Source organism: Clostridium chrysemydis, assembly GCF_015234215.1.
Classification (GTDB): Bacteria; Bacillota; Clostridia; order Clostridiales; family Clostridiaceae; genus Clostridium; species Clostridium chrysemydis.
On record NZ_JADEKP010000002.1, the window covers coordinates 230,686 to 288,356 of the forward strand.

Here is a 57,671-nt window from a genome sequence, read left to right on the forward strand (position 1 = left end):
ATTAGTAACAGTAAGGTTTATACCAACGTGACTTCTAATCCTATTTGAATCCATCTTTCGGTAAATGTACTTTTTTACTTTTTCTTCTTCAGGGATATTTTTATCACCCTTTTTACTGTAGAAAAAATGTGTATGCCTTAAAATAGTTGTAGAGTCTATGCAAATATTATTTGATTTAGAATCAATTGCATTAAGAAAAATATGGCGCCACTTAAAAGCAGTAACTAAACTGATATTTAGTATTTTAGCACATTGCCTTAAAGGTACGCCTTCAATTAAAAGAGTATAATATTTTTCCCAAGTGGATAGATTTTTTTTAGAATTAAAGTTTATAGCATCTTTATTTTGAGAGAAAGTTTTGCTGCACCATTTGCACTTAAATCTTTGATTTTCTCCATGTTTGCCGTACTTTATAATATCTGTTTTGTTGCACTTAGGACAATTTGATATTTTAAGGGTAGTAGTTTTAGATTTATCCATAAAATCACCTCACCTAAGATTATTTCCAGTAGCAAAGAGTTTAAACAGATAACTATAAATATAGATGGGAAATTTAAAAATATTATGTAACTAGGATGATCTAAGGAGCTATCTATAAATCAAACAACAGGGTGGTATAACATTTTGTTAGCTTTGTTAAAAAATGTCCAAAAATATATAAATGCATCTCAAACAACACCAAAGTATAACATTTTAGAAGTTTTTTAATAATATGAAAGTATATTAATATATATAAACAACAAATAGATATAACATTTCATAAGCTTTATGAAAAAAATAAAAAATATTTAAACTTACCTAAAGAACAACATAAAGGTATAACATTTTAATAGTTTTTTATTTATTTTAAAATAAACTATATTAACTAAACAGTAATTAACATATGTAAAAAAACTTTTTTAAATATAGGTAAATTTAGCATAAAACTTATCTAAAATCATAATTTTAAATGTAGAGAAAAAAATAATTATGAGAGGTGAGTAAAATGGAGCTTTTAATTATACCCCTAGTTTGTGGGATTAGTGCATTAATAGTGTTGTTTTTTATGTCTAAAGATATTTTAAAAAAGGATCCTGGTGATGAAAAGATGGTGGAAATAGCTACCCATATAGAAGAGGGTGCTATGGCATTTATTAAGAAAGAATATTCATATTTATTGGTATTTATAGTAATAGTATTTACGATGATTTTAGTATTTTTAAATTACCAAACAGCATTAGCATTTTGTTTTGGAGCAATATTTTCAATGCTTGCAGGGTTTATAGGAATGAAGATTGCTGTTAAATCAAATGTAAGAACAGCAAATGCAGCTAAAAATGGAATAAAGGAAGCGTTAGATATCGCTTTTTCTGGCGGAGCTGTTATGGGGCTTTGCGTTGTAGGGCTTGGACTTGCAGGACTATCTATAATGTGTATAGTTTTTAATTTAGAGGCGAGTTATATTACTGGTTTTGGTCTTGGAGCATCATCTATAGCACTTTTTGCAAGAGTTGGTGGAGGAATCTATACTAAAGCTGCTGATGTTGGAGCGGATTTAGTAGGTAAGGTTGAGGCTGGAATTCCTGAAGATGATCCTAGAAATCCAGCTGTTATAGCTGATAATGTAGGTGATAATGTTGGAGATGTTTGCGGAATGGGAGCAGACCTTTTCGAATCATATGTTGGATCTGTTATTTCAGCTATAACACTTGGATCTGTTTTGATTTCTAGTATTGGAAAGGGAAGTGCTATTTATCCTATGATTCTTGCAGCAGCTGGGATTGTTGCATCACTTATAGGAATTATAGGGGTTAAAACTTATAAGGGAGATAACCCTCAAAAGGCTTTAAATAGAGGAACAACTATATCTGGGATTATTTCTTTAGCAATAGGTGCTTTAGCTTGTATATATTTATTTGGAGATTTAAATTTATTTGTTCCTGTAGTTGTAGGAGTAGTTGTAGGTTTAGCGATTGGGAAAATTACAGAAATTTATACATCTTCTGATTATAAATCTGTAAAAGAAATAGCTAATGAGTCTCAAACTGGGGCGGCTACTAATATTATTTCAGGACTTGCAGTCGGGATGAAATCTACTGTACTTCCTATTATTTTAATAATAATTGGAATACTTATTTCTTATTTTACTGTAGGTGGAGATGCTATTTTAGGGCTTTATAGTATATCTATAGCAGCTGTAGGAATGCTGTCTACTACAGCTTTAACTGTTGCAGTTGATGCTTATGGACCAATTGCAGATAACGCTGGTGGAATAGCTGAGATGAGTGAACTTGATGAATCAGTTCGCGAAATAACAGATAAGCTTGACTCTGTAGGAAATACAACAGCTGCAATAGGAAAAGGATTTGCAATAGGGTCAGCAGCTTTAACAGCTTTAGCTTTATTTGCATCATATACTCAAGCTGTTAATTTAGAATCTATAAACCTTTTAGATCCTTTAACTTTAGTTGGAGTTCTTATAGGAGGAATGTTACCATTTTTATTTGCAGCATTAACAATGCAATCTGTAGGAAAGGCTGCTGTTAATATGGTTTCTGAAGTTAGAAGACAATTTAAAGAAAAGCCTGGAATATTAGAAGGAACTGAAAAGCCAGATTACTCAAAATGCGTTGAAATTTCAACTAGAGCAGCTCTTCATGAAATGATAATTCCAGGAATAATAGCAGTCTTAGCTCCTTTAACTGTAGGAATAGTGCTTGGTGCAGAAGCTTTAGCTGGGCTTATAGCAGGTGGAGTTGTTACTGGAGTTATGATGGCTATAATGATGGCAAACGCAGGTGGCGCTTGGGATAACGCTAAAAAATATATAGAAAGCGGAAATCTTGGAGGAAAGGGAAGTGATTCTCATAAAGCCGCTGTAGTTGGAGACACTGTAGGGGATCCTTTTAAGGATACATCAGGTCCATCTATGAATATTTTAATTAAGCTTATGACAATAGTATCTCTAGTATTTGCACCACTTATAGTGAAAATTGGTGGACTGTTATTTTAGAGAAAATATAAATTAAAATATTTAGTTAAGTTTATAATAATAAAGATAATATTATATAGAAAATATAAGAAAAATAGATAGAAATATATAGAAATGTGATAGTATATAGGTAAGGAAGAATAATATAAGAAAAATATGGTTAGCATATAATAAGTAATATAGATAATAAACGGAGGAAAATTAATGGGAATAAAGCAAACGTTACTAGAATTCATGCGTGAAGAAGCTTACAAACCTATGGATATACAAGGTTTGGCATCAGTTTTTGATATAAGAGCGGATGAATATAGAGCATTTAAAAAAGTTTTAAAAACTATGATAAAAGAAGGTCTTATAGTTAAAACAGCAAAAGAAAAATACGCTGTTCCAGAAAGACTTGGATTAGTTAGAGGTAAATTACAAGCACATAGCAAAGGGTTTGGATTCGTTATTCCAGACGCTGAAGGGGAAGCTGACGTATTTATCCCTATCTCTAGTATGAATAGTGCTATGAACGGAGATAAAGTAATTGCACAAATAACTAGAGAAGATAGAAAAGGTAAAAAGCGTGAAGGTGAAATAGTAGAAGTAGTAGATAGAGCTAACAAAACTATGATAGGAGTTTTCGAAAGTAGCAAAAACTTTGGTTTTGTAGTTGCAGAAGATATGAGAATAAATCAAGATATATTTATTCCTAAAAGAGACTCTCTTAACGCTGAAGACGGTGATGTAGTTATAATCGAGATAACTAAATGGCCTGAAAGAAGAAGAAGTCCTGAAGCTAAGGTTATTGAAATCTTAGGTAAAAAAGGTGAAGCTGGACTTGATATACTTACAATTATCAAAAAGCACGGACTTCCAGAAGAGTTTCCAGCGAAGGTATTAAATTTTGCAGATAATATATCTGAAGAAATAGATAAAAAAGAATATAAAAGAAGAACTGACCTTAGAGACCTTAGAATGGTTACTATAGACGGTGAAGACGCTAAAGATTTAGATGACGCTGTTTCTATAGAAAGATTAGAAGACGGCAATTATAGATTAGGGGTTCATATAGCAGACGTATCTCACTACGTTCGTGAAAAAAATCCTCTAGATAAAGAAGCTTTAAAAAGAGGGACATCAGTTTACCTTATAGATAGAGTTATTCCGATGTTACCTAAACAGTTATCAAACGGTATCTGTTCTTTAAACCCTCAAGTAGATAGATTAACTTTAACTTGTTTAATGACTATAAACGATAAAGGTAAAGTTTTAGACCACGAAATACACGAGAGTATTATTAGAACTAACGAGAGAATGACTTATACTGACGTAACTAAGATTTTAAGAGATAAAGATGAAGAGCTAATTAAAAAATACGATTATCTTTATGATGATTTCTTAGCGATGGAAGAACTAGCAAAAATACTTAGAGGTAAAAGAATGGGTAGAGGAGCTATAGATTTTGATTTTGAAGAATCAAAAATCATATTAAACCCTCAAGGTAAGCCTATAGATATAAAACCTTACGAAAGAGCTATTGCAAACAAAATAATAGAAGAATTTATGCTTGTTTGTAATGAAACTATAGCTGAGTATATGTTCTGGACTGATCTTCCTTTTGTGTATAGAATTCACGAAGATCCAGACGATGAAAAGCTAGATAGATTTAAAGAATTTGTCTACAATTTAGGCTACGCTATAAGATGGCCTCAAGAAACTAGACCTAAAATTCTTCAAGACGTACTTGAAAAAGTAAAAGGTAAAAAAGAAGAAACTGTAGTTAGCACATTACTTTTAAGATCAATGATGCAAGCTAAGTATTCTCCAGAATGTGTAGGTCACTTCGGGTTAGCAGCTAAATATTACTGCCACTTTACTTCTCCTATAAGAAGATACCCAGACCTTCAAATACACAGAATTATAAAAGAACACCTTAACGGTAAAATAGATCCAGAAAGAGAAAAGTCTCTTAAAGCAGCTGTTGAGTACGCTTCAAGACAATCTTCTGAAACAGAAAGAGCAGCACAAGACGCTGAAAGAGAAGTTGATGATTTAAAGAAAGCTGAATACATGCAAGAGAGAATAGGAGAAGAATTCGAAGGAATAATATCTTCTGTTACATCTTTTGGTATGTTTGTTGAGTTACCAAACACTATAGAAGGTTTAGTTCATATCACAGCTTTAGATGATGATTACTACATCTACGATGAAACTCATCTTTCATTAATCGGAGAAAGAACTAAGAACATCTACAGATTAGGTGACGAAGTTAAAGTTGTTTGTAGTAGAGTTGATATTGCAAACAGAGAAGTTTACTTTGATTTAGTAAAACCTCTAGACGAAGAAGAAAAAGAAGAGGAAGAAGCTAAAGAACTTATAGAAAGCATAGGTTCAGAAGTTAAAGCTACAATCAAAAAGGAACTAGAAAAAGAAGAAGAGATAGAAGAAGTTTAAAATCTTAGGGTGTTGGATTGTTTTAATCTAACATCCTTTTGATTTTACTTTTTATTAAAGTAACCTTAATTGCTAAAAGATAAAAACTATATTATAATTTTAGATATTAGTAATGAAAAAAGATTTAGTGCTGTAAAGTAGGTGGAAAAAATGGCAAGAAAAAAAGATGTTAATTCTTTAGCTGAAAATAGAAAAGCAAGACACGATTATTTTATAGAAGAGGCTATTGAGGCTGGCTTAGTTTTAGTAGGAACTGAAGTTAAATCTATAAGAGAAGGTAGAGCGAATCTTAAAGATTGTTATGCTGAAGTTAGAAACGGAGAAATATTTATTAGAGGAATGCATATTAGCCCGTACGAACAGGGAAACATATTTAATGTAGATCCTTTAAGAGATAGAAAATTACTTCTTCACAAGCAAGAAATCGGAAGGCTTGCAGGGCTTGTATCTAGAGAAGGACTTACTTTAGTACCTTTAAAGTTATATCTTAAAGGTGGAAGAGTTAAAGTTGCTTTAGGTATATGTAAAGGTAAAAAGAATTACGATAAGAGAGATTCTCTTTTAGAAAAAGCACATAAAAGAGATGTTGAAAGAGAACTAAAAAACAGAAATAGATATTAAATTACAGGCTAGATTATGAGAGTATTCCCATTCTAGCTTGTTTTAATTATATAGGCAAAAACCTATTTACTAGATTTTGAGTAATATTTTTCCTTGTAAATGTTATCAGAAATGTAGTAGAATAGATTGGTGTCACAAAAAACAATCAAAAGATGAGAGGAAGATAATTAATGAACAACAAAAAAATAGGTATCTCGCTAGTAGTAATGGCTACATTCTTTTGGGCTATTATGGGAGTGAGCAGTAGATACTTAACGAACGCAGGGGTCACTCCAACAAGTATTTCATTTTTCAGATGCTTAATTGCAGCTGTAGGATTCTCAATATTTTTAGCTATCTTTAATAGAGGGGCTTTTAATATTAATTTAAAAGGAATTATAATTAGTTCATTATACGGAATTGTTGCCTTTGGACTATCATTTACAACATTTAATATAGCTGTAGAGAGAGTTCCAATAGCTGTAGCTACAGTTTTAATGTTTACAAACCCTATTTGGGTAACGATTTTTAATGCAATATTCTTTAAAGAGAAGATATCTAAGAAAAAAGCATTTATTATTGCACTTGCAATAATAGGTTCAATTCTTATAGCTAACCTTTTAGGAACAAATATTGCTGATTTAGACTTCGTTGGAATATTTGCAGGATTATTAACAGGTATAATCTTTGCACTTCAAATAGTTATTCCACGTTTCTTTGAAGGGACATACACTAAAGACAGTATGCTTATATACGGATTTATAGCAAGTACTATAGTTCTAGCATTCTTTACTGACTTTAAAGGATTATCAAATACGCTAAGTACAAGCATTTCACCTTCTATGATAGTAATTAATATCTTAGCAATAGGTGTGTTAAGTACATTTATAGCAAATATAGCATACGTTAAAGCTACTGACTACATCGAGTCAGGACTTGCAAGTGTTTTAGTTGCTTTAGAGCCTGTTTTAGGAAGCTTATTTGGTTTTATATTCTATGGAGAAACTTTAACAGTTTTCCAAATATTTGGGGCGCTTCTAATAGTCGTTGCAGCTATATGGCTAGCAAAGGCTGATTAAAAATATATATTTGAATTTTTTAGACTACCTTTTGGTAGTCTTTTTTATTTGATTTAAAGAATAGCTATTATAAATAATACACATTATAAAATAGAAAAGTAGAGAGGTAATATGAACTTATTTAAAAAAATGATAATAACTATTGAAATGTTATACTTTAGTGTTGTTATGGAAATTTAAATAAACTAAAGTAAAAGTATATAAAAAAATTATTAATAATATTAGCTTAATATATATGATTTAAATTATAAATAATTATAAATTTAATAAGCTATTGAAATGTTATATTTATGTGTTGTTAAATGAAAGTAAGATAAAATTAAACCCTTTTAATTGAACTAATGGAATGTTATAGGATGGTGTTGTTATAAAATAATTAAACATAAACAACAAAACAATATAACATTTCGTAAGAAAATTTAGTTTAATTTAAGTTAAAGGTGTTGGAAACACTATCTTATAGGTAAAAACCTATTACTAATATAATATAGATATATTTTACTTATTAAAATAAAGGTAATATACTTAACACATAAGAACGAAACAGAGTTGAGGTGAAGGTATGAAAAGATACTTAGACAAATTAGAAAGGATGCCAATTGGAATTAGTGGAACTTGCTTGGCATTTATAACTTTAAGCAATTCATGGCAAATAAAAGGGATAAATTATTTGAAGCCTGTAGCAATAACAATAGCTTGTTGCATGCTTGCATTAATGTTTATTAGAATGATTAGATTTCCCAAAGTCGTAATTAATGAAATAAAAAATCCTGTAACAGGTACATTTTATCCTACAATTGGTATGGTTGTTTGGCTAGTATCTGGATACTTTTATCCTAAATTTCCTGTTATTTGTAGTTATGCTTGGATTTTAGCAGTAGTTTATCATTATGGAATAGTAGTTTTTTATACAATAATAAGAATTAAAGAAAGAAATTTCGCAAACGTAATGCCTACTTGTTTTATAGTATATACAGGTATGATCACAGGAGCGGTTGCTAGTAAAGGGATGGATGGAGTTATTCCACAAATTCCAGCTATAGCACACTTTATGTTGATGTTTGGATTTATATTCTATACTGTTTTACTACCAGTAGTCTTATATATTGTATTTAGAAGTGAGATTCTAGATGATCACAGTTTACCTACAGTAGGAATAATTTGCTCACCAGCGCCTCTTGGGGTTGTTGGAATACTGACTATTGAGAAAAATCCAAGCAATTTAATGCTTGCTTGGCTAGTTATAACAGGGTTAGTTCTTTTAGTAGTAGTTTATGGATATATCCTAAAACTATTTAAGGAAGGCTTTAAGCCAGCATATGCAGCTTTCACATTCCCCCTTGCGATAGCAACTTTAGCTGCATATAAGCTTTCAGCCTACTGTGCTAGTTTAGGTTCAATGGACCTATCATATATATTTAAATTAATGGGTGATATCGAAATATTTATAGCAACTTACGTAGTATTATTTATACTAATTAATTTCTTAAATATGTTCGTAAAAGCTATTAATCCAAGATTAGAAAAAGAACTAGAAAAAGATGAAGAACTAATTGCAGGTTCTTTATACTCAAAATAATCAACTTCAAAAAATTCACATGTTGTCAAAAAAAGTACGTTGAAAATTAAGTTTTAAGTAAAAGCCAGTTTAGATATAAACTGGTTTTTCTTGTTTAAAAATATAATGAAGTTAAAATGCACTATATCTTAAAAAATTAATATTAGGATAAATAGAAGTTATTTAGTTTTTATGGATAAAAGTGAATAATTTGGTAAACAGAAAATCTTGTGATATAATCTCTAAGGGACAGAAATGGAGGGCATAATATGCAAGAAAACAACTTTATAAAAAACAAAACACTAGAGGAAAAAATATATCTAGTAGGGTTTGCACTAGGAATTATATCATTATTTTTACCGTGGGTAGACATGGGATTTATTAGTGCTAACGGATTTCAACAAGATGGGTATTTATTATTAATACCGATGTTATATCCTATATTAACATTATTTGGGGGAAAGAAAAGAAATAATGTATTAAGCATAATATTAGGAATATTAAACATTATATTAAGTATTGGATTTATGATGAGCAAAAATGTTACTATATTTGGTCAAAGCGTAAACCCATCAGGAGCAGGATTATACCTTATGATAGTTGCAACTATTGTTGTAGGTGTGGGATGCTTCTTAGAATTTAAAAATTCAAAAAAAGCTTAGTTGTTAAGACATCTTCTTAAAAGAAGGTGTCTTTTTTAACTTATTTTATAGAGTTTAATTAAAGTTAGAAAAAGTTTAGGAGGGAAGATCTAAAAAAGGATTCTAAAATTAAAAAAGAGAGATTATTAGATATCGTAGCTGAAGCCACTTTTTTAATACAAATTATACAGTTTAATTAAAGTTAGGGGGTAACATCTAAAAAAGGATTCTAAAATTAAAAAAGAGAGGTTATTAGATATCGTGGCTAAAGCGACTTTTTAACGCAAATTTGTAATATTTATCTATCTTAAGTATGATAATATTAATATATACATATTTATTGATGAAAGGAGGTAAAACTCTTTGAATAACACGGTTAAAAAAGAAAAATTAGAAGTTATAAATTTAATTAAAAAGACCTTTTTAAACTTTAAGTTTAATTTAAAGGAAACTTTAGTTTTTGAAATGTTTTATAGGCTTTTAGCTTTATTTATTCTTTGGCCTATAAATTACGTTATTATAAAATATTTTATGAATAGTTCTGGATTTACTTCAATTTCAAATAGTCAATTTATTGATTTTGCATTAAGCGTTAGAGGTATTATTTGCATCGGGATTGTTGTTGTTATTTCCTTTTGTATGATATTTTTTGAAATCGGAGCTCTTACCTATATTGGAGTGAAATCTCATAACGGAGAAAAGGTTAGACTTTTAGATGGAGCTTTTAATAGCTTTTCTATGCTAAAAGATACTATGGATAGAGGAATGATTCCTTTAGTTTTAATTACTGGAGTTATAGGGCCTTTAACTGGGATAGGACTTTGCAGTTCTTTAATTAGAAATTTTACTATTCCACCTTTTATAACTATAGAACTTAAAAAAACTTTAGGAGGAAAGGCTTTACTTTTTATAGGGATAGCAATTTTAGTTATTTTACTTTTTAGGTGGTGCCTAGCTATACCAATCCTTTTAGTTGAAAAAATAAAAGGAAGAGCTGCTATTAAAAAGAGTTATTTAATCTATAAAAAAAATAAGTGGAAGCTTTTTAGAGGATTTATAATTTGGATAATAGTTATATTTTTAATTGTAACTATAGCTACAGGAGGAGTAATCTTTACTGGGGCTGCTGTTGGTGAAATACTTGGAAATAGAAGCATTTATAGTATGATATTCTTAGGAATTATGGTAATCCTTTTTTATTTGATGTTTATATTTTTCTCACTTATATCTACACCTCTCTTTGTTTCTTATTTAGTAGAACTTTATTACGCTTTAAGAAGTGATGATACTAAAGAAAGAGATTTAAAAGATAAGTATGATTACAAAGATAACAAGATTTATAAGGGATTAAATAACTTTAGAAAGCTTGCTATATTACTTACTGTAGTTTTGTTTGTAGTTATGGCTTCTGTTAATGGTTACAATGTAATTTCTAAGAGGGTATTTAATAAAGATATAATGATTACAGCACACAGAGGAGCAAGTAAGGCTGCACCTGAAAACTCTATGTCTTCTATTAAAAAGGCAGTAGAGCAGGGCGCTGATTACGCCGAGATAGACGTACAAACAACTAAAGATAACGAGATCGTTTTATTTCATGATAATAACCTAAAAAGAATAGCTGGAAGTAGTAAAAAGATAAAAGATTTGACTTACGAAGAAATATCTAAACTAGATGCAGGTTCTTATTTTAGTAAGGAATACAAAAATGAAAGAATTCCAAAACTTGAAGATATTTTAAAGTATTCAAAAGGAAAAATCAAACTAAATATTGAACTTAAACCTATGGGAAAAGATGATAATCTAGTTCCTTTAGTATTAGATTTAATTAATAAATACGATATGAAAAACGATGTTGTAATAACATCTATAGATTTTGATTCTCTTATGAAAGTAGAGAGTTTAGAGCCAGCCCTTCAAACAGGGTATATAGTTTTAGCGGCGATTGGTGATTTTGAAAAACTTCACGTAGACTTCTTTAGTATAGAGAGCACTCTAGCGACTCCTCAAACTATTTATGCTCTTCACGCTTTAAATAAAGGGGTGCACGTATTTACTATAAACAGCGAAGAATCTATAGAAAAGATGATCTTCTTAGGGGTTGATAATATAATAACTGATAATGTTCCTTTAGTTAAAGATATAGAAAGCTCTATGAGAGAAGATAAGGATTTAGATTATGTAACTATGTATTATGAGGCTGTTTTAAGTATAACTAGATTTTCTAATATATAAATAATTTTTAAAAAATAGTAGCATATTTTTAGAAATATGATATTATAATAGTATAAGAATTGAATTATAGATAATCCGTTGATTAGGAAGAGTAACTTTTTTAGCTTCAGCAAAGAGACTTTGGGGTGGTGAGATCCAAAGGAGAAGGGAATTAGTGAATGGGCCTTTGAGGAATAAAGCGAAATTTTTAAAGTAGTATTTATGGTGGGCTGCACCTTATAGCAGATAGAGTATGTTAGTACTTGAAATTGAGTGGTGTTTATTTCTACATATGAACACAATTTAGGTGGCAACGCGGATAGTATCTCCGTCCTATTTATTATAATAGGACGGAGTTTTTTATTTACTTAAAAAAGGAAAGGTGGTGATAGTGATGGAGTGAAATGAAGATATTACAGACTGGAAAAACCAAAATAATAAAAAAGAAAGAGGAGAAATAAAAATGAGAGATAAAAATACAAAAAATATGATAATTACAGCTTTATTATTAGGGATAGGTGCAATACTTCATCAGTTAACGCCAGCACTAGGACTACCTATGCAACCTGATTTTGCACTTGCAATGTTATTTATAATAATGATTTTAAATAGAGATAATTACAAAACTTGCTTAGTTTCAGCTATTATAACAGGAATCTTTACTGCTATGACTACGAAGTTTCCGGGGGGACAAGTTCCAAACGTTATCGATAAGTTAGTAACAGTTAATGTTATGTTTTTAATAATGATGTGTATAAATAAGCTTAAAGTTTTAAAGAATATGGCAGAAGAAAAGAGAAGAACTATAGAAGCGTTTATTCTTTTCCCTATAGGAACTTTAGTAAGCGGAATAACTTTCTTAGGTTCAGCTAGCGTAATAGCAGGGCTTCCAGCTAGTTTTAGTGCATTATTTTTTGCAGTAGTACTTCCTGCAACTGTAATTAATTTAGTTGGTGGCATTGTATTATTTAAAATAATAACTACATCTATGAAAAGAGTAGCTATAAATTAGTAAATAGAATTAGATAGATTTTAAAAAGAAACTTTTCTTTAGATTAGAAAGGTTTCTTTTAATTTGTATATATTATTTACATAAAGAAATTTTTGTTAAAATTACAATCATATAATTTTTTTTAGTAGTATAATTAGATGAGATAAGCTGAGAAGGAGATTTAAAATGTCAGAAGATAAAATAACTTTAAAAGATATAATTGGAAAACTAGTACTTCTTGTTGGAATAATTATATTCGTTCAGATTTTTTCTCATTATTTTGGAGAAAGCAATACTTTGATAGGGGTAATGGTAATAACAGGAATACTAATGTTTAGCTCTATGAGTACAAACTTAGCCTTTAAGGATGCTATTTTAGGAATAGTAGGTACATTTGCATCAATGGGGATAATATCATTCTTTATTAAATATCATCCGATTTTAGGATTACCTATTAACTTTGTGCTAGTATTTTTTATAACATACGTGTTTTCAATTCATATGGAAAAGAAATTATATTTACCTTTTTTATTATGTTATATATTAATGCAAGGAAGTCCTGTAACAGAGGCTGAATTACCAACTAGAATAGCTAGTTTATTTATAGGTGGAATTTTAATAGCTTTAATTTATTATTTAACACATAGATCTGATGAAAAAAATGATCGTAGAAAAATAAGAGATATGTTTAAAAATGTAGATAAAGACACACTTCAAGTAAACTTTGCTTTTAGAATGGCATTAGGAATAACTATTGCGATGTTTGTTGGGACTATATTTGATTTTACAAAAGGGATGTGGATAACTTCTACAGTGTTTTCATTAACTCAACCTGAATACAATGAAACTAAAAAGAGAATAGGGGAAAGAATATTTGGAACAGTTGTTGGAGCTATTATATTTTTAGTGTTATTTAATTTTGTTTTACCAAAATCATTAGATTCTTTAGCTTTATTAGTTATAGGATTTATTTATACGTTTATAAAACCATACAAATTCCAAATAATTTTTGTGACTATAAACGGACTTGCGGCAGCTATGATATTATTTGATGCATCTGTATCTATCCCTATGAGAATATTCTTTGTACTTGTAGGAATTGTTATAGCAGTACTTGTAAACAAACCTATATATGATATCTTTAGAAAAAGAAACCCTGAAGATATAAAGTTAAATTAATCATAATTTAAGAATAAATAATAAAAAGAAACTTTTCTTTAATATAGGAGAGTTTCTTTTTGTTTTTAGAAGAAAATTATAAATTTTAAAATTAGTGTAAGAAATATATTAGATAATACGTATATAAGGAAAAAGACAATAGGGGGAAAGACTATGATAGATAGCGAACTTATCAATCTTATTAAGGAGGGAGATAGCAAAGGTTTAGATATTCTAGTTAATGAGTATGGAAAGCTTTGCTACGGGGTAATAGCTTCTGTTCTCTTGCCAAATGGGATGAATGAATATGTTGATGAGTGCTTTAATGACGTGCTAGTTACCTTTTGGTTTAAGATAGAAATGTTTGAATCAAGGAAGGGGAAACTTAGAAATTGGCTTATCTCTATATGTAAATATAGGGCATTAGATTATCTTAGAAAAAAGAAAAACGAATCAGATATAAACAGTGAAGTAACTAAAGATAAAGAAAGTGTTGAAGAGTCTGTTATGAAAGAAGAGGAAAAGAGAGAGCTTAAAAAAGCTATAGAAAACTTATCTTATCCAGACTCAGAAATTTTTAAGATGAGATATTTAGAAGATAGGGATATAGATTATATAGCGAGTGTTTTAAATATTTCAAAGGGAACTGTTTATACCAGAATATCTAGAGGGAAAATTAGACTTAAGGAAATGATGGAGGGATATTATGAGTAATTGTTTTGATTTAAATATAGATGATTTAGTGTATGAAGAATATGATGATGAAGAAATAGAAAACTTTGAAGATATAGGATATAGCTTTTTTGAAGGAATTAAATCTAAAAAGAGAAAGTTAATTGATATTATTAAAGGTGAAAACATAAATAAAGTTAAGGATAGAGTTTACGAAGAATTAGATTTAGGGGAAGTGATTTTATCTGAATTTACAGGGAATATTGACGGAAGAAATTATTTAAGGGCCTTTGATTCAGCAGAATATATGTTTGTTCCTATGGCTTTTATAGATGTAGGTTCTAGATATCATTGTTTTATTACAGATAGAAGGATGCTTATCTACGAAGTAGGATATTATAATAAGATTATGAGAGAATATATAGTAGAAGATAAGGATATAGATAGGGTAACTTTAAAACCTAACAAAGATAATATTGAATTTTACGTTAAAAAAGATAAATATAATATGATTAGAACAGTTACGGATTTTATGACTTATTTCTTCTATCAAGGAAGAGTTTCTATAAATCTGACTTCTAAAAATAAGGAGCAAGTTTATAAGATATTTAAAGAAAAGTATAAAGAATGCAAGTATATGAAGTATTTGTGGATTGCGTTTTGGACTTTCTCTATAGTATTTATTATTTATGGAATTATTTGTGTTTTTTACGAAGGAGGATTTTATGACTTGCCAGATTGGTTTTTGTGGCTTGAAAAATTCTTTCTAAGATAAATTTAAATCTAAAAGCCTTATTCTTTTAAAAAATAAGGCTTTTTTGGAAATTTTATTGATTTGACAGTAGATAAGTACTGCTATATAATTAAAACATAAAATTGAATATTGCGTTTGCAAATCAAATTTACAAACATGGGGGCGTTTTGGCTTCGACGGGGGTAAGAGAGGTTTGGTAAGCGAGCCGAGGGAAGCATGGTGCCTCGATAATAAAGTATGCAATAAATATAAACGCAGAAGACAATTTTGCATTAGCAGCTTAATTTAAGCTACTCATCAGTCCTGGATCCCCACGTTTAGGGTAGCTGGTGTCATTGAAGTGGGAAACGAAGTCTAGCAAAGCTTTGAGCTAGAGGGGTATCTATGAAGCTAGTGATTGGTACGCTTGTCTGTAAGTGTCACCAAAAGCGAACCTTAAATTTACAGACTACGCTCGTAGAAAGCTAGACGGATCTACTTTCGGACAGGGGTTCGATTCGTAAGACAGAGTCGCGTCAAGTGGTAACACTTGAATGAAAACTTGGCTTTATCGGTGAAACCTTAACAGATAAGTTTAACTTATGCTGATGGCAATACCGAGAGGTATGTGGAGAAATCTAACAGCCTCGTATCGACTTATAGGTTCCTAAAGATTTTAATCTAAGGAATACTAGGATAGAAGATGTAAACTATATTAAGCTTCTATAACACGCCAAGGATCCAAAAGAACTTTTGGATTAAGATATAGTCAGTTCCTAAGTATAGTAAATCTATACTGTATAAGAAATTAAGGGTGCACACGACCCCTCGCCTCCACCATATAATCCACAAAAGATAAAACTGTACACTATAAGTGTACAGTTTTTTTTATTTTTATATAGGAGTGATGATAATGATTAACAAAAATTTCGTACAAGCTATAAATGATATGAAGCTAGTTAAAGTAGTATTTGATTCATATGAAAAGGGTAGAATTGAAAGAATTTGTGTACCATTTGATTACGGCCCAAGTAGACGATATAAGGATGGAAGAAATAGATATCATTTTTATGATTTAGATAGTCAATCTAGTAATCATAATTTATCAATATTACCGCAACAAATAAAAAGTATTGAAATGATAAATGAAGAGTTTAACCCTAAAGATTATGTTAAGTGGACACCAAATTGGTTTTTAAAAAGAGATTGGGGAATCTATTCATAAATTTTTATGGTATAAGGGGGAAATAAATGAATTTATTAATAAAAAATTGTAATAACATTGACTTAGCTAATATTGAAATAAATGAATACCAACTAAATATAAAGTATGGAATAAATGGAACTGGAAAAAGTACTATATCAAAAGCAATAAAATATTGTATTGAGAATAAAGAAAAATTAATTGAATTAAAGCCATTTAAATATTCAAATGGTGGAGAAGAGGTTACGACTATAGTAGAAGGACTAGAAGGGGTTAATACAGTAAATATTTTTAATGAAGCATATGTTAATCAATATGTTTTTCAAGAAGATGAGGTATTAAAAAATAGTTATGATGTTTTTATAAAGAATGAAGAATATGATAGTTTAATGAGTGAAATTGAAAATCTCATAAAAGAGGTTAGGGATACATTTAATAAAAATACAGAGTTAGATAAGTTAATTCAAGACTTAAATACTCTAACAGAATGTTTTGGAAAGTCTAGTAATGGATATTCAGCAGCAGGAAGTATAGGAAAAGGATTGAAAAACGGTAATAAAATAATACATATCCCTGATGGCTTAGAAGAATACGGTGATTATATAAAAAGTGATCTCAATTCTAAATGGCTAAAATGGCAGGTTACTGGTAAAGAATATTTAGATATTAGTTGTAAATGCCCTTTTTGTACAACTGATATTACTAGTAATAAAGAAAAAGTTTTAAAGGTAAGTGAAGAATATGACTCAAAACATATTGAACATTTGAATAAAGTTATGAATGTGTTTGATAATTTGAAATTATATTTTACAGATGAAACTAATAAAAAAATAAGAGAAATAACCCAAAGTATAAGTGGACTATCAAGAGAGCATATAAACTATTTAAAATTAATTAAATCGCAAGTTAATACTTTATTAGAAAGATTTAGTGAATTAAAAAATTTAAGTTTTTTCTCTTTGAAAGATGTTGATGAAATAATTGAGGAAATAAAAAGATATAGAATAGATTTATATTTCTTACCAAATTTAAATACTGATTTTACAGAAGAAAAAATAGAAAAAATAAATAATTCATTAAATGATCTCATTAATAAAGCTGGGATATTGAAAGGAAAAATAAATAAACAAAAAAGCTTAATTTTAAAGAGAATAGAAAAATATAAAAAAGAAATAAATAACTTTTTAAAATATGCAGGATATAAATATGAGGTAAATATAGAATCAAAAAAAAATGAGTACAAGATGGTATTTCAACACAAAGATTGTAGTAAAGAATTAAATAGTGCAAATTTATATTTAAGTTATGGGGAAAAAAATGCCTTTGCTTTAATTCTATTTATGTATGAAACTTTAAGTAAGAAACCAGATTTGGTAATTTTAGATGATCTTATTTCTTCTTTTGATAAAAACAAAAAATATGCAATAATAAATAAATTATTTAAAGGAGAAAATAGTTTTAGAAATAACACTGTATTGATGTTAACTCATGATTTTGATCCCATAGTAGATATGGTGAAGAATTTCAAGAATAAATTTAATGAAATTAAAACTAATGCATATTTTATATCAAATAAAAATGGGGAAATTATAGAGAAAGAAATTTGCTATTACGATATTAAAACATTTGTTGAAATAGCGAAAGATAATATACTTAGACTAGATAATAATATTAATAAGTTAATATATTTAAGGCGATTATATGAAATTAATGATTTCAAGGGATTAGAATGGAACTTACTATCAAACTTATTTCATAAAAGAAAGGAACCTATCATCAATAATGAGATAAATGGAATAAAAAAAGATGTTTTAATGGATGATGATGAAATAGAAGAAGCAACTTATAAAATAAAAGAGTTTATAGATGATTTTAATTATGATACTGAACTAGATAGACTATTAAGTAATGATATTCTAATGAACGCTTATATTAATTCTAAAAATAATTATGAAAAGCTACAAATTTTTAGAGTAATTAAAAATGAAAATAGTTCTAATGATATAATTAAAAAATTTGTAAACGAAACTTATCATGTGGATAATGATTATTTATTCCAATTAAATCCTTTTGATTATGAGATAATACCAGACTATATTATAGAAGAATGTAATAATGATTTAATAAATAGTGGATACAATATAGAAAAGAAACTTTTTATTTAATAATAAGATATGGTAGAAAAGTTAAATGGTAAATTTAGAAGATTGAACAGTTATTCTACAAAATAATTTTATCTTAAAGTTTAGCTATAAAAAATGATTTGCAATATAAAAAAATACCCTATTAAAGTTAAATAAAAATAAATCTATTAAATATTAGTAAATTTATAATGTTGGTAATTTTAGAAAATAAATAAGATTACCATAACAATAGAACACGCAATATAGCATAAATACTATATGAAATTAGAACTTTTGATTTGGTATGATTTTTATTTATAAATTTTAATTATATTATTATTTAACACGGATGCGAACGGTAGTGAGGAACCATATTTTTTATTTTCTTCTAACATTGAAAATAATGAATCTAATGTTAGGTAGTTTAATCTTCTTGAATTAAACCAAGTAGAATATATAGCATTTAGAGTTGTGGTTTTAAAATTGAAATAATCACTCCCAACACAGATTAAATAAGTATTTGGGTCTGATATATTAGACAGTCTTTTTAAAACTGAGTCATAATTTTTACTTCGCTCTACTTCAAAAGCTGCAATTATACGATCAGTAGTTTTCTCTAACCACAAAACATCGATTAAATCTATATTATTTAAAGATAAACTTTCAGTTATATGGTTTAAATTTATATCATTTATCTTCAAAATGTTGTTTTTTATATCTTTAGAATAGTTTTTCGATAGTATTGGTTTTAGATCATTTCTTGCAACTTTTGTTTTAAAACCGAGTGATATACCTAACTCGCAGAGTAATATTTGTATAGCTCTATGTTTATCTTTATTTGGTAAGCATTCAATAAAGAATTTGTAGTTTTTTCTTTTAGCAAGAAGGTGAAAATCACATAAATCAAATTGAGCAAGAAATTTTTCAGGCCCATGTTTATTACCGATTCTAAATATACCATCAGATTCATAATGTAGAATAACTCTATTATTCTTTTTATCATAACCACCAAAATAATTATTTTTTATCATTTTATCATTAATTTCTTCTTTAAGATTATATAAGTTAGGATGATAAAGTATTATAGGATTATCATCTATATTTAATGCAATATAGTATTTGCTATCATTAGTTATTCTTTGTGATAATTTAGTAAAATGCAGGTCAGTGAAACCATGATTACCACAAGCTGTAATTTGGTCAATATGAGAAACTAAATTATTTTTTTGTAGCTTTTCTTTAAGTTTTTTATGTAAATCCATAAGTATCTCCTTTATAAATAATATTTTGATATAATTATTTTTTTCATTAATTATCTAAAAATATACATGAATAATTTAGTTATAAGATAATAGTTGGGTGAATATATATTTTGTGTATAGTAATTATTTATAGGTGTAGTTTTGGAATTAAATAAAATATATAATTGTGATTGTTTATCTGGACTAAATAAAATTGATAATGAATCAATAGATATGGTCATTACGTCTCCGCCATATGATAATCTAAGGAGTTACGACGGGTATGTATTTACACATTATTATTTTTTAGAAGTGGTTAAAGAATTATATAGGGTAGTTAAAAAGGTGGAGTAGTAGTTTGGGTGGTAAATGATCAAACAAAAAACTATTCAGAATCAGGAACATCATTTAGACAAGCTTTAGAGTTTAAGGAGTTGGGGTTTAGCATATATGATACTATGATTTATGCTAAAAATAACCCTCCGCCATTAAATCATACTAGATACGAACAAGGCTTTGAGTATATGTTCGTATTTAGTAAAGGAAAGGTAAGGGTATTTAATCCACTCAAAGAGGTATGCAAACATCATGGGAGAAATAGAACGGGAACCCGTAGACTAGATAAAGAAGGTAGTTTGAAAAGTATAAATACTAAGGGTTTTGTTAAAGAAGAGAAAATTATTGACAATATATGGTGGTATAGTGTAGGAAAGTCAGAATCAACAGATAAAATTGCGTTTCAACATGAAGCGATATTTCCTGAAAAATTAGTTAGAGATCATATACTTTCATGGAGCAATGAAGGTGATTTAATACTAGATATATTTATGGGATCGGGAACAGTTGCTAAGGTTTCTTTAGAGAATAAACGTAATTTTATTGGGTTTGAAGTATCTAAGGAGAATTGTGAAAACGCGAATAAACGTATAGGTAAATGAGGGTTATTTCAATACGTTTAAACGGTGAAACAAATAGATTTATTATTTAATACTCATAAATCGATTATAAAAATCTAATTTAAGAGCTAATTGTTCTTTTGAATAGCGACCATTTCTAAGGGTAACAGACTTATATTCATCAATAATAAGTTTAGCCCTTTCTTTTTTTATTTTTATAATCAAATAAGGATAAATATCTTTAAGTAAGTTAATTGCTTTATCGTAAGTTAAAATATATGTATAACAATCCTTATGTTTTTCAGGGTTATAATTAGTTTTTTTAGTTATAGTTCCGTGTCCTATTATATCCTTTAAATAGTGTAATATTTCTATTGTAGTTGAAGTAACTGAAACTACAGGAGAAGGGTATGTTGATCTATGAATTCTTTGAAGCATTATGCTTCCTTCACCGTCAATAAGTCCTGCTATATAGGCCTTGTCAGTATCTTTCATAATTAATCACCTCTTTATTTATAGTATGTCCTAAAAGTACTAGAATTATTGATTAGAAAAGTGATATAATGATTTTCTGAAATTTAATTTTTAGATATATTTGAAAGAAATTATAGGAGATATTAAGGGTTATGAGTAAGTTAAAAAGTCTAAAAACATTAAGTTTAATAGCGTTATTATTTGTTATTATATTTTCAGTTATTAGTTGTTCTGATAAAAAGGAAGAAGTTTCAGAAAAACAAAAAGAAGAGGTTAATTATAATTCAGAATTAAAAAAGATCGAAGAAAAGTACGGCGTGAAGCTTGGGATATATGCTTTAGATGAGAATAGTAATAAAGAAGTTACATATAACGAAGACTCTAGATTTGCGTACTGTTCTACTTCAAAGGCTTTACTTGCAGGAGCAATTTTAGAAAAGTATTCTTTAAAAGATTTAGATAAAGTAATTAAATACAGCGAAAAAGATTTATTATCTTATGCACCTATCACTAAAGAGCACGTAAAAAGCGGGATGACTATTAAAGAGTTATGCGAAGCTGCAGTTCGCTCTAGTGATAACACTGCTGCTAATCTTTTATTTAACCTTTTAGGGGGACCTAAGGGTTTTAAGGAATCTTTTTTAAAGATAGGGGATAATATAACTACCCCTGAAAGAATAGAGCCAGAATTAAATTCGGCAATTCCAGGAGACTCTAAAGATACGAGCACTCCGAAGCAATTAGCATTAGATTTAAAAGAGTATTTAACAGGTGATACTTTATCTAATGAAAAGAAAGAGTTACTTAAAGAGTGGATGTCTAAAAACAAAACTGGTGATAATTTAATTAGAAAAGGCTTTACTAGTGATTTTGAAGTTTTTGATAAAAGCGGTGCAGGTGATTTTGGAACTAGAAACGATATAGCTATGGTAACTTCTAAAGATAAGAAGCCTATCTTTATATCGATTTTATCTACTAAAAAAGAAAAGGACTCTAAATATAACGATAGCGTAATATCAGATTCAGCAAAAGTTACATCAGATTATTTTAATAATTAATTTATAAAAAACTCACGAAGTAATTTTCGTGAGTTTTATTTAGTATCAAATGATTTCCTAAATTAATATATTGTTAAAGGAACAATAAAATTGGAGTAAAGAATGGGAAAAGGAAATATATTAATACAGTTATCTACAGCGCAAGATGCCTTGCCTGTTACTAGTGCGAAAGTTAAAATCACAGATTCAACTACTAAAGAAGTAGTTTATGAAAGCGAGCAAAGCGTAGACCAAAGCGGTAAAAGTGGAGTTATTCCTGTTTCTACCCCTGATAGATCAGAGTCTTTAGAACCTCTTCCAAAAGATATAATCCCCTATGCTAGATATGATATTTCAGTTGAAGCTTCAGGGTATGAAAGGGTAACTGTAGAAGGAGTTAGCGTTTTTGACGGAACTACTTCTATTCAGTATCTTTCTTTAAACGAAAAAGAAGAGGGAGCGGTTCAACCTTTTTTTAACCCTTCTGAAAACAGGATAGTTATCCCTCCAAACCAGCTTTTATTAAATATAAATCGGAATCAAAAGACAGGGACTTTATTTCAACCATTTGTCTTAAGGGAGGTATATATCCCAGAATATATAACAGTTCACCTAGGAACTCCGACTTCTTCAGCGCAAAACGTTACTGTTAGGTTTGTTGATTATATTAAAAACGTTGCTTCTCACGAGATTTATGCAACTTGGCCTGAGGAATCTTTAAAGGCTAATATCTACGCTCAAATCACCTTTGCTTTAAATAGGGTATATACAGAATGGTACAGAAATAAGGGGTATTCTTTTCAAATAACTAATTCTACAGCTTACGATCAATATTACGTAAGAGGTGGTAATGTTTTTGAGAACATAAGTAAAATAGTAGATGGTATCTTCAATGAATATTTTTCTTTTGTTAATAGTTTAGCTCCTTATTTTACTCAGTACTGCAACGGAACTACTTCAAAGTGCAAGGGGTTATCTCAGTGGGGAACTGTCGATTTAGCTAAACAAGGAAAAAAAGCTTTAGAGATTTTACAGTATTATTATGGAACTGATAAGATTTTAAAAAGAACTCCTGTTATAGCAGGGCTTGTAGAATCTTATCCAGGCTCAGCTTTAAGGGTTGGAAGCAGAAATTCTAACGTAACTATTATTCAGCAGCAATTAAACAGGGTTTCTAGAAATTACCCTGCAATTCCAAAAGTTAATCCTGTAGATGGGATTTTTGGAAGGCAAACTGAGAATTCCGTAAAGACTTTTCAAAGAGTTTTTAATTTAGTAGTTGATGGGATAGTGGGAAGGGCTACTTGGTATAAATTATCTGCAATCTATACAGCAGTTACTAAATTAGCAGAATTAGATCAAGAACCAGTAAGTTCTATATATATAGACGATTTAAAATATGCTGATTTTGATACTGTACCTCCAAAAACTCCTATAGAGTTTGGAGAGGCTAGCAGCAAAGTTAAAGAATTTCAGTATTATTTAAGAGAAGTTTCTGACGCGTACGGGCTAAAGATTAACCCTATAAACGGAATTTATGATAAAGAAACAAAAGAAACTATATTAGAATTTATAAAAGAATTTAAATTACCTAAAGATGAAAAAATAGATTCTAAGCTTTTTAAAAGTGTTTATGATGTTTATTTAAATTTAGATAGAGTTTACTCAGTAGAGGATTTAACGAATTATCCAGGTTACGTTTTAAGAAATGGGATTTCTAATAGAGATGTTAGAAGGCTTCAAACTATGCTTTTAAAAATCTCTGAAAAGTATAAAGAGATTCCAGAGATAAATGTTGATGGAATTTATGAAGGAAGAACTCAAAACGTAGTTTTAAGGTTTCAAGAAGTTTTCGGTTTAAATAAAACTGGAAGGGTAGATATAAATACTTGGAGAAATATAGTTTTAGTTTATTTAAACTTAGATTCAGGGAGAAATATTAATACATCAAGCATACTTTTGCCTTTCCCGGGAGAGGACTTAAAGCTTGGAGATGATAATGCATTTGTTTCAGTTTTGAAGGAGTATATGAACGTCCTTTCTAAAAACGGATTTAAAATAAGGATTTTAGATACAGATAATTTATTTGATAAGGCTACTAAAGAAAATGTTTTAATCCTTCAAAAGAATTTTGCACTTCCTCAAACAGGAGTAGTTGATAAGAAAACTTGGGAGAAAATCGCTGATACTTACGAAGGATTTTTTACAGGAAGCAGTTTAAGAAGATAAGATTTTAAAAAGGGAGAGTGAAATATTTTATCACTCTCTCTTATAATTTTTGTAGTATAGTATTAAGTTTTTTTATTGATTCTTCTAATTCTTTTATATCGGTTTGGGATAGCGAAGAAAGCTTTTCTTCAAGGTAGTTTAATACGAACTTATCTTGACTGTGTAAGAAGTTTCGACCTCTTTCTGTTATTTCAATAAGAGTAGCTCTTTTATCTGAATTGTCTTTAGACCTTGTTATGTAATCACTTTCTAAAAGCTTATTTAAAACAGGGGTAAGCTGCTGCTTTGAAATTTCTAAATCTCTTGAAATATCGTTTCTTATCATAGGTTTTTTATCTAAGAGTGAAAGAGTATAAAAGTGAGAAGGCGTTAAATTTTCTTTTATTATAGTTTCAGAAGGTTTAACTAACTTTTGTTGCACTTTTATAACAAAATCAAATAGTTTTTCAGATGTTTTACTCGTATTAGTTTCTTCCATATATTTCACCTCAAAATCTAATTTTGTTGACATATAGTAAATAATTATTTACTATATAAAAGGTAAATGTTTATTTACTATTTTATTATAAACTAATTATATTATTTATAAAAGGAATCTTTAAGGAAGGAGATAATATGAAGGAAAATAATTATTTATTTGAAAAAGAATCAATACTTAAAGCTATAGCAAAGCTGTCTATTCCAGCTATTATAGCAATGCTTGTAATAATTATATATAACGTGGCTGATACTTTTTTTGTTGGACAAACTGGAAATGAGTTTCAAGTTGCAGCAGTATCACTAACAACACCTGTTTATTTAATTTTTATGGCTATTGGAACGCTAATTGGAGTTGGAGGAACTTCTTTAATTTCAAGGTGTCTAGGAGAAGGGAAAAAGGAGAAAGCAAAGCATGTTTCTTCTTTTTGTTTTTATGGAGGAATAGTGATTGGGATAATCATTATGATTCTGATGTGGGTGTTTATGGAAAGCATTCTTAAATTTATAGGGACTAGTAGTGAAACTATAGATTTTTCTAGAAGTTACTTAAATATTATAGCTATTTCAGGACCATTTTCTATAATATCAATAGGATTATCTTACATAATTAGATCAGAAGGAAACGCTAAGGAGGCTATGTTTGGAACTATTTTAGGGTGCTTAGTGAATATAGTTTTAGATCCATTTATGATTTTAAGTTTAGATATGGGAGTAAACGGGGCTGCAATTGCAACTTTAATTGGTAACATCGCATCTGTCCTTTACTACGTAATTTATTTTTATAAAAAGAACTCTATTTTATCTATAGAATTTAAATATTTTAAGGTTTCTGATGGAATTTTAATTGGAGTATTTGCTATAGGTATTCCTGCATTTTTAGGAGAACTTATGATGAGTTTATCTAATATTGTCTATAATAATGTTATAGCAGAATATGGTGATGCAGCTGTTGCTGCTTTAGGTATAGCTATAAAGATAAGCTTAATTATAGTGCTTCTTCAAATGGGACTTGGACAAGGTATTCAACCACTTTTAGGTTATAATTATGGAGCTAAAAACTTTAAGAGAGTTTCTGAAACTATAAAGTGGTCTGTGATTATAGTTGTTATTATGGGAAGTATTTTAACTTTATTTATTTGGGTGTTTGCGTTAGATATAGTTAAGATGTTTATAGATAACGAAAGCGTTTATAGATATGGGGTTCAAATACTTCGCGCTATGATGATTTCAGGGCCAGTTATGGGAATAATGTTTATATTTCAAAATGCAATTCAAGCTATGGGAAAAGCTTTCCCAGCTCTAATTCTTTCAATAACTAGACAGGGGCTTGTATTTATTCCTATGATATTTATTTTAAATGAAGCCTTTGGATTTAGAGGAGTTATATACGCTCAATCTGTAACTGATTTTATAGCTGATATATTAGCGTTTACTATATATTTTGTAACTTTAAAGGGAGTAATAAAAAGTTATAAAGAGGAAGCGGAAATAGTTAATGTAGATTTAAATTTTAAATAAAATAGGAGCCTGATTAGATACTTTTCTAATCAGGCTTATTTTAGTTTCCGAATCTATTAAAATGTTCGCTTGAAACTCCTTGAGTTTTTATTGATTTATGTTTTCTGTTAGGGTTGTGGTTATGTCCTTCTTCAGTTAAAGGAGTTTGAAAATTACATTTTGCCATTCTAGAATCTTTTTTATCTACTTGACTATCTTTTGCCATAAATATCCCTCCTTAATAAAAATTTGTACAAGATTAGTATGTACAAATATCTTATATTTATCCTTTAGAATTGAATTGAAACTTTATTATTTTTATGTGAAAAAATAGAAATTAATTAAGATATTGATGTATTATTAAATAAAAGGAACAGAGATTTAAAAGAAGAGGATGATGATATGAAAAAAACAGTATTAATAACAGGTGGAAACAAAGGAATAGGTCTTGAATGTACTAGATTATTTTTAGAAAATGGGTTTAAAGTAATAGTAGTTGCAAGGGATTTTAAAAATTTCGAATTTAATGAGAATTTAGATGTAGAAAAATTAGTTTATGATTTAACTGACATAGAAGGAATAAAAAATTTAGTTAAGGTCTCAAAAGAGGTTGATGTTCTTATAAATAATGCAGGAGTTATGAATTCAATCCCATATGATGAGTATGCTGAAAAAGATATGGAAAGACTTATGAAATTAAACTTATATGCACCTATAGAACTTATAAAAGAAGTATCTAAATATATGATAAAAAAGGGAAACGGAAGGATAGTAAACGTAGCTTCAGTTGCAGGAGAAATCGGTCACCCAGATATTTGGTACGGAGTATCTAAAGCTGGAATAATAAATGCAACGAAGAGCTTTGCAAAACTTTTAGGACCTAAAGGAATAGTTATAAACGCAGTAGCGCCAGGACCTGTAGAAACAGATATGTTAGATGTAATTCCAGAAGACAGAAAGAGTGCTATTAAATCTAGTGTTTACTTAGATAGATTTGCAAAACCGCTAGAAGTAGCTAAGGCTATTTATTGGCTTAGCACAGATTGCCCTGAATATATAAATGGAACTTGCATAGATATAAATAACGGAGCATTTCCGAGGTAATAAATAAATTATATTTAAAGATGGAAATTTATATTTTTTTATTCATATAATAAAAAAAGAGGGTATCTATTTAAGAAGATTTATTGACAATATATCAAACAGTAAGTTATAATTAGTAAAAATTTAATGAAAAATTATTTGTATAACCTCAAGAATATGGTTTGAGGGTTTCTACCAGGAACCGTAAAATCCTGATTACAAAGAAAATTGGTGCATCTCTTTTCTTTGTAATCAGGATTTTTTGTTATATTTTTTTATAAATTATTAGAAAAATTATAAAAGGAGCTTTGCTTTATGAAAAATGATATGACTTTATTAAAAAAGAGAATAGAGGTAGCTAAAAAGGCTAGGAAGGCAGACACTGTAATTAAAAATGGTAAGGTTTTAAACGTATTTACAGGTGAGATAAAAGAAGGGGATATAGCGATTTCTGATGGGATTATAGCAGGAATTGGAGAATATAATGGTGAAAATATAATAGATGCAAAGGGAAAGGTTATAGCCCCCGGGTTTATAGACGCACACATGCATATTGAAAGTACTATGCTTACTCCACGTGAGTTATCTAAAGTTTTAGTTTCTCACGGTGTAACTACAGTTATGGCAGACCCTCACGAAATTTCTAATGTTTCAGGGAAAAAAGGGATTGAATATATACTTGAATCATCGAAAGATTTACCTGTAGATGTTTTTGTTATGTTACCTTCTTGTGTTCCTTCAACTGAGTTTGAAAATAGCGGATTTAAGCTTTACTCAGAAGATTTAAGAGAGTTTTATAAAAATGATAGAGTGCTTGGACTTGCTGAATTTATGGATTTTTCAGCTATAGATGGCTTAAAAGAAGATATGCTTCAAAAAATATTAGATGCTAAAAGTAATAACAAAATAATAGATGGACATGCAACAGGACTAACTAAAGAAGAATTAAATGTTTATATAACATCTGGAATTTATGCAGACCACGAATGCGCAAACGAAAAAGAAGCAAAAGAAAGATTAGCCCTTGGAATGTATCTTATGATAAGAGAAGGGACTGCAGCAAAGGAACTTAAAAAGCTTATAGGGGTAGTAGATGAGTTTAATTCTAGAAGATGCATTTTAGTCACTGATGATAAACTTCCAGATGATCTTATCCGTGAAGGAAGTGTGGATTATAATGTAAAACTTGCAATAGAGTGTGGATTAAATCCAGTAACTGCAATTCAAATGGTAACTTTAAATGCAGCTGAGTTTTTTAATCTTAAAGGGTATGGAGCAATAGCGCCAGGATATAAAGCAAATCTTGTTATTTTAGATGATTTAGAAAAAGTTAAAATAGATACAGTTATTAAAGACGGAGAATGTTTTGTATCTGATGGAAAGTTTAAAGAAAAATCTTTAAAAGCTAAAGAAAATATAAAATCTTTAGAAGAAAATCTTCCTAAAATCAATATGAAAAAATTAAATGATGACTCTTTAAAGATAAATCTAAAATCTGATATTTGTAATATTATAGAGATTGAGCCAAACAGTCTAATAACTTATAAGAGAAAAGAAAAAGTAGATTTAGATAATTTAGAATTTATGCCATCTGTTTTAAAAGACCAGTTAAAGATGGCGGTTATAGAAAGGCATCATAAAACTGGCAATATAGGACTTGGAATAGTTAAAGGATTTAAGTTTAATGAAGGTGCTATAGCAACTTCTGTAGCACATGATTCTCACAATATAGTAACAGTTGGAACTAACGATAAAGATATGATTCTTGCAGCATTAGAACTTGAAAAGATGAACGGCGGAATAGCTATAGTAAAACGCGGAAAAGTAATTTCTAAACTGCCACTTCCTATAGGTGGGCTTCTTTCAAATAAAGAATACAAAGAAGTTTTAAAAGAATTAGATTCTTTAAACGAAGCTTTAAAAGAGATAGGATTTAATGAAGAGTTTGACCCGTTTTTAACTTTATCATTTTTAACTCTTCCTGTTATTCCAGAAATAAAATTAACTGATACAGGGCTATTTGATTTTAAAAGATTTTCTCATATAAGTATAGAAGCAGAATAACAAAAAAGGTTTAGGACTTTCCTAAACCTTTTTGTTATTTTTGGGTAAAATAAAATTATTTAAGGAGTTAACATTAGATAAACATTAGTAATGTTATACTGTAATAATAATTTAAAGATTTTAAGGAGAATTTTATATGAGATTATTAATTATAGAAGATAACATAAGTCTTGCAGATTCTATGAAAAAAGGGTTAGAATCACAAAACTTCAAAGTAGATGTTTCAAATCTTGGGATCGATGGGGAAGAAAAAGCAACAATAAACGAATATGATGCTATACTTTTAGATTTGAATCTTCCTGATATAGATGGAATTGAAGTTTTAAGGAGGCTTCGCGAAAAATCATTAAATATTCCAATAATAATAATTACAGCTAGAGACAAAATAGCTGATTTAGCTATAGGACTTGATAACGGTGCAGACGATTATATAACTAAACCGTTTGAACTATTAGAAGTTAGAGCTAGAATTCATGCTGTTATAAGAAGGTTTCACGGGAGAACAAACCCTATTATAAAAATAGGAGATTTAAAAGTTAATCCCATAAATAGAACTGTAACTATAGGGGAAAATGAGGTTGACTTAGCCATAAAAGAATTTGATATTTTAGAATATATTTGCCTTAAACACCCTGCTGTAGTATCTAGTGAAGAGATAGTAGAACACGTTTATGATGAAAATTTTGACCCTTTTTCATCAGTTCTTAGAGTTCACTTATCAAGACTTAAAAACAAACTTAAAAAAGTACACGGTAAAGATATTTTGATAAATATTAGAGGAAAGGGGTATTATCTATGCCTAGAATAAACTTTAAAAGCGGAATTATCATAATTATATATTCTTTAGTTTTAGCACTAATTTTAGGTATTGGGGTGTTTTTTGTAAGAGGTTCTTTTAATAATGTTGAAAATAAGATGATAGGATACAATAAAAAAGCTTTTATTATAAGTAGTGTAGTTGGAAGTGAAACTGAGCCAGCATCTATTTATAATAATGAGTCATCACTTACTGCAAGGATTCAAACTATTCCAAATGGAACTATTTACAATAGTAATATGGTTGAACTTAGGGATATAGGAAAAGCTTATTTAACAAGTGGATTTAAAGACATTATTTGGGTAGTTGTATTATTCTTTTTAATACTTATATTAGCTTCAATTTTACTTTGGGTATTTTTAAGTAGGCTACATAACAAAGAAATAAAAGATATCGTAGAGAATCTAAATACTTTAGATGAAGAGTTTGATCCCTATTCTGTTAGTAAGTCCTTTGGATTAGCTTACGAAAATATAAAGGAACAATTTAAAGAAAACTTAGAAGATTATAAGAGGTTAAATTCTTACTTATCTCACGAACAAAAAAATGCAATTTCTATTCTTAGGACTAATTTAGAGATAGATGGAAACTATGAGTACATTAAACTTTTAGATGATATTACAGATAGTATAGATGATATTTTAACTTTAAGTGATTTAAAAGAAGATGAAAAAATGACAGAAGTTGATGTTTCTTTAGTTTGCGCAAATGTTTGTGACACTTATAGAAAAACATATAAAAACATAGAATTTGATTTTGACTTTGAAAGAAGCACTACAATACTTGGAAAAGAGAGGTGGATTTACCGTGCAGTTACAAACCTTGTAACTAACGCTATTAAATACGGAAGAGGAAGTTTAATAAATGTTTCAGTTAAAAATATAAATAAAAGTGTAATAATCGAAGTGAAAGATAAGGGAATCGGGATGAATAAAAAATCTATAGAAAAAATATTTAATGATAAATATAGAATAAATAATTTAAATAAAGACGGGTACGGGATAGGACTTAGTTTAGTTTCACACGTCTGTGATTTGTGCAATGGAGTGGTAGTTGTTGATAGCGAAATAAATAAAGGTTCATGTTTTTATTTATCTTTTTCTGAATTTCAAGGTTAGGGTTAACACTCAGTAAACAGTTTATTTACTATAATGACCCTATACTAAAAAGAAAAGGAGAGTGTCTAAATGTATATCTTAAAAAATTCCCTTAAAAATTTAATGAGAAATAAAGGAAGGAATATACTTCTTTTAATAATAATGATAGCTACACTATCTTGCACAGCTGTATCTGTCATTATAAATACTACGTCTAATGGAATAATACAAGACTATAAAAACAGTTATGGATCAGAAGTATTTATTCAGCCAAACCAAGAAAAGGTAGATGAGTTATCTAAAAAAGGTGATATGGAAGAACTTTATAAAGGTATTCCAACTGACGTGAAAACAGATATTTCAAAATCAAAATATCTTAAAGAAACAATATTTACATCTAGCTTTGGAGGATATAGTAGTAAACTCAAAGCTTTAGATGAAGAGGAAAATAAAAATCAAAGTAATGGAATGAATGCCGTATCTATGGCATCAGCTAATGGAGAAGAGTTGAAAAATGCAAAGACTCCAAACCTTAACGTTTTAGGTGGCTTAAGTAAAGAAGGCGCTGAAGAATTCAAAAACGGCAAAAGAAAAATAACAGAAGGTAAAATGCCAGAAAAGTCAGGAGAAGCTTTAATTAGTGAAGATTTTGCTAAGTTAAACAAGCTAAAAGTAGGGGATAAAATTAAAATTCAAAATCCTGAAGACCCAGCTAAATACAAACCTCTTGAATTAACTATATCAGGTATTTATTTTGATTCAAATACGCCTCAAAACTTAGGGTTTAAACATCCTATGTTAAATAGAAAAAATGAGATTATAACAACTTTTGATACACTTAAAGAATTCAATAAAGAGTCAAAATCTAAAATGGAACCTGTAAATACAGACGTAAAATATTTTTTAAATAATCCAGATGATTTAGAAGCTTTTAATAAAGAGGCACACGCAAAGGGATTAAGCGATTTATACGATGTATCTACAGACGCACAAAGTTATAACAATATAGTAAAACCTATAGAGGGACTTAAAAAAATATCTAATATATTTATGGTTTTAGTTTTAGCCTTTGGAGGAAGCATACTTATTTTAATTTCAATTCTTAGTATTCGTGAGAGAAAGTACGAAATCGGAGTATTAAGAGCGATGGGAATGAAAAAAGATAAGGTAGCTTTAGGGTTAGTATTTGAAACAATATCATTAATATTAATATCTTTAATTATAGGGATAGGGATAGGAAACTTAGTTTCAAGCCCAGTTTCAAATATGATTTTAAAAGGTCAGCTAGAAGCACAAAATGATAACTTATCTGGAGTTATGGTAAGTGTAGGCGCAGTAAATCCTGTAAAACCTATAGAGACAATAACTACAAGTTTAAGTTTAAATTCCATCTTAGCTATAGGGGGAATCGCAATTCTTCTAGGACTTATATCAGCTATAATTGGGATTTTATATATTAATAGATACGAACCAAGAAAGATATTAACAGAAAGGAATTAAGATTATGAGTTTATTGAGTTTAAAAGATGTAAGTTATAGATATGAAGGATCAAATAAAGATGTATTTAGTAATGTAAATGTTAATTTTGATAAGGGAAAAGTATATGGGATAATCGGAAGTTCAGGAGAAGGTAAAAGTACACTTCTATCTCTTATATCAGGATTAGACGTTTGTAAAAGTGGCGAGGTTTTATATAAAGGAATAAATTTAAAAGATAGAGATAGAGATTTATATAGAGCAAAGGATATAGGAGTTATATTTCAAGGGTTTAACCTTTTATTAAACTTAACAGCAAAAGAAAATATTCTTTTATCAATGAATATAAGTTCTGTAAAAGAAAAAAATAAAGAAGATTTAGCTTATAAATTATTAGATGATGTAGGAATAGATATAGTTAAAGCAAACAGAAAAATATTAAATCTTTCAGGGGGAGAACAGCAAAGGGTCGGTATAGCAAGAGCGCTATCTCATAACCCTGATATAATAATCGCAGACGAACCTACAGGAAACTTAGATAGTGAAACTGAAGAAAAGATTATGGATATATTAGTTTCTTTAGCACACGAAAGAAATAAATGTGTAATAATAGTAACTCACTCAAAGAGAGTATGCACTTATATAGATGAGATCTGGGGATTAAAATCAGGAAAGCTATTATTTATAAAAAATAAAAAAAGTTAAGGTTTGGAGGATTTAATAATATGAAAAATAATAAAAAAATAGTGATTTTTATGAACCTATCTTCATTCTTTATGGGAATTTGTACGATTTTTAATTTATATTCTTCGTTTAGATATATTAAAGGATTAACTCTTCAAGGTTATGTTGTAGGAGATAATTTAATAGATGTAATAAATTACTTTATAACAGCTGCAGGACCTTTTATTTTCTTTACTATAAGTTTGTTTGCACTAGGAGTTATCATTAAAGTATTAAGTGCACCTAAACCTTTAGTTTTAAATAAAGCCTTTGAAGTAAAAGAAGAGGTATATGAAAAGCAAGATGAAAATATAGTAGACGAGCTATTAAATGAATTATAATAAATCACTTAAAAGGATATGCAAAATTTGCATATCCTTTTTATGAATCAATATTTATAAAAGATTAAATTCAATATAAATTAGAATTAATCCTAAAGGAGTTAAGTATATATTTAATAAAAGAGGGATAGGATATAAGTGGAACAAAATATGAAAAACGAATTAAGAGAAGTGAGTTAGGTAAAGAAAGTGAACTTTTAGTAACTTTCATATTATAAATTTAAATGCTAAAATAAAATTAAAAAAGTTAAGAGAGGTGTTATGATTTGAGCATTAAAATGTTACATACTTGCATTAGAGTTATGGATTTAGAAAAATCACTTAAGTTTTATAAGGATGCCTTAGGGCTTGTCGAAACTAAAAGAGTAGATTATGAAGATTACAAATTCTCTTTAGTTTATCTTTCAAACGAAGAGGGAGGTTACGAAATCGAATTAACTTACAATTATGACGTAGAAAAACCTTACGAATTAGGAAATGGATTTAGCCACATAGCTATTGGGGTTGAAGACGTAGAACTTACTCGTGAAAGACATAAAAATTTAGGCTACGAAGTTACAGAATTAAAAGGTTTACCTGGAAAACCAAAGGATTATTATTTCGTTACAGACCCTGATGGTTATAAGGTAGAAGTTATAAGAATTAAATAATCATAAATATATCAAATTGATAATAGGACTGTTAAAGTCCTATTATTTTTTTATTATTTTATCTAAAAATATATTAAAAAATATGAATATAGCTAATTTTATGTGGAATTATAGTATCTAGAGGGTTAATTTATAAAAAGTAAGATTGTTTATCCTATAACGAACTTTTGGTATAATATTAAACATAAAAATTATTAAGTGGATGTTAAAAATTCGATAAGATAAGATTAAATTATATTTATACAGAGTATTATAAAAATTTATTATAGATTTTTTGTAATTTAAATGGTAATATATTAGTTATTAGAAAAAAGAGTTTAGCAAAAAATAAACACATAATAAATAATTCGTTAACCTGTGGCGGACTAACGCTATCCAATCGACAAAATTCGATAAAAATATTAATAAATCGTTATTTTAAACAGTTTATTAAATACTAAAAAATTCTCTTAATCATTGTTTTGTGTGATTTTTTGGTGTTTTATAATAATACATTAAATGTTTAGTGATGTGAATATTATTCATCACTTTAGGACGAAAGGAGAGGGTAGGTGTATGAAAAAGAAGTTATCTAAGGAAGCTTACGGTGGAGTACACGGAAAAGAGTACGTTCCTTACTTTACTGGTAAGTCAAAGAAAGGGGTAAATGCACCTGTATTAATTATCGGTATAATCTTAGCTGCTGTATTTGCGGCATCAACAGCTTATTCTGGAATGAAATCAGGGTTAACTGTTGCAGCTGGTATACCAGGGGCAATAATAGGTTCGGTATTTGTTGGAATATTTGCAAAGAGCAAGGGTATCCTTGGTAAAAATATTACACAAGGTATGGCAAGTGGAGGAGAATCAATAGCAAGTGGAATGATCTTCGTCTTACCAGCTATTATTCTTATTGGAAGTGACATAACTTTCGTAGAAGGATTAGTTGTAGGTGTTGGAGGAGTTTTATTTGGTATAGGATGTTTATCACTAGTTTATAACTACTTAATAGTAGAAGAGCACGGTGTTTTAATGTATCCAGAATCAATGGCGATTTCAGAAACATTAGTAGCATCAGAAGGAAGCGAAGATTCTATTAAATTTATGGGAATCGGATTTGCTATAAGTGGAATAATTAACGTTTTAACAGGATCATTCTTAAACGTAATAAATAACACTATAAACTTCGTAGGAAGCAAGTTTTATAAGTGGAAGTTTTCAACAGAAGTTAACCCACTTTTACTAGGAATTGGATTCATAGTAGGGCTTGAAGTATCTCTTACAATGTTTGCAGGTTCTTTACTATCAAACTTTGGTATAGCACCATTAATCGGATATTTTACTGATATGGCAGAAAAAACTGCTCATTCTTGGAATGATGCATCAGTATTCATAAACCAAATGGATGTAAACACTATTTCAGGAAGTTATGTTAAATACATAGGTGCTGGAATGATGCTTTGCGGAGGTATAATAGGAGCTATAAAACTTATACCAACTATCATCGTTTCAATAAGAGAAACTTTAAATGCTAAAAACATAACAGAAGAAGGCGCTGAAAAAAATAGCGGTTCAATGATAATACTTTTATTAGGTGCTGTTATAGCATTCGTTGCTGGATTTATGATTTCAAATAGCATAGCTATGGCAATCACAGGTACAGTAGTTACACTGATATTATCATTACTATTTGTTATAGTTGCAGGACGTTTAACTGGTACTATCGGTACTTCAAACCTTCCAGTTTCAGGTATGACTATAGCTTCACTAGTTATTTTAACTTTAGTGTTCGTTGTTATGGGATGGACTGGAAAAGCTGATAATAAATCATTACTTTTATTTGCAGCATTTATGGTAGTTGCAATCTCTGTAGCTGGAGGTTACAGCCAATCTCAAAAAGTTACTTACATCATAGGTGGAAGTAAAAGAGATATGCAAAACTCATTTATGTTAGCTAGTATCGTTGGTGTAGTTGTAGTTACAGGAACTATAATGGTTCTTTCAAGCCAACTTGCAGTTACTGGAGCGGATGCACAATTTGCATTGCCTCAAGCTAACTTAATGGCTACTTTAACTTCTGGTATTATGGAAGGAAACTTACCTTGGCCTATGATTATCGTAGGTGTTGTTATGGCATTAGTTTTATTCTTATTAAACTTACCAATAATGACAATAGCTATAGGTTTCTACTTACCGATATCAACAACTTCTATAATCTTAGTTGGTGCATTAATCCGTGTTATCGTTGAAAAAATGTGCAAAGATGAAAAAGAAAAAGAAGTTAAAGTTTCAAATGGAATTAGTTTATCATCAGGACTTGTTGCGGGAGGTTCTATCATAGGACTTATCGGAATAGTTCTACAAGTTACAGGAATAATTACTCCTGGAAATCCTACAGGATTCTTAGCAAGTAACGGTATGGCTGCGATACTATTAGTAGTATTATTTGTAGCGACAATAGTACCTATTATTAAATCTAAGGTGAAGAATAATGGATAATGATGAACTTTTAGATATGCGATTTAAAATTTCACCTAAAATAGAATTTGAAGTTGATGAAAACGGGATAGTAACTATTTTAGAGATTCAAGACCACAAGATCCAAAAATTCTTTAGGAAATTAAAATTTAAGATTCCTAAATACAAAAAGACAAAGCTAGATGACTTTGGAAGTACAGTGTTTTTAGAACTTAACAAAAACAAAACTGTAAGAGAAGTAGGAGAAGCTTTAGAACTTAAGTTTGGAGAAAAGGTTCACCCTCTATACGAAAGGTTATTAGTTTTCATAAATCACATATATCTAAATCTTAACTATATAGAAAAATTAAGTTAAGAAACTAAAGTGTAAAAGAACAAAATCAGTTCTTTTACACTTTTTTAATGTACAGGAATTTATAAAATTATAGTTATAATAGATTTGAATTTTAGTATTGAATTAAGGAGTTTCAAATTTTAAAAGAGCGTTTATTAGATATTTTATTTTTATCTGGTATAATATAGTTATATAGAAGTAAGAAGGAAAGGGCAGGTTTAGAAGAGAAAGCGATGAGAATATAATTTACTTTTTAGATTTTAGTATTATAAATTTTTTAAGAGCCTATTTATATAGGTTTATTTGTAATGCTTAGACTTCGGAGAGTAAATTATTTCTTTACTTTTATTTAGCTTGCCTAAAATAAGTCTCTCCATTTGTCTAAGTGCATCTAAGGAGGGACTATTTTTTATGGAATTAATTAAGATAGATAAATTAAAAAAATATTATAAAGACAGGTTAGTTTTAGATATAGAAAAGTTTTCTATGTTTGAAAATGAAAAGATTGGTTTAGTAGGAGAAAATGGTTCGGGAAAGACTACTCTTATAAAAATTTTAATAGAAGAAGTAGAAAAAGACTTTGGGAAGGTATTTTTAACTGATAGCTACTCATATATAACTCAAGATGAAGGTAATATTAATTTTAAAAATAACCTATCAGGTGGAGAAAAAGTGAAATTTAGAATAAAAGAAGCTCTAAAAGATAAAAAGAAGTTAATTATTGCAGACGAACCTACAGCAAATCTTGATAGAAAAAGTATTGAATCTTTAGAAAGCCGTTTTAAAGAATTTAAATGTGCCATACTTTTAGTTTCCCACGATAGGGAGTTTTTAAATTCAATTTGCACTAAAATAATAGAAATTAATTCTTCAAAACTTAAAGTATATGAGGGAAACTATGACACCTATTTAAGATTAAAAGATGAGGAAAATAAAAATAAAGAAAGAAAATACGATTCTTTTATAAAAGAAAAAAACAGATTAGAAAAGGTTAGGGTTAAAAAGACAGAAAAAAGTGATAGCATAAGAAAAACTCCGAAAAGGATGGGAAACTCAGAAGCAAGGCTTCACAAGATGGGAGGGCAAAGAGGTAAAAAGAACTTAGATCAAAATGCTAAAGCTATCCAAAGCAGAATAGAAAAGCTTGAAAAAGTAGAAAAGCCAAAAGAAGATAAAGAAATTAAAATTAATATAAGAGAAGGCTTAGAGATAGTTAGTAAAAACCTAATAGATATAAATAATTTAAATATAGAATTTAAAGATAAAGTTATTTTAAAAGGTGCTTCCTTTAAAATAAAAAAATCTAAAAAGATAGCATTACTTGGAGAAAACGGAGAGGGTAAAACAACTTTAATAAAAGAAATATTAAAAGGAAGAAATAAAAATATCAAAATCAATCCTAAAGTTAAAATAGGTTATTTTGATCAAGATAGAAAAATTTTAAAAGAAGATAAGACTATTTTAGAAAATATCATAGAAACATCATCTTTTGACCAAACATTTATAAGGACAAATTTAAATCTTTTTGGCTTTAAAAGAGAGGATATAATAAAGCCTATTAAGGTTTTAAGCGGCGGAGAAAAGGTGAAGATAGCTCTTTTAAAAATAATACTAGAAGATAATAACTTTTTAGTTTTAGATGAACCTGCAAACTATTTAGATATAAAAGCACTTAGCGCTCTTGAAAAAGCTTTAAAAAGTTCAAATAAAACTATGCTTATAGTTTCTCACGATAGAACTTTTATAAATAATTTATGTGATTATTTTTTAGAAATTAAAGATAAAGAAATTATATCTTTTAATGGAAACTTAGAAGAGTTTTTAGAAAGTAAAAATAAAAAGCCTAAAGAAGATATCAAGTTAAAAGAAGAAATAATGGTTTTAGAAAATAAAATTTCAAAAGTTATCTCTTTTATATCTATAGAGAAAGATATTAAAAAAAGGGTAAAATATGAAAAAGAGTATGACTATCTCTTAAAAGAACTGAAAAAATTAAGAGGATAAGAAAAAAGGACTTAAGAATTAAACTTAAGTCCTTTTACTATTTTTAAATCTTAGATTTTAGAAAATATAATCTTTTGATGTTATAATTAAAAAATAATAAAAGTTAAGGAAGTGTTTGTTTTTGAAGATAAAAATAACTACTTTAATTGAAAATAAAGAAGATAATTATAATAAATTAAAAAATGAGCATGGATTATCACTTCTTATTGAGGCATATGGAGAAAAAATATTATTCGACACAGGAAAGTCAGGAGACTTTTTAGATAACGCTAAAGACTTGAATGTAGACCTTGAAAATTTAGGTTATGTTATATTAAGCCACGGGCATTATGACCATAGCGGAGGTTTTAAAAGATTAGCTAAGAGTATTGATAAAAAAACTAATTTATTAGTTTCAGAAGAATTCTTCTTTAAAAAATATAAAAAGTTAGATTACGGTTTTAAGTTTAATGGTAATTCTTTTGATAGAGATTTTATTTTTGAGAATAATATAAATATAGAATTTATAAAAGAAGATTTTAATAAAATAAGTGATAAGATATATTTGTTTAAAAACTTTAAAGTCCTTAATGACTTTGAAAAGATTGAAGATTGCTTTTACTTAAAAAAGGATAATAACTTTATAAGAGATGATTTTAAAGATGAGGTAGCACTTGGAATAGATACAGATAAGGGGATTATCTTAGTCTTAGGTTGCGCTCATATTGGGATTGTAAACATAATTGAATCTGTAAAAAGGAAAACTAATAAAGAGATTTTTGCAGTATTTGGGGGAAGTCATTTAGTAAATGCTTCAAGAGTTCAAATTTTAGAAACAATAAAATACTTAAAAGATAAAAATATAAAAATATTAAGATTATCTCACTGCACGGGAGATAAAGTCTGTAGTGAATTTATAAGAGAATTTAAAGATAGATTTAAATATAATAAAACAGGAGATATAAATGACGATTTGGTTTGATAATGGTGAAAATACAGAAATAGAGATATTAGAAACATTAGATAATACTTTAGAGTTATTATCTTTGTCTGATATTTGTTTGAAAACTGGAAAATCAAAAAATACTATAAAAAAATATTTATTTAATTTAATTAATAGATTAGAGAAAAATTATTCTAATGAAGAAATTTATATAAAATTTAATAAGAAAAAGATAGAATATTTTAAAAGTGACTCGTTTAATATTCAAATTATATATAATCAAATAATTACTGAATCCTCTGCATTTAAAATGATAGATGGTTTGTTTTTTGAAGATCTACCAAGGATAGAAAAATTTTCAGAAGATAATTTTATAAGTGTATCCTCCACTAAAAGAAAAATAACTAAGTTAAAAAGGATTTATGGTAAATGCAATATAAAATACAAACCTCACAGTAGAATTTTAGTAGGAGAAGAAATAAACGTAAGATATTTTTTCTTTAGTTTTTATTGGAGTATCTTTAGAGGTAGCTTTTGGCCTTTTAAAAACTTCAATAAAGAAAAACTTTTAGACTCAGTAAAAATACTAAAAGAAAGATTAGATATAAATTTTTCACATATAACAAAAGAGCAATTTATTTATCTTTATGCTATTGCATCAACTAGAATAAGTAAAGGGCATACCTTAAAATTAGAAGATGATTTAAAAAACACTCTAAAAAATTATAAAAATTTTGAAGTCTATACTGATGCTATAAAAGAAGTTTGTAAGTTAAATAACGATGAGTTTAATCAAGATGAGATTATAATGCTATCTATAAATCTTTTACTTATCCCAGGGATAAAAGAAGATTTTAAGGAGTGGGAAAACATAGAAAAGTTTCATAAAGAAAATGAAACAAGAATCTTTAAAGCAACAGAGTTTTGGGTAGAGACTTTCCAAAGAAAGTTTAACTACACCTTTACAAAAGAAGACTTAAAGGAATTATATAAGTATTTAATAATATATCATTCTAGTGCTTTATTTTATAAAGATAACTTCAAACTATTAAATTTTTATTCTTATAAGGATGAATTAAAAGAAAGGTTTCCAAAATTCAATAAAGTGTTTTTAGAGTTTTTAAAGGAACTAAGTGAGGGAGAATTTAATTATATATTTGATAGCAAAGAATTTTTAATGAGAAGGTATGCACTTTTGTGCGACAGATATTTAGATGTTAGAAAATACGAAGAAACTATCAAAATTTCAGTGGTTATGGATAGTAGCATAATGTATAACAAAATAATAGAAAATAAAATAAATGATTATCTTAAAGAAAAGTATCTTTTAGAATTCGTAGATGATAATAAAGACTACGATATATTAGTTACAAATATCATAAAAGAAGATGTAGATAAAGAGAAAGTTTTATATATAAGATCATTTTTAAATGAGAGAGATATGGAATCAGTTCAAAGGAAAATTCAAAAAGTTAAATATAAAAAATCAATTTTTAACCCTTAAAGAGTTATTAATTGAGCCCACAAAACTCTAATTTTTTTGTAGAATATTAATGTAACGAACGTTCTTACAAAGGTATGTTAAATATAATAATTCGCAGATGATAAAAGAAATAAAACGGTACATATGTAAATAAATTTTAAAAACTATAAAAGTAAATCTAGCTTAGTATTTATAAATCTAATCTTTTATAGATAACTATATTAGGGCTTTAGTTATTGTAATATAAAATTTTAGGTTTAATTAAAACATGTTTTGGATAGTGGTATGTTTTAATATAGTATTTTATCGAAAAAACAAATGCCATTAAAGAAAAGTTAAGGATTTATTTTTTAAAGGGCTAGTTTAAATAAAATATATTTACGTTTAAGTTAACTCCGATTAAGTAAACTAAACCTCACAGATTTTGTGAGGTTTAGTTTTTTTTATTTGTACATAGATATAAGACTTTGCATATTATATCTATGTACAAAGATATAAAAAGGTAAAAATATGAAAGTTAAACTTAGAAAATTTATATTTAATAGAAAAGATTTTGAAGATGAAATATACTGCAATCAGTTTAATATATATAAAACTATAAAGTTTAAAGATAAATGTTTAAACATTTCTAATAACAGATGTAGAGTAAAAGAAAAGGTTAAAATGAATTTAAACAAATTAGAAGGAATTGTAGAAAATTTTTCTATAAATAGTTTTAAAGTAATAGATTCTTTAAAAGAAGGAAGAGAAGAACTTCTTTTGATAGGAGAAATAAATCTATTGGTTGTAGCTGAATATAAGTTTTCAAATAATAAAAGATTTGTAATTAAAAAAATCTCTATGCCGTTTACTGAAAAAATAAATATACCAAAAGATATATGTAATTTAAGTACTATTAATTTAGAATATGATATAACAGATTTAAGTTTAGTTAAATTATGTGAGAATAAAGCTTTAGTAAGTATTACGTCCTTAATTAAATATAGAGATTTATATATTTTAGATTAAACTTAAAAGGTGGTTAAATGGAAATAATAAATAGCTGCAGAGTAGAATATAAATATAGGTTTTCAGATTTAACTCCTATAATTTCAAATACTTCAAGTAGTAATATTGTAAAAACCTTAGTAATTCAAAATCGATTACTAATAACTAAATATGTAGATAAAAAATGTTCTCATTCTTTAGAGGAATTGACTTATACTACAGAGATAGAAAATATAAGTAGCATGAATATAAAAAATATTTTTTTTACAGATAATATACCAAAAGGAACTAGGTTTATTGAAAACTCAGTAAAGATAAATAATAAAAAAGAAAGGTGTTTAAACCCCATTTTAGGGTTTTATATAAAAGATATTAAAGCTTCTGAAAAAATTATAATCAGCTTTAAAGTTTTAATAATAGCTAGCTGTAAAGGAAGTTTGAAAAATATTTCAAATGCAATTTATGATTATATTTATAATTCAGAAAAGTGCCCTATAAGAATAGATTTAGATAGCAACTTAGTTTGGACTAATTATAAAAACAATTTATCAAAAGACTTTTTATTATTTAGTAAAGTAGAAACTAGGTGTAGTATAAGTAAAATTTCAGATATTAAATTTGAAATAACTATAATAGAGAGTAAATTTATAAATTCATATATAAAAAATAAAGTGAAGGTCTTAGTTTTAGGAAAGATAAAATATAAAATATTTTATAAAAGCTACAACAAGATGAGGTATTTAGAAAAGACTATAGGTTTTTCTGAGAGTATCTTACTGCCTATAGAGGCTAGTTATCTAGATAAGATTCAAATCAAGATAAAATCTAAAGATTTAGTTTTAAATATAAAAGAAAATAAAAAAATATTTATAAGTAATAATTTAGTTTTATACTATTAGAAGCTGCAAAAAATTAATTAATGCAGCTTCTTTTATATTTTAAAATGGATTAGGGTCTATATTTAAAACTGTACTTTCTGGGTAAGGGCTAGTTTTAGACTTGGCTGTAACTGTAAAATCATATCTTACTCCTAAAGAATTTATAGGGATAAGTGCAGTTATTTTTATGACTTTAGAAGTATTAGAGGCTAAATTTGCCATAGCTTGTAAGTCAGCTTGGTATAAGGTATTTGCTAAAACATCAGAAACTTTAACATCATCTATATAAAGTGAGTAAGGAATTGATACCTTTTGTATTATTAAAGTGAAATCATCATACCCTCCACCAGTATTTTTAAAGTAATCTAATATTAGGGCAGTGTTTCCTGGAGGAGTTACTATAAATGATGTTGTAGGGTTTATTTGATAGATTGGGTCTGGAAGAAGTGAAACTGAAGGTCCAAGAATGCAAGTTATAGGATTACTAGTTTCTCCTCCATATACTTTTGAAACTGTTACATCATTATAGTAAGAAATTGCAGTAGCTTGAGTTATCATAGTTGTTCCAGATTTTGAGTTTGGTTTAGGAATAAGAGTAAATATTATATAAGCTAGAGAAGATTGTGGAAGGGAGCTTATATTAATTACTATTTTTTTAGAGGTACTATTATAAACACAGCTACAAAGAACTGAATTATTTATTGAAGAAAATACAAAGTTATCGTTTATAGGGATTTCTATAGTTCCGTTTACTAGGTTTATTAAGCTATTGTTTTTCATTATTAATTTAAACTGCATAATTGAATTTAAATTAATATTTGCAGTAGAAGTGTATTGAGTTTGATTAGTTAAATCTGTAGCACTTAAACTCATAACTAAATTTGGATGATTTATTGTTATTATTAAATTTTTGCTTAAAGAATAATAAGGGCCACTAGCTACCTGCCAGTAATAACAAGTTACAGTGTTTGTTTGAGTTGATGAAATAGAGTTTAAAGCTTTAGTTGCGTTAGTTATTTTTGAGGTGAATATATAAGTCAAAGTTTGTATAGAAGTCCTAGAATCTATAATTGGTTCAGTTTGGAAAGTAACATTATTTGAACTAAGGGTTGGGGTTACTAAAACTCCGTTTTTATAAGAAGGTCCAATATAACTTTGGCCTCCGCTTGGAAGAGTATCTTTTAAATATAGGTTGTAAGCTATTGTTCCAAGGGGAACAGCTACAGTTAAGGTATAAGTTATATTAGATCCTACTTTGAAAGTATCGCTATAATTAGTTTTAGTTAATGATATAGCAGCAGATGAAATTGTAGTAGAAGCACTTTTATTTAAATTAGAATACTGAAAATTAGTAGTGTTTGGATTGTAAACTTGGGAGTAAGGGTTTGTAGTAGTAGCTGTAGTTAGTATGCTTACGTTTGGTGCTATTACGCTACTTATAGTTACTGTATAAGTTAAAGTTAGGGATTTGCCTGGACTAAGTTTGTTTATATAAAGTACTATATTGTTTCCGCTAAATGTAGGGGGGATAAATGTTCCAGTACCTGTAACAGAAATGCTACCTGGATTTAAAGTAAACCAAGATTGTGATAAAGTGTCATTTAAAGTGAAATCAAAGGCATCAGTTTCACTAGAAGAATTAGAGTTACTTATAGTTACAGTATAAGTGTAGACTTCATTAGCCTTTATAGCACTTTTGTTTGGCCCTGAAACTGTTTTAGTTAAAGTAAGGTTTGGAGTTCCGATATTTACATTTACTTGTGATCTGTTACTATAAGCTACTCCATAAGTGTTTATTCCTTTTAGTTTTAAAAGATTAGCATTTTGAGTAGAGGTACCTAAAGTAGCTATTGGAACTTTTACATTTATAGTTCCTGTAGATAAACCTAAAATATCACCATAATTAAAATCAACACCGTGAGGAGAAATTAAATTAGGATTAGTGTTTACTGGCATTACACCTGTAAAAGAGTAGTTTAAATTATCTATAGGATCTGCTGAGAGTGGGAAAAAGTCATCTATAAAAACTGACTTTTGGATAGCTTTTAAAGTAGATGCATTATAAGTTAAAAGGTATTCAGCTAAATCTCCAGGTGCTAAAGCTGTTATTGTTTTAGGGGAACCGTCTTTATAATACCCTTTTATGAATTGTTTAGTTATATTTCCTATAGCAATACTTGAACTTACGCTTGAATTATCAGATACGTTTACTAAAAGTGTATCTAAAGTTCCTGTTATATCAGTTTTAGCTAAGAATGGATCAAAAGCAACAACTGGAGAATTTAAATTACCTGAGTCAAATTTATATCTGTAATAACTATCAACCTTTGCAGAAATTGTGACGGTTTTAATTGAGTTTATAGAAGCTAAAGGGAAATTGTAAGTTAAATAAAAACCTTTTAAAGTAGGATTGTCTACTACGCTGTTTGGAATAACAGAAGAGGATAAATAATAAATTCCATCTGGCAAGAAATAATTAACTATAATGTTTTGAATATTATAATAGCCTCCTACTTTGTATACGTAGGTATACGTTACATTTGTTTGAACGTCAACTGTAGATTTATTTATAGATGTCGTTATTATTAAATCCATAGCTGAAAAGTTAGTTGAACTAGTTGAAGATGCAATTATGAGAGGATCGTTTGAAACCATAGATATATTCATATTTAAAACAGTTCCATGATTTATAAGATTTGAAGTGTTGTTATTATATCTATTCCAAACTGCATAGCTAAATATAAATGTGGTATTACTATTTATAGAAAGAATTATATTTCCAAAATATAATTGGGTATAAAGTTTCCCATCTTTATTAACATAGCTTACAGTTGGAGAATTAAACTGAGAAGAATCAGTGCCAGAAACTGATATATTTCCAATATATCTTATCCCATCATCTAAAAGTATAGTTATATTTACAAAGGATGCAGAAAGAGAGTTATTAAAAAACTTACAAGTTGCAGTTGTAACTTGAGAATAGTCGTTTAAATTTACAGAAGTTCCAGCCCCTTTCAAGACCTTTCCAGAAGTTACTATAGTGCTATTAAATCTAGTTGTTATATAAGTCATAGAAATAGTGCTAGTTAGAACTTCATTTCCTATATCATAAATTCCTCTTGGCATAGTATCAACATAGCTATATACAGTTATTCCAGAAAAATTATAACCAAAAGGGATAGCGTTTCCGTTTTTGAATTTAGTATTACATTTTATAGTTATAGTAAATATATAAGGAGTTTCAAGAGGTGCTAAATCCTTTATATTTACAAAAGAATAGGTTGTGCTATTATCAGCGTTTGTAGTGCTTGAAGTCTGCGGTATAGTAGATGAAGATAATGTTAGACCATCAGGAAGAGTCAAAGCTATTCCTAAATTATATAGCCTCTTTGTAGAACTAGTATTTTGGATGGTTACATTAAAAGGTGATGTGCTACCTATTAAAATTGGAATGTTTTGAGTTTGACTTATAGTCATATTAAAAATACTTGAAGGCATTTTGTACTCCTTTTATTTTAAAGTTTAATCTATATATTTTATTCAAAAGGTAAGTTTACGTTGATGAATTTTTATAAAAAAGTAACCTATGAAACTACAGATTAATAAAATATAAATGGGACTTTAAGTCCTAAGAAATTATTAGACTTTAAGGAGGAAGAGATGTCTTTAATTCCAAGAATTTCAATAGTAGATAAGGCAGTTTTAGTGACAATTGGAAATAGTCTTGTTATTTGCGGCAGCAACACTGCACCTATAGTTAGTACATCAGATTTAATGAAAATTGACGGTACTACAACAAGAGACTATACAGTGTCTGGAAGCTCAGCTTTATTAAATATTTTAGCAAACAGTACAATCTTATATGCTGAACTTGTTTGGTACTCTTCAGTATTTAGTAATGTACCTGGGGCTACAGATTTAAGAAGTATTCAAGATAACCCTATAACTTTTACTACTCCAAAGGGAAGTTACCAAATAACACCTTTATACAAAGAAAGTTATAACGGAACTTCAGGAACAATAGATAGATATAGGGCGGCAGAGGTTACAAGTTATATTAAAGATTCATTGTCAGGAACTTATTCAGTATCAAATGTTCCTATAAGCGTACCAACGACTGGTTTAAGCAATAGTAGAGCAGGATGGTCTTTAAATGTTATTTATAGAAATAATTTATTAAAACCTCAAAAAGTAATTTATAGTTCGGGCGTTTCTGTTGCAACTTCTAGTACTCCCTTGCAATCAACTGTTACAGGGTTTACAACATCAACAGATACTGATTTTTTAAAAGGGTATGCAACTTTAGTTTCTGCAAATGGGGGACCGTTAAGCGGAACAGAAATGGTTTATGCAGGACCTTCTTTTGCAGCATTAAGTAATATCGGTAATGCAGTAAACAGTCCAAGTTCTAATCCAGGTACAGCTCCAAATAACCCAGGAAATAATTTCTTTTCAGGTGTTATTAACGTAGCTAATCCTCTAGACTTAAGTAACGGGCTAATAAATATTAATGGAACTAGAGGAACTCTAAATAACGACGGATTTATACCAAGTCAAACTATAGGAAACAGAAATAAATGGGATATAACTAGCGTTGATATATCAAATACTTTAATTCCAAACCAAACTCTTTTAGCAGGACAAATAACAGCTGGAAGTGAAACAGACGGAATACAATTAGTAGCACTCGGAGCACAAGTTTTAGCAAAGGCTCCAAATATAACGGCTACACTTTTATCTTACGATATAGATGGTGACTCTGAATATAACACAGAAGTAGGGGAGCCTTTAGCTTATTCGATTCAAGTTAAAAATGATGGGGATGTTGATGCAAATAATGTTATAGTATCGGCCTCTATAAATTCAAACACTTCATTTATACCAGGTTCTGTTACTATAAATGATATTTCTTATCCAAACTACAATATAGCAAATGGAGTAAACCTTGGAACTGTAGAAGCTAAAGGAATAGTTACTTTAATGTTTGAAGTAGTTATAAAAAGCGTTCCAGAGGGTGGTTTACTTCACCAAGATGCTAATTATAGTTATCAATTTCTTTCAGGGATAGATACTATAACTAATTCAGGAAAAACAAACACAATAGAAGTAATAGTTCAAGAGGGTAATTTATCTGTAGTAAAGTCAGTGTCAGAAGTAAATGGCCATATAAACGATATAGTAACTTACACTATAGATATCCAAAATACAGGGACACAGACAGCACAAAGTATTTTATTCCAAGATAAGTTAGATCCTTATAGTTCTTTCGTAAGTGGAAGTGTAACTATAGACGGAGTGACTTTTGGAGACTTAAATCCTGTAGATGGATTTAATTTAGATGATTTAATCCAAAATGATAGTACTGAAATTAAGTTTAGAACAAAGCTAAACTCACTACCACCTTCAACTAAGATAACAAATATAGCTTGCGTTTCTTTTAAATATTATTTAAATCAATATGTATTTTCAAACAAGAAAACTATATTTAGTAATTCAACATCTATTCAAATACTATTTTCAGAGATTATAGGAGAAAGGTGTAATAATAACAATTACCCAAATATTGGAGATACAGTAACGTATAATTTGAGTTTAACTAATATAGGTAATTTAGATTCTAGCAACGTACAAGTTTTAGAGCCACAAGTTATAGGGGCTTCTTTTGTTAGCGGAAGTGTAACAATAAATGGAACTAGTTATGTAAATCTTAATCCTTTTACAGGCTTTACTCTACCAAATCCTATAGTAGCTGGAACTACAACTAACATTCAATACGGCGTTTTAGTTAACAGCTTAGATAGTTCAAATCTTATAGAAAATATTGCGAATGTTCCTTTTAAATACCAGATATCACAAGGGTCTAGCATTATTAGCTCTGAGATTGATTCAAATATAGTTGATACTGTAGCAAATTATGTTTGTATGAATATAGCTAAAACAGTAGATAAAGCATATGCATCAGTAGGGGATACTTTATACTACAAAGTTAACGTAACTAACAATGGAAATATAAATGCAATAAGCACAGTTTTTTTAGATAGTATTCAGCAAGAAGCAAACTTTATATCTGGAACAGTAACGATTAATGGAATATCTTATCCAAGCTATAATCCTAATATAGGTTTTACTTTAGGGACTATTTGTCCAGGGGATGTATTTGAAATAACTTTTAGTGTAAAAGTTATGTCTCTTCCAAACCCTAATATAATATACGATACTTCAAGTTTAGTTTACGGATATCTTCCAGATCCAAACGGAAATGTTTTAAGTAATACTATATTTAGTAATCAAGTTCAAACTATTATTAATAAGGCACAGTATTCTGTAGTAAAATCTGTTGATAAAATTTATGCACAAGTTGGTGACCCTTTAGTTTATACAACAACTATAACTAATACAGGAACAGTACCTTTAACTAATATTATTTTTGCTGACTTTGTAGGTACATGCTTAGACTTCTACGAAGGAACAGTTTATATTAATGGAGTGAATTATCCAAATCTTAACCCTAGTGATTCTTTCCCTATAGATGATTTACACCCTGGGGACACTGCAACTATTGTTTTTGCAGCTACAATAATATCAAATCCAGGTGTTGGATATATTCCTAATATGTCAGAAGCTACTTTAACTTACAAAGAGAATCCTGATAGCCCTGTAGTTACAAAAACTGTTTACTCAAATGTTGTAAAAACTTACGATCCATTTGCAAATTTAAGTATTACTAAGAGCGTTGATAAAGCATATGCCGGAGTATCTGATACTTTAACTTATTCTTTTGTTGTATCAAATACAGGAACATCAACAGCTTTAAATACTTTCTTCTCAGATACACTTCAATCTGAAGCATCATTTGTACAAGGTTCAGTTTTAATAAATGGAATAAGCAAACCTTCATTTGATCCTGAAGTTGGATTTACTTTAGGTGATGTAGTTAGAGGTAGGATAATTACAGTAGAGTTTAAAGTAACTGTAAATAGTTTACCTTCACCAAATACTATAAAAAATAATGCAATTACAACTTATAATTATTATGTAGATCCAAACGGACAACCTATATCAAAGACAGCTACAAGTAATACTGTAACAACTATAATAAATTCTTATACAGCTACTTTAACAAAGGTAGTTGATAAATCTTATGCTGCAGTAGGAGATGTTTTAAACTATACTGTAACTGCAACAAACACTGGAACTGTAAATTTAGAAAATGTAATTTTTACAGATTTAGTTCCTGTTGGAGCGACATTCCTTGCAGGTTCAGTAATTATAAATGGAGTAAGTAGTCAAAGTTCTAATCCAAATTCCGGATTCTCTATTTCAAATATTTTACCAGGAGGAGCATCTGTAATTCAGTTTAAGGCTACTGTTACAAGTGTTCCAAATCCACCGCAAATTAAAAATACGGCGAGTCTTTCATTTAACTATAAACTAAATCCAACAGGTCCTTATATAAATGGAAGTTTAACAAGTAATACAACTACAACTAATATAAAAGCAATGTCACTAACAAATACTAAAAGTGTAAGTAAGAGTTATGGAACTTTAGGGGATACTATAACTTATACGTCTATTATTGCAAATACCGGTACGGTAAATGCTGAAAATACTATGTTTGTAGATAATATTCCAAGCGGGTTATCCTTTGTATCTGGTACTGTTAAAATAAATGGAACAAGCTATCCATCATACGATCCACATATAGGATTTACGTTAGGAACTATACTTCAAGGAAACAGTGTAACAATTACATTTGATACAACTGTAAGTAGTATACCTTCTAGTGGGTTTGTAACTAACACTTCAAATATAGAGTATCAATACAAGATTGATCCAAACGGGCAATATTTCACATCAAACGTATCAAGTAATAGTGTAGTAACTTATATAAATTGCGGGGATTTAACAGCATTAAAATCAGCTGATAGAACAGTTGTAAGATTAACTAATGTAATAAATTATACTGTAGTAATAAGTAATACTGGTAATACAACTCTTAAGAATTTAAACTTTAAAGATACAATTCAAAGTGAGTCTTCATTTAATATAGGTTCAGTTTATGTAAATGGTGAAAATAAACCATTATTTAATCCAAATACAGGATTTAGTTTAAGTGATATACCAGTAGGCGGACAAACTATTGTAAGTTTTGCAGTTACAGCAAATTCTATTCCTTTAAACAATGAGTTATTAAATAAAGCTGATATAACTTATTCTTATTTTGTAGATCCAAACGGTAGTGCTACTACTAAAACTAAATCATCAAACGAAACTACAGTTATGGTCTATGATACTATTATGTCTTCTGACAAGAGTGTTGATAAAGCTTTAGCAAAAATCGGAGATACTTTAAACTTTACTGTAACTTTAAATAATGCAGGAAACACAGTAGCACAAAATATTTTATTTAAAGATATTTTAGATTCTAATATATCCTTTGTTACAGACTCAGTTTATGTAAATAATGTTCAAAAGACAGGTTATAATCCAAGTACTGGATTTAGTTTAGATGATATAGTAGGTGGAGGAACTACGACTGTTAGATTCCAAGCTACTGTTATAAGTAGACCTAGCGGAAATATTATTTATAACTATGCAACTACAACTTATAAGTATACTGTAGGAGCAGATGTTATAAATGGAACTATAAATACTAATACAACAGAGACTTACGTGGCTTTCGGAGAACTTACAGTAACAAAATCAGAAAGCCTTTCTTATGCAACTATTTCCGATAATATAGTATATACAGTAAAGGTTCAAAACACAGGTTCAGTTAATGCAACAGGTATTAATTTTAAAGATATAATTCAAAGTGATGCAAGCTTTATCGCTGGCTCAGTTGTAGTTGATGGTATAAGTCAAAGCGGATACGATCCAAACACTGGATTTAGCTTAACTGATTTAAATCCAAATCAATATCATATAGTAACTTTTACTATTAAAGTAGATTCATTACCTTTAAGTGGGGAAGTGCAAAATACTGCAAATATTAGATTCACGTACAAGTTAACTCCTACAGACACACCAGTTACAACAACTACGAATTCAAATACTGTTATAGCATATATTAAAATAGGTAATTTACAGGCTACTAAAACGGTAGATAAGGCTTATGCTACTATAGGAGATACCTTAAATTACACTATAACTATTAATAATTTAGGAAATGCAACTTGCGCTGATATTTTCTTTAAAGATATAGTAAATACAAATGCAGAATTTGTAAGTGGATCAGTTAAAATTAACGGAACAGCTTATCCAAGTTTTAATCCAAGTACTGGATTTAGCTTAAGTGATATTGTAGGTTATGGAAGTGTAATAGTTAAATTTGCAGTAAATGTTCAAACTTTACCTCAAGACTATACTATTTATAATAAAGCAACTTTTGATTATAGCTATTATATAAATCCAAGTAATCCAAAAGTCTTAGTTGAAGGAATAAGTAATACTGTAACAACTATAATTAATGTAGGTTCATTAAATGTAACTAAGGCTGTAAGTAAAGCATATGCAACTATAGATGATGTATTAACTTATACTGTAACTATAGTAAATACAGGAAATACGTTAGCTAAGAATATTAACTTTAGAGATGTAATACCTCAAGGTTTAACATTTGTACAAGGGTCAGTTACAATCGATGGCACTAGTTATCCAAGTTATAATCCTTATACTAGCTTTAGTTTATCTAATTTAGATGCTGGAAGCACTGTAGTAGTAAGGTTCAATGCTAAAGTAACATCACTTCCAGCTCCAAGCTTAATTAGTAATACTGCAAATATTACTTTTGCTTACAAAATAGATCCAAACGGACAAGATATTACTATCCAAACTAATTCAAACACTGTTCAAACTCAAATTAATGTAGGTTCATTATATTTAACAAAGGCAGTAGATAAAGCATATTCAACAATGGGGACAATAATAACTTACACTATAACAGTTACGAATAATGGAAATGTAGATGCAAGTAACGTCATATTTACAGATACCCTTCAATCAGATGTAACTTTTAATCAAGGTTCTGTAACTGTAAATGGAGTAAGCCATCCAGATTATGATCCAAATGTAGGATTTAGTCTAGGAAATATAACTCCGCTTGATTTAGTAACTATAGTATTTAAAGTAACTGTTATTCAAACTCCAACTCACAGTTCAGTTATTAACTATGCTTTAGGAAGTTTCTTCTATAAAGTAGATCCAAACGGACAAGATTACAGTAAATCAAATCAATCAAATACAGTTTCAACTATAATAATAATTCCAAGTATAACTGCAACAAAGGTAGTAAATAAAGCATACGCTACAATTCAGGAAATTTTAAATTATAGTATTTTAATTAAAAATACAGGAAACACTACTATTTCAGAAATGGAATTTGCAGATTTCCTTTCAAATGGAGGAACATTTAAAACAGGTACTGTAGTTATTGATGGTATAAGTTATCCAGCATTTGATCCTATAGCAGGATTTAATATGCCGAATCCTTTATTATCAGGAAATACTTCTTTAGTAGAGTTTGAAGTAACTGTAACTCAAGTTCCATCGCCTCCACAAATTACGAACTATTCAGTTTCAAATGGAGTGTATTATGTAGATCCGTTAGGTGCAAGTTATCCTATAACAACTACTTCTAATACGGTAACTACTAATATAAATATTGGAACTCTTACAAATACAAAAACTGTAGATAAGATGTATGCAAGGGTTAATGATACTATTAACTATACTTCAACTATAACAAATACAGGAAATGTAACTTTAACAAATCTTTATTTTACTGATAACTTACAAGGAGAATTAGGATTTGTAGGGGGAACAGTTAGTATTAATGGAGTAGTTTATCCAAACTACGATCCAACTATAGGCTTCTCACTTTCAAATCTAGGTGTTTCTCAAACTGTTACAGTTAGATTTACTGCAAAAATAAATTCTCTTCCTATACCTGCATATGTAACTAACACTTCTAATGTAAACTATAATTATAAAATAGATCCAAACGGCTCTACTATAAATAAAGATCAAAGCAGTAATTTAGTTACAACTAATGTAGTTTTAGGAAGGCTTAATTCAAGCAAAATAGTAGATAAAGAGATAGCAACTTTAAATGATATCTTAACTTACACTATTACTTTAACAAACGTAGGAAATGTAAGTGATGATAATGTATTCTTCCAAGACATCCCAAGTACTGGTGTAACATTTAATCCAGGAAGCGTAACTGTAAATGGAGTAGCGCAAGGGGCATATAGTCCTATAACAGGATTTAGTTTAGGAAGTATTGGAATAGGTAACGTTGTTATAGTAACATTTACAGTTACAGTAACATCAGTTCCAAGTTCTAATAAAGTAACGAACAATTCAATTACTACTTTTAAATATGTAGTAGACCCTAAAGAAGCATCTTATACAGGAACTTCAACTTCAAATACAGTAACAACTAATATAGCTTATGGAAATTTAAGTGTTACAAAAGCTGTTAACAAGAAGTATGCAACTATAGGCGAAGAAATAACTTATACAATTACTATTGTTAATATTGGAAATATTAATGCAACTAATGTAGTATTTAAAGATCCTACACCTCATAATTCAATATTTGTTATAGGTTCTGTTGCTATTAACGGAGTAGCATATCCTAGCTATAACCCATCAGCAGGATTTGATTTAAATACTATGACACCAGGTCAAATTATTACTGTAGTTTATAAAGTTCAAGTAGTAGATTTGTGTTAAATTAAAATGATTTTAGGCGTATGAATAAAAGTTCATACGCCTTTTTATATAAAAGTATTAACAATATGAATAGTTAGTTTTAAATGATATAAACTTGTAAAAGAAATATTACGTGTAACCGTTGACATATAAAAAATAATATAATATACTCTAGGTAGAAAAGAAACTAGTAATAGCGAGGTAGCTATTACTTGAGTATGTAACTGGTAAGCAGGCAGAACTCAGACTATATAGGAATTTTTGCGTTCCTATCATAGTCTGAGTTTTTTTTCTGGAAAGGAGGATTTTATAATGAAAATAAGTCAGATACTAAATAATAATGTAGCTATTGTAAAAAGAGGGGATAACGAGGTGATAGTATATTCTAAAGGAATATCATTTAGGAAAAAAGCAGGGCAAACAATAACAGAAAATGAAATTGAAAAAACTTATGTTTTAGATTCTAATGATATGTTAGAACACTTTAGTTATCTTTTATCTAACACTGATGAAAATCATATCGTCTTAACAAATGAAATTATTGATTTTGGTGAAAATTTATTAAATCAAAAGGCAAATAGCTATTTAACTCTGACATTATTAGATCATATTAATTTTGCTTTAAATCGTGCTAAAAAAAATCAGTTTATTAGCAGTCCTTTGACTTGGGAGGTAAAAAGATTTTATCCTAAGCATTTTGAAATAGGGCTGTATGCGTTAAATAAGATTAATAAGAAATATAATATAGAATTTCCAGAAGATGAAGCTGTATCAATTGCATTACATTTTGTAAACTTACAAGAAAATAGAAACAACATCAAAGTAACTATAAAGGCTATGGAGTCCCTTAGAGATATAATTTCTATAATTCAATTTTCCTACTCAGTAAAAATTGATGAAACATCATTAAACTATATGAGATTAATAACTCATCTTCAATATTTTCTTTATAGAATCAATAAGGGTCAAATCTATAACGACAATGATGTAGAACTAAATAATCAGGTTAAAAAACTCTATAGTAGAGCTTACGAATGTGTAAATAAAATAGGAATTTATATAAAGGAACAATACGATACAGATATATCAATAGATGAGGAAACTTATTTAATGCTTCATATTCACAGAGTGACAAATAGAAATGAGAGAGAGGAATAGAAATGAAGTATAAAGAATTTAATAATAAGATTATTGAATTAGTAGGTGGAAAAGAAAACATTCAAGCAGTTGTACACTGCATGACTAGATTAAGATTCACATTAAAAGATAGATCAAAAGCTAAAGATGATGAAATAAAAAAATTAGATGGTGTAGTAGATGTTGTATCAAACGATGTTGCATATCAGATAATAATCGGAACTCATGTAAGCGAGGTTCATAGTGAACTTATAAATATGTTAGAACTAAGTGGAAATGAAGAGGTTAAAAAGGTTAAAAAAAATCCAGTAAAAGCGGTATTAGATTTACTTTCTGAATCAATGACACCGATTTTAGAGCCGATTATAGCAGCTGGTATGCTAGCTGGAGTTTTATCACTTTTAACTCTTACAGGATTAATATCAGCTGAAAGTCCTACGTTTTTATTATTAGATAACATTAGATCAGCTATATTTTTCTTTTTACCAATATTTATGGCTATGTCTTGTGCAAAAAGGCTTAATGCTAGTCCATATTTAGCAGTAGCACTTGCAGCTACACTGTTATCAACAGGTATAAATGGTGTAAGTGGTCTTAGCATCTTTGGAATAGCACTTCCAACGACTACATATTCAAATTCATTTATCCCTATAATTTTAGCAGTATGGTTTATGGGATATGTACAAAAGGGTTTAAAGAAAGTTATTCCACAGTTTTTACAATATTTCCTTAATCCAGTATTTACATTAATAATATGTTTACCTATAACTCTTATGTTATTTGGGCCTATAGGAGCTTGGATAGGTGACGGAATGAGTTTTGTTTGTTTATTCTTGATGGACAAACTAGGAAATTGGAGCGTAATAGCTTTATATGCAGCATTACAACCTTTCTTAATAATGCTTGGTGCTGGAAACTTTATTATTCCAATAGTAGTGCAATTTCATTCTGAATTAGGTTATGATCCTATTTTTTATGCAGCATGTACAATTTCAGATATAGCAGTAGCAGGTGCTATGCTAGGATATTTCTTAAGATCTAAAGATAAAAAACAAAAGCAACTTTTCGGTACATTTAGTTTTAGTGCATTGATGGGGGTTACAGAACCTGCAATCTACGGTGCATTTGTAAAGTTTAGACGACCTTTTATAGCAGTTATGATTGGTGGTGGAGTAGGAGGTCTATTTGCAGGTATAGCACAGGTTAAGACATATGCTATGGCTTGGGGACTTGCCGGGTTACCTTCATATATTGGTAATAAT

40 protein-coding genes, 1 other RNA gene, 1 pseudogene, 1 riboswitch and 1 other annotated feature (2 of these 44 only partly in view) are annotated in these 57,671 nt (G+C 28.7%); of the genes and pseudogenes, 36 read left to right on the plus strand and 6 right to left on the minus strand.

The window, feature by feature from the left end; genetic code table 11:
- Nucleotides 1-480: the 5' portion of an IS1/IS1595 family N-terminal zinc-binding domain-containing protein gene (locus tag INR60_RS09015; RefSeq protein WP_194191190.1), read on the minus strand. The gene continues 336 nt to the left of window position 1, outside the view; only the first 480 of its 816 coding nucleotides appear in the window; it begins with the start codon at nucleotides 478-480; its stop codon lies off the left edge, out of view.
- A 505-nt stretch (nucleotides 481-985) separates the two neighbouring features.
- Between INR60_RS09015 and INR60_RS09020 the strand changes: the two genes are divergently transcribed.
- The 14 genes from INR60_RS09020 to INR60_RS09085 all read left to right on the plus strand — a co-directional run bounded on the left by INR60_RS09020 (nucleotide 986) and on the right by INR60_RS09085 (nucleotide 18,425).
- A complete protein-coding gene (locus INR60_RS09020; protein WP_194191191.1) occupies nucleotides 986-2,992 on the plus strand; it encodes a sodium-translocating pyrophosphatase in 2,007 nt (668 codons plus the stop codon).
- 183 nt (nucleotides 2,993-3,175) lie between these two features.
- Nucleotides 3,176-5,410, plus strand: a complete 2,235-nt coding sequence (rnr, locus tag INR60_RS09025; RefSeq protein WP_194191192.1) for a ribonuclease R — start codon at nucleotides 3,176-3,178, stop codon at nucleotides 5,408-5,410.
- A gap of 150 nt (nucleotides 5,411-5,560) precedes the next feature.
- A complete protein-coding gene (smpB, locus tag INR60_RS09030) occupies nucleotides 5,561-6,031 on the plus strand; it encodes an SsrA-binding protein SmpB (RefSeq protein WP_194191193.1) in 471 nt (156 codons plus the stop codon).
- Between the two features lie 170 nt (nucleotides 6,032-6,201).
- Nucleotides 6,202-7,089 carry a DMT family transporter gene (locus INR60_RS09035; protein ID WP_194191194.1) on the plus strand — a complete coding sequence of 296 codons (888 nt, stop codon included), beginning with the start codon at nucleotides 6,202-6,204 and terminating at the stop codon, nucleotides 7,087-7,089.
- 562 nt (nucleotides 7,090-7,651) lie between these two features.
- A complete protein-coding gene (locus INR60_RS09040) occupies nucleotides 7,652-8,668 on the plus strand; it encodes a TDT family transporter (protein ID WP_194191195.1) in 1,017 nt (338 codons plus the stop codon).
- Nucleotides 8,669-8,916: 248 nt separating this feature from the next.
- On the plus strand, nucleotides 8,917-9,309 hold the full coding sequence (locus INR60_RS09045; RefSeq protein ID WP_194191196.1) for a hypothetical protein: 393 nt from the start codon (nucleotides 8,917-8,919) through the stop codon (nucleotides 9,307-9,309).
- Between the two features lie 342 nt (nucleotides 9,310-9,651).
- Nucleotides 9,652-11,523: a glycerophosphodiester phosphodiesterase gene (locus tag INR60_RS09050; RefSeq protein WP_194191197.1), complete on the plus strand. Its 1,872-nt coding sequence runs from the start codon at nucleotides 9,652-9,654 to the stop codon at nucleotides 11,521-11,523.
- 69 nt (nucleotides 11,524-11,592) lie between these two features.
- Nucleotides 11,593-11,841, plus strand: a binding site (T-box leader).
- Between the two features lie 124 nt (nucleotides 11,842-11,965).
- Entirely contained in the window at nucleotides 11,966-12,514 is a 549-nt protein-coding gene (locus tag INR60_RS09055; protein WP_194191198.1) for a tryptophan transporter, read from the plus strand.
- A gap of 165 nt (nucleotides 12,515-12,679) precedes the next feature.
- A complete protein-coding gene (locus INR60_RS09060) occupies nucleotides 12,680-13,672 on the plus strand; it encodes an FUSC family protein (RefSeq protein ID WP_194191199.1) in 993 nt (330 codons plus the stop codon).
- A gap of 153 nt (nucleotides 13,673-13,825) precedes the next feature.
- Nucleotides 13,826-14,365, plus strand: a complete 540-nt coding sequence (locus INR60_RS09065) for a sigma-70 family RNA polymerase sigma factor (RefSeq protein WP_194191200.1) — start codon at nucleotides 13,826-13,828, stop codon at nucleotides 14,363-14,365.
- Nucleotides 14,358-15,098 carry a hypothetical protein gene (locus INR60_RS09070; RefSeq protein ID WP_194191201.1) on the plus strand — a complete coding sequence of 247 codons (741 nt, stop codon included), beginning with the start codon at nucleotides 14,358-14,360 and terminating at the stop codon, nucleotides 15,096-15,098. Before INR60_RS09065 ends, INR60_RS09070 begins: the two co-directional genes overlap by 8 nt.
- Nucleotides 15,099-15,243: 145 nt before the next feature.
- Nucleotides 15,244-15,577, plus strand: a transfer-messenger RNA (tmRNA) gene (ssrA, locus tag INR60_RS09075).
- 392 nt (nucleotides 15,578-15,969) lie between these two features.
- Nucleotides 15,970-16,281: a hypothetical protein gene (locus tag INR60_RS09080; RefSeq protein ID WP_194191202.1), complete on the plus strand. Its 312-nt coding sequence runs from the start codon at nucleotides 15,970-15,972 to the stop codon at nucleotides 16,279-16,281.
- 26 nt (nucleotides 16,282-16,307) lie between these two features.
- Entirely contained in the window at nucleotides 16,308-18,425 is a 2,118-nt protein-coding gene (locus tag INR60_RS09085) for an AAA family ATPase (RefSeq protein WP_194191203.1), read from the plus strand.
- 269 nt (nucleotides 18,426-18,694) lie between these two features.
- Here the strand turns inward: INR60_RS09085 and INR60_RS09090 are convergent, their stop codons facing one another.
- Nucleotides 18,695-19,645, minus strand: a complete 951-nt coding sequence (locus INR60_RS09090; RefSeq protein WP_194191204.1) for a type II restriction enzyme NmeDI-related protein — start codon at nucleotides 19,643-19,645, stop codon at nucleotides 18,695-18,697.
- 335 nt (nucleotides 19,646-19,980) lie between these two features.
- Here INR60_RS09090 and INR60_RS09095 point away from each other — a divergent pair.
- A pseudogene (locus INR60_RS09095) lies at nucleotides 19,981-20,562 on the plus strand (DNA-methyltransferase); the annotation flags it as partial.
- A gap of 42 nt (nucleotides 20,563-20,604) precedes the next feature.
- On the opposite strand, the gene INR60_RS09100 reads toward INR60_RS09095, so the two are convergent.
- Nucleotides 20,605-21,015 carry an LAGLIDADG family homing endonuclease gene (locus INR60_RS09100; protein WP_194191205.1) on the minus strand — a complete coding sequence of 137 codons (411 nt, stop codon included), beginning with the start codon at nucleotides 21,013-21,015 and terminating at the stop codon, nucleotides 20,605-20,607.
- A gap of 131 nt (nucleotides 21,016-21,146) precedes the next feature.
- On the opposite strand from INR60_RS09100, the gene bla reads away from it, so the two are divergent.
- Both bla and INR60_RS09110 read left to right on the plus strand, forming a co-directional pair.
- Nucleotides 21,147-22,052, plus strand: coding sequence for a class A beta-lactamase (bla, locus tag INR60_RS09105; RefSeq protein ID WP_194191206.1), 906 nt, complete (start codon nucleotides 21,147-21,149; stop codon nucleotides 22,050-22,052).
- Between the two features lie 102 nt (nucleotides 22,053-22,154).
- On the plus strand, nucleotides 22,155-24,260 hold the full coding sequence (locus tag INR60_RS09110) for a peptidoglycan-binding protein (protein WP_194191207.1): 2,106 nt from the start codon (nucleotides 22,155-22,157) through the stop codon (nucleotides 24,258-24,260).
- A 40-nt stretch (nucleotides 24,261-24,300) separates the two neighbouring features.
- Here INR60_RS09110 and INR60_RS09115 read toward each other — a convergent pair whose 3' ends face one another.
- Nucleotides 24,301-24,738 (minus strand): MarR family winged helix-turn-helix transcriptional regulator, encoded by a 438-nt coding sequence (locus tag INR60_RS09115; protein WP_194191208.1) that lies wholly within the window; start codon nucleotides 24,736-24,738, stop codon nucleotides 24,301-24,303.
- 137 nt (nucleotides 24,739-24,875) lie between these two features.
- Between INR60_RS09115 and INR60_RS09120 the strand changes: the two genes are divergently transcribed.
- Nucleotides 24,876-26,258 carry an MATE family efflux transporter gene (locus INR60_RS09120; protein ID WP_194191209.1) on the plus strand — a complete coding sequence of 461 codons (1,383 nt, stop codon included), beginning with the start codon at nucleotides 24,876-24,878 and terminating at the stop codon, nucleotides 26,256-26,258.
- Between the two features lie 40 nt (nucleotides 26,259-26,298).
- On the opposite strand, the gene INR60_RS09125 is transcribed toward INR60_RS09120, so the two are convergent.
- Nucleotides 26,299-26,463: a hypothetical protein gene (locus INR60_RS09125; protein WP_194191210.1), complete on the minus strand. Its 165-nt coding sequence runs from the start codon at nucleotides 26,461-26,463 to the stop codon at nucleotides 26,299-26,301.
- 176 nt (nucleotides 26,464-26,639) lie between these two features.
- On the opposite strand from INR60_RS09125, the gene INR60_RS09130 reads away from it, so the two are divergent.
- The 15 genes from INR60_RS09130 to INR60_RS09200 all read left to right on the plus strand — a co-directional run bounded on the left by INR60_RS09130 (nucleotide 26,640) and on the right by INR60_RS09200 (nucleotide 43,575).
- The gene (locus INR60_RS09130; protein ID WP_194191211.1) at nucleotides 26,640-27,341 is read left to right on the plus strand and encodes an SDR family NAD(P)-dependent oxidoreductase; all 702 of its coding nucleotides are present in this window, start codon (nucleotides 26,640-26,642) and stop codon (nucleotides 27,339-27,341) included.
- Between the two features lie 118 nt (nucleotides 27,342-27,459).
- Nucleotides 27,460-27,559: riboswitch (purine riboswitch) on the plus strand.
- A gap of 76 nt (nucleotides 27,560-27,635) precedes the next feature.
- Nucleotides 27,636-29,384, plus strand: a complete 1,749-nt coding sequence (gene ade, locus INR60_RS09135; protein WP_194191212.1) for an adenine deaminase — start codon at nucleotides 27,636-27,638, stop codon at nucleotides 29,382-29,384.
- A gap of 136 nt (nucleotides 29,385-29,520) precedes the next feature.
- Nucleotides 29,521-30,192, plus strand: a complete 672-nt coding sequence (locus INR60_RS09140; RefSeq protein WP_194191213.1) for a response regulator transcription factor — start codon at nucleotides 29,521-29,523, stop codon at nucleotides 30,190-30,192.
- Nucleotides 30,180-31,319 carry a sensor histidine kinase gene (locus tag INR60_RS09145; protein WP_194191214.1) on the plus strand — a complete coding sequence of 380 codons (1,140 nt, stop codon included), beginning with the start codon at nucleotides 30,180-30,182 and terminating at the stop codon, nucleotides 31,317-31,319. The genes INR60_RS09140 and INR60_RS09145 overlap by 13 nt, the downstream gene beginning before the upstream one ends.
- A gap of 69 nt (nucleotides 31,320-31,388) precedes the next feature.
- Entirely contained in the window at nucleotides 31,389-32,798 is a 1,410-nt protein-coding gene (locus INR60_RS09150) for an ABC transporter permease (protein ID WP_194191215.1), read from the plus strand.
- 4 nt (nucleotides 32,799-32,802) lie between these two features.
- On the plus strand, nucleotides 32,803-33,480 hold the full coding sequence (locus tag INR60_RS09155) for an ABC transporter ATP-binding protein (RefSeq protein ID WP_194191216.1): 678 nt from the start codon (nucleotides 32,803-32,805) through the stop codon (nucleotides 33,478-33,480).
- A gap of 20 nt (nucleotides 33,481-33,500) precedes the next feature.
- Nucleotides 33,501-33,839 carry a hypothetical protein gene (locus INR60_RS09160; protein ID WP_194191217.1) on the plus strand — a complete coding sequence of 113 codons (339 nt, stop codon included), beginning with the start codon at nucleotides 33,501-33,503 and terminating at the stop codon, nucleotides 33,837-33,839.
- 266 nt (nucleotides 33,840-34,105) lie between these two features.
- Entirely contained in the window at nucleotides 34,106-34,489 is a 384-nt protein-coding gene (gene gloA / locus INR60_RS09165; protein ID WP_194191218.1) for a lactoylglutathione lyase, read from the plus strand.
- A 555-nt stretch (nucleotides 34,490-35,044) separates the two neighbouring features.
- Nucleotides 35,045-36,967, plus strand: coding sequence for an OPT family oligopeptide transporter (locus tag INR60_RS09170; protein ID WP_194191219.1), 1,923 nt, complete (start codon nucleotides 35,045-35,047; stop codon nucleotides 36,965-36,967).
- Nucleotides 36,960-37,301: a PqqD family peptide modification chaperone gene (locus INR60_RS09175; RefSeq protein WP_194191220.1), complete on the plus strand. Its 342-nt coding sequence runs from the start codon at nucleotides 36,960-36,962 to the stop codon at nucleotides 37,299-37,301. Before INR60_RS09170 ends, INR60_RS09175 begins: the two co-directional genes overlap by 8 nt.
- A gap of 390 nt (nucleotides 37,302-37,691) precedes the next feature.
- Nucleotides 37,692-39,284, plus strand: a complete 1,593-nt coding sequence (abc-f, locus tag INR60_RS09180; protein ID WP_194191221.1) for a ribosomal protection-like ABC-F family protein — start codon at nucleotides 37,692-37,694, stop codon at nucleotides 39,282-39,284.
- 121 nt (nucleotides 39,285-39,405) lie between these two features.
- Nucleotides 39,406-40,245 (plus strand): MBL fold metallo-hydrolase, encoded by an 840-nt coding sequence (locus tag INR60_RS09185; RefSeq protein ID WP_194191222.1) that lies wholly within the window; start codon nucleotides 39,406-39,408, stop codon nucleotides 40,243-40,245.
- Nucleotides 40,229-41,710 carry an AcpB/EbpR/MafR family transcriptional regulator gene (locus INR60_RS09190; RefSeq protein WP_194191223.1) on the plus strand — a complete coding sequence of 494 codons (1,482 nt, stop codon included), beginning with the start codon at nucleotides 40,229-40,231 and terminating at the stop codon, nucleotides 41,708-41,710. Before INR60_RS09185 ends, INR60_RS09190 begins: the two co-directional genes overlap by 17 nt.
- A gap of 489 nt (nucleotides 41,711-42,199) precedes the next feature.
- The gene (locus tag INR60_RS09195; protein WP_194191224.1) at nucleotides 42,200-42,697 is read left to right on the plus strand and encodes a hypothetical protein; all 498 of its coding nucleotides are present in this window, start codon (nucleotides 42,200-42,202) and stop codon (nucleotides 42,695-42,697) included.
- 17 nt (nucleotides 42,698-42,714) lie between these two features.
- Nucleotides 42,715-43,575 carry a DUF11 domain-containing protein gene (locus INR60_RS09200; RefSeq protein ID WP_194191225.1) on the plus strand — a complete coding sequence of 287 codons (861 nt, stop codon included), beginning with the start codon at nucleotides 42,715-42,717 and terminating at the stop codon, nucleotides 43,573-43,575.
- 39 nt (nucleotides 43,576-43,614) lie between these two features.
- Here the strand turns inward: INR60_RS09200 and INR60_RS09205 are convergent, their stop codons facing one another.
- Complete coding sequence (locus tag INR60_RS09205) at nucleotides 43,615-47,052, minus strand: isopeptide-forming domain-containing fimbrial protein (RefSeq protein ID WP_194191226.1); 3,438 nt, start codon at nucleotides 47,050-47,052, stop codon at nucleotides 43,615-43,617.
- A 162-nt stretch (nucleotides 47,053-47,214) separates the two neighbouring features.
- On the opposite strand from INR60_RS09205, the gene INR60_RS09210 reads away from it, so the two are divergent.
- From INR60_RS09210 to INR60_RS09220, 3 genes are all read left to right on the plus strand, one after another.
- Complete coding sequence (locus tag INR60_RS09210) at nucleotides 47,215-55,293, plus strand: DUF11 domain-containing protein (protein ID WP_194191227.1); 8,079 nt, start codon at nucleotides 47,215-47,217, stop codon at nucleotides 55,291-55,293.
- A 291-nt stretch (nucleotides 55,294-55,584) separates the two neighbouring features.
- Nucleotides 55,585-56,430 (plus strand): PRD domain-containing protein, encoded by an 846-nt coding sequence (locus tag INR60_RS09215; protein ID WP_194191228.1) that lies wholly within the window; start codon nucleotides 55,585-55,587, stop codon nucleotides 56,428-56,430.
- Between the two features lie 2 nt (nucleotides 56,431-56,432).
- On the plus strand, nucleotides 56,433-57,671 hold the 5' portion of the coding sequence (locus INR60_RS09220; RefSeq protein WP_194191229.1) for a beta-glucoside-specific PTS transporter subunit IIABC. It continues 621 nt past the right edge of the window; 1,239 of the gene's 1,860 nt are visible here — the first part of the coding sequence; its start codon is at nucleotides 56,433-56,435; its stop codon lies beyond the right edge, outside the window.

What these genes read in the sequence shown, in the direction of transcription:
- INR60_RS09020 (WP_194191191.1), top strand. Translation starts at nt 986, where the DNA reads ATGGAGCTTTTAATTATACCCCTAGTTTGTGGGATTAGTGCATTAATA.
- rnr (WP_194191192.1), top strand. Translation starts at nt 3,176, where the DNA reads ATGGGAATAAAGCAAACGTTACTAGAATTCATGCGTGAAGAAGCTTAC.
- smpB (WP_194191193.1), top strand. Translation starts at nt 5,561, where the DNA reads ATGGCAAGAAAAAAAGATGTTAATTCTTTAGCTGAAAATAGAAAAGCA.
- INR60_RS09035 (WP_194191194.1), top strand. Translation starts at nt 6,202, where the DNA reads ATGAACAACAAAAAAATAGGTATCTCGCTAGTAGTAATGGCTACATTC.
- INR60_RS09040 (WP_194191195.1), top strand. Translation starts at nt 7,652, where the DNA reads ATGAAAAGATACTTAGACAAATTAGAAAGGATGCCAATTGGAATTAGT.
- INR60_RS09045 (WP_194191196.1), top strand. Translation starts at nt 8,917, where the DNA reads ATGCAAGAAAACAACTTTATAAAAAACAAAACACTAGAGGAAAAAATA.
- INR60_RS09055 (WP_194191198.1), top strand. Translation starts at nt 11,966, where the DNA reads ATGAGAGATAAAAATACAAAAAATATGATAATTACAGCTTTATTATTA.
- INR60_RS09060 (WP_194191199.1), top strand. Translation starts at nt 12,680, where the DNA reads ATGTCAGAAGATAAAATAACTTTAAAAGATATAATTGGAAAACTAGTA.
- INR60_RS09065 (WP_194191200.1), top strand. Translation starts at nt 13,826, where the DNA reads ATGATAGATAGCGAACTTATCAATCTTATTAAGGAGGGAGATAGCAAA.
- INR60_RS09070 (WP_194191201.1), top strand. Translation starts at nt 14,358, where the DNA reads ATGAGTAATTGTTTTGATTTAAATATAGATGATTTAGTGTATGAAGAA.
- INR60_RS09080 (WP_194191202.1), top strand. Translation starts at nt 15,970, where the DNA reads ATGATTAACAAAAATTTCGTACAAGCTATAAATGATATGAAGCTAGTT.
- INR60_RS09085 (WP_194191203.1), top strand. Translation starts at nt 16,308, where the DNA reads ATGAATTTATTAATAAAAAATTGTAATAACATTGACTTAGCTAATATT.
- INR60_RS09090 (WP_194191204.1), bottom strand. Translation starts at nt 19,645, where the DNA reads ATGGATTTACATAAAAAACTTAAAGAAAAGCTACAAAAAAATAATTTA.
- INR60_RS09100 (WP_194191205.1), bottom strand. Translation starts at nt 21,015, where the DNA reads ATGAAAGATACTGACAAGGCCTATATAGCAGGACTTATTGACGGTGAA.
- bla (WP_194191206.1), top strand. Translation starts at nt 21,147, where the DNA reads ATGAGTAAGTTAAAAAGTCTAAAAACATTAAGTTTAATAGCGTTATTA.
- INR60_RS09110 (WP_194191207.1), top strand. Translation starts at nt 22,155, where the DNA reads ATGGGAAAAGGAAATATATTAATACAGTTATCTACAGCGCAAGATGCC.
- INR60_RS09115 (WP_194191208.1), bottom strand. Translation starts at nt 24,738, where the DNA reads ATGGAAGAAACTAATACGAGTAAAACATCTGAAAAACTATTTGATTTT.
- INR60_RS09120 (WP_194191209.1), top strand. Translation starts at nt 24,876, where the DNA reads ATGAAGGAAAATAATTATTTATTTGAAAAAGAATCAATACTTAAAGCT.
- INR60_RS09125 (WP_194191210.1), bottom strand. Translation starts at nt 26,463, where the DNA reads ATGGCAAAAGATAGTCAAGTAGATAAAAAAGATTCTAGAATGGCAAAA.
- INR60_RS09130 (WP_194191211.1), top strand. Translation starts at nt 26,640, where the DNA reads ATGAAAAAAACAGTATTAATAACAGGTGGAAACAAAGGAATAGGTCTT.
- ade (WP_194191212.1), top strand. Translation starts at nt 27,636, where the DNA reads ATGAAAAATGATATGACTTTATTAAAAAAGAGAATAGAGGTAGCTAAA.
- INR60_RS09140 (WP_194191213.1), top strand. Translation starts at nt 29,521, where the DNA reads ATGAGATTATTAATTATAGAAGATAACATAAGTCTTGCAGATTCTATG.
- INR60_RS09145 (WP_194191214.1), top strand. Translation starts at nt 30,180, where the DNA reads ATGCCTAGAATAAACTTTAAAAGCGGAATTATCATAATTATATATTCT.
- INR60_RS09150 (WP_194191215.1), top strand. Translation starts at nt 31,389, where the DNA reads ATGTATATCTTAAAAAATTCCCTTAAAAATTTAATGAGAAATAAAGGA.
- INR60_RS09155 (WP_194191216.1), top strand. Translation starts at nt 32,803, where the DNA reads ATGAGTTTATTGAGTTTAAAAGATGTAAGTTATAGATATGAAGGATCA.
- INR60_RS09160 (WP_194191217.1), top strand. Translation starts at nt 33,501, where the DNA reads ATGAAAAATAATAAAAAAATAGTGATTTTTATGAACCTATCTTCATTC.
- INR60_RS09170 (WP_194191219.1), top strand. Translation starts at nt 35,045, where the DNA reads ATGAAAAAGAAGTTATCTAAGGAAGCTTACGGTGGAGTACACGGAAAA.
- INR60_RS09175 (WP_194191220.1), top strand. Translation starts at nt 36,960, where the DNA reads ATGGATAATGATGAACTTTTAGATATGCGATTTAAAATTTCACCTAAA.
- abc-f (WP_194191221.1), top strand. Translation starts at nt 37,692, where the DNA reads ATGGAATTAATTAAGATAGATAAATTAAAAAAATATTATAAAGACAGG.
- INR60_RS09190 (WP_194191223.1), top strand. Translation starts at nt 40,229, where the DNA reads ATGACGATTTGGTTTGATAATGGTGAAAATACAGAAATAGAGATATTA.
- INR60_RS09195 (WP_194191224.1), top strand. Translation starts at nt 42,200, where the DNA reads ATGAAAGTTAAACTTAGAAAATTTATATTTAATAGAAAAGATTTTGAA.
- INR60_RS09200 (WP_194191225.1), top strand. Translation starts at nt 42,715, where the DNA reads ATGGAAATAATAAATAGCTGCAGAGTAGAATATAAATATAGGTTTTCA.
- INR60_RS09205 (WP_194191226.1), bottom strand. Translation starts at nt 47,052, where the DNA reads ATGCCTTCAAGTATTTTTAATATGACTATAAGTCAAACTCAAAACATT.
- INR60_RS09210 (WP_194191227.1), top strand. Translation starts at nt 47,215, where the DNA reads ATGTCTTTAATTCCAAGAATTTCAATAGTAGATAAGGCAGTTTTAGTG.
- INR60_RS09215 (WP_194191228.1), top strand. Translation starts at nt 55,585, where the DNA reads ATGAAAATAAGTCAGATACTAAATAATAATGTAGCTATTGTAAAAAGA.